Below are 52,765 nucleotides of genomic sequence, written 5' to 3'. Positions count from 1 at the left end.
AGGGCTCTCCCGAGCGCCTTAGTCGTAGTTACCAGCTAGCTTGCCGGAACGTTGCTCCGCGCGGCGGTGAATATACATTGTGAAATCGCGTACGGGGTAACGACCAACCCACAAAATAGCAAATGAACAGGTTACTCTCCAAGAAACGCTAAATCAATCTCCCCGTCAAATACTGTCGCAGCCGGTCCCGTCATATAAACCTGGTCGTCATTCTCATCCCAGAGAATATTCAGATCTCCGCCCAGCAGCTTCACTGTAACCGGCTGATCCCTGTCCACAAGCCCATTGAGAATAGAAGCCACAGCCACTGCACAAGCTCCTGTTCCACAAGCCAGTGTCTCTCCGGATCCCCGCTCCCAGACTCTCATCTGAACCGTATGTCTGTCGATCACCTTCACAAACTCCGTATTCACACGGTCCGGGAAATTCACATGCGTTTCAAAAGAAGGTCCGATCTTCTCAATCTCCAGTCCATCTACCTCATCCATATAAACAATAGCATGAGGATTTCCCATAGAAACTGCCGTGAACCGATAAGTCTGTCCGTCCACTTCAATAGGAGCATTGATCACCTGCTCGGTCTGGGCAACAACCGGGATCAAAGAAGCCTGAAGAATGGGAGTCCCCATATTTACCTTTACCATGCTCACCTTACCATCACGAATGGAAAGGTCCAGATACTTTACGCCACTTTTGGTGGCTACGCTGATGCTGGTCTTATTCACAATGCCGTAATCATAGGCATATTTGGCTACACAACGGATCCCATTTCCACACATAGCACCCTGGGACCCATCCAGGTTATACATGTCCATCTCACAGTCTGCAATATCAGATGGTTTGATCAGAATCAATCCGTCAGAACCAATTCCAAAATGTCTGTCGCTTACAAACTTTGCAACAGCTGACGGATCCTTCACAGTTTCTTTAAAACAGTTCACATATACATAATCGTTGCCGATACCATGCATTTTTGTAAATTTCATAAGATACCTCCTCGGCGGTAAACGCCTTAAATTTTCATTATTTCTACTCCACACAAATCATATCATACCACAGATCTGTTATCAAAAAGTGAATTTTTCCAGATATTGACAAAGAAATTTTTGAAATTTATAATTTCTATATCAGCATATATAAGAATGCATTAGCAGGGAAATATGCAAAAAGAGAGAACTTGTCAAGGGAGGAAAAGGTCTATGAAAAAGAAACACTTATGGCTGTCGAAAGTAATGGCAGCAGCTCTTTGCGCAGCCATGGCAGCAGAGCCTGCAGTGATTTACGCGGAAGATTTTTCAGATGGATTTTACAGTGAAAATCAAGAAAACCAATCCAACCAAGAAAGTCAGGAGAACAGTTCCGGGTTTGAAGAAAGCAGTACAAAAGGTGATCTGGAGCAGGTAAACGAGAATACAGATGCGGGGAAAGAAACGGAGGATGGATCAATAGACAGGGATACTCCAGATGCTGTTCCAGAGCCAAATGAGAATGAGAATTCTTCGGAGAATGACAGCCAGATTAACTCAACCCCGGAAGCTTCCTGGACAGAGTCTGATCCTGACCTGCTGTTAAAAGACAACAACGGGGAATTGGATTTGTCTGATTTTTCATCAGGAGATTCCACAGAAATAATTACCGATGAAGAGGGGTTCTTTGGTGCAGATGAAGAAGAGGGAGAAACGGATGGCCTGACAGAAGCGGATGCATCTGGTGGAAAATGTGGTGCAAATGTTACCTGGAGCCTGGAAAATGGTGTACTGACCATTGAAGGTACTGGAAATATGTATGATTTTGTAGTAGAAGGTGATGAGGATACCGAATTAAAAGATGGTGTGGTTCTTCAGCCATGGGAAAATTATGCATACAGCATCAATGAAGTTGTTGTTAAGGATGGCGTTTCCCTGATCGGATATGCAGCCTTCTCCAATCTGCCGAGATTGACAAAAGCTGTTTTCAGTGACAGCGTTCAGTATGTAGGACCGCTGGTTTTTGCCAATGATAATGCTCTGACAGAGATTTCTCTTGGAAATAATATGAAAGAAATTTATTACGGTGCATTTTATGGAACAGCGATCCGAAATCTGGTTTTACCATCTACGGTTACTTATCTGAATCCGGGAAACAGTCTGCTTGGAATGCCGCTGCTTCAGAACATACAGGTAAATGGAAATGGTAAGTATATTTCAAAGGATGGGGTTCTCTATGCAGATGGAGGAAAAACACTGTTTCAGTATCCGGCTGGAAGAACGGGCTCCTACAAAATCCCAGGAGATGTGACGAAGATCGAGATGGCAGCTTTTGCATATTCAAGTCTTAGTTCTGTTGAAATTCCTGGAAATGTAAAAACGCTGGGAACCTATACCTTTATGAATGCTGGAAATTTAACTTCTCTTACAGTTGCAGCAGGAGTTGATACGATTCCGGAAGGCTTTGCAAGCGGTGCAGAAAAACTGTCTAAGGTTACACTGGCAAATGGAATTACAACAATTGGAAGTGAAGCTTTTTCAGGCTGCCAAAGCCTGGCAAGTATAACGCTACCTTCCTCCCTGAACCAAATTGCCAGCGATGCATTTGGCTCCAATACAAAGATCACCTTCCAGAATGCCGGCATTCATCAGCAGGAAGACGGAACCATTGTGGCAGGAGTAAAAGTTGGCGTAACCGGAACAGAAAATTATAAGTATGCCTTTGAAGTGCTGACGCTGGTGAATAAAGAGCGAAAGAAAGTGGGAGCAGCGCCTCTGACTATGGAGAAAAGTCTTTTGGAGACGGCCATGCTCAGAAGCTATGAGTGTGCCTTGTATTTTGATCATACAAGACCAAGTGGAAGTGACTGTTTTACTGCCAATTCTTTAATGTCGGGTGAAAATATCGCAGCAGGACAGACCTCGCCGTCATCTGTAGTAAAAGGCTGGATGAATTCAACCGGGCATAGGCAGAATATACTGAATGCCTCATTTAAAACAATTGGAATTGGATGTGTAAATGTAAATGGAGTATATTTGTGGGTACAGTGTTTTGGAACCGGAGGCGGAAGTACAGCAAACGCCAGCTCTTATTCGAACAAAACAAGTACCCGCAAAGTGCTGACTGCCAGTGGACTGGTGTCTCAGGCAGCTTCCTTTAGTCTTGCAAAAACAAGCTTAAAAGTTGGAGAAACCACAACCTTTAAAACCATATGGGGTGGAACAGAGCTGAAAAATTCTGGTGCTATTGCCGTTTCCTCTGATAATTCCGTATGTACCGTACAAAATGGAAAAATAAAGGCGGTTAAAGCTGGAAAAGCCAAGATCACCATGTATTTTGACGGTTATAAGGCAAAGAGCGTAACCAAGACCATTACTGTAACTGGTGGGAAAACAAAGAAGGTCAAAGCTCCTGCAAAGGGAAAGCTTAACAGACTTACCAATAAAAAAGGAAAAAAATGTCTGGTTTCTATTAAGAAGATCAGTGGCGCAGCTGGGTATCAGGTATCCTATGCAACGAACTCCAAATTCTCAGGAGCAAAGAAAAAAACTACTTCCAAGACCAGCCTGATTTTGAGCGGACTTAAGAAAAATAAGACTTATTATGTAAAAGTAAGAGCCTATAAAAAAGACTCCAAAGGCAAAAAAGTATACGGTTCATACAGTGCAGCCAAGAAAATCAAGATCAAAAAATAAGGAATCTTATGGAAAGTCTTGCATTTTTCAGAAAAGCTGTTAAAATGGGGAAAAGATAGATGAATGAATATGCAGAAAGCATGAATAATTATGTCGCTGCCACAGCATGTGTTACGACGTGCTGGCGTAGGGGATGAGAAGTGTTTTTCGCATATGAAATTAAGAGGAGGAAGAGAATATGAAAAAATTAGTAGCTCTTGCACTTGGCACAGTAATGGCAGTTTCCATGACAGCGGGCGTATCTGCTGCAACTGTTGAGACTAAGGATGACCTTAAGAACGCAACAATCGGTGTACAGCTTGGTACAACTGGTGACATCGAAGCAAGTGAATATGAGGCTGATGGTGCAACTGTTAAGCGTTACAGCAAAGGAAGCGAAGCTATCCAGGCACTTATGACAGGTCAGATCGACTGTGTGATCATTGATTCTCAGCCAGCCCAGAAATTCGTTGAGAATGCTGACGGACTGAAGATCCTGGACGAGCCATTTGTAGAAGAAGAGTATGCAATCTGCCTGAAGAAAGGCAATGATGAGCTTCTTGACAAGATCAATGGTGCATTAGACGAGCTGAAAGAAGACGGAACTGTTGATGATATCATGAACAACTATATCGGTGATAACATCGGTGAGACACCATATGAGTCCCCGGAAGATGTAGACCGTTCCAACGGAACTCTTGTAATGGCTACAAACGCTGAGTTCGAGCCATATGAGTATCGTGAAGGCGATACCATCGTTGGTATCGACGCTGATATTGCACAGGCTATCTGCGATAAGCTTGGATATGAGCTTGAGATCGATGATATGGAGTTTGACGCAATCCTTGCTGCTGTACAGTCTGGAAAAGCTGATTTCGGTGCTGCCGGAATGACTGTTACAGAGGATCGTCTGGAGAGCGTTGATTTCACAGATACCTATGCAAACGCAAGCCAGGTTATCATTGTAAAAGCTGACTGATAGAAAGAACAAAGTATAAGCTGCCGGAACCTGGTACTGGCTGACTGAGTTGCATCAGACAGCCAGTGTTTTTCCGACAGCTTTTCCTATAATGCATGCATAAGCAGAAATGCTTTTTCAAACATGCTCAAGGCTGCATTATAAAGATATCAGGATAAAAAGGGAAAAAATATGTTTGAAAAATTTGGACACGATTTTTACATCAATTTTATAAAAGATGACAGATACACCTGGCTGCTGGATGGTCTGAAAAATACCATGATCATCACAGTTTTCGCCCTGCTCATCGGTATCTGTATCGGCTTTCTTGTGGCAATCATCCGTTCTTCCCATGATAAATCAGGAAATTTCAAAATTGCCAATGCTATCTGTAAGGTTTATCTGACTGTGATCCGTGGAACACCTACTGTGATCCAGCTTTTGATCATGAACTTCGTTGTGTTTGGTTCTGTGAGTGTGAATGAGATTCTGGTAGGAAGTCTGGCGTTTGGTATTAACTCTGGTGCTTATGTGGCTGAGATCGTTCGTTCCGGAATCATGTCCATTGACCAGGGACAGACTGAGGCCGGACGAAGCCTGGGACTTAATTTTACCCAGACCATGCGCCTGATCATTATTCCACAGGCTTTTAAGAACGTACTTCCTGCACTGGTAAATGAGTTTATCGTGCTGATCAAGGAGACTTCCATCATCGGTTATATCGGAATGATGGACCTGACAAAGGGAGCAATGCTGATCCAGAGCCGTACCTATAATGCATTTATGCCTCTTCTGGCAGCAGCGGCAATTTATCTGATTGTGGTCATGGTGCTGACCTTCTTTATGAATAAACTGGAGAGGAGACTGAGAACCAGTGAGCGTTGATAAGAACAAAGTTTTGATCCAGGTACAGGATCTGAAAAAAGCCTTTGGATCCAATCAGGTACTGGATGGAATTTCCACAGATATCTGCCAGGGCGAGGTTGTGGCCATTATCGGACCATCTGGTTCCGGTAAATCTACCTTCCTTCGTTCCCTGAACCTTTTGGAGGTGCCTACAGGAGGCAAGATCCTGTTTGAGGGAACTGATATTACAGATCCTAAGGTTGACATAAATCGTCACCGCCAGAAAATCGGAATGGTTTTCCAGCAATTTAACCTGTTTCCGCATAAGACTGTGAAGCAGAATATTATGATGGCACCGGTTGCCCTGAAGCTGATGACAAAGGAAGAGGCTTCCAGGCGTGCAGACGAGCTCCTTGCACGAGTTGGTCTTCCAGATAAGGCGGATGCTTATCCGGATATGCTTTCCGGTGGTCAGAAGCAGCGTATTGCTATTGCAAGATCCCTTGCCATGAATCCGGATGTGATGCTTTTTGATGAGCCTACTTCCGCACTGGATCCGGAGATGGTAGGTGAGGTTCTGGAGCTGATGAAAGAGCTTGCAAAGAGTGGTATGACCATGGTTGTGGTTACCCACGAGATGGGATTTGCAAGAGAGGTTGCAACCAGAGTCTTATTTATTGATGACGGCAAGATCCAGGAGCAGAATGCGCCAAAGGAATTTTTTGAAAATCCGCAGAATCCGCGATTGAAGGAGTTTTTGTCAAAGGTTTTGTAAAGGGAAAAATAAGCGAACCTGTGATCGACAGGTTGGATTGTAAAAAAGAGACAGCTTTTATCACAGATTTGAACGTGGTAGGGGCTGTCTTTTCTTTGAGAAAATTTGTGGCGGGTTTTATATAAAATATAGGCAGCTGCTATATAAGTGGTTGTAAAATTACAATTTCTTTTATACAGCAGCTGCCAAATAAATTTTATGTGTTTTTCTGCATTTCCTTATAGCAATATTTGATAATTTCTTTTCTGGTCACAATTCCGATAAAGTGATCCTGGTCATCAATAACCGGTACAAAGTTCTGATTAATGGCGCGGTCCAGAAGATCCTCCATGTCGCAGTCAACATGAACAGGTTTATAGGTGGCTCTTCTGGAGATGGCCATAACCGGGACCTCCTCAGCTGTTTTCATATCTGTAATGTTCAGATTCTTCATTCCCCAGAGCAGGTCCCCTTCTGAAATAGTGCCTACATATTTTCCATCCGGATTCAGAATAGGAATACAGGAAAATTTCCGGTGCTCCATTTTCTCAAGAGTCTGTCTTAAGGTTTCATTCTCAAAGATATAGGCTATATCACTTTTCGGTGTTAAGAAAAAAAGTATATTCAATTTAATCCCTCGTTTCGTGCTGGGTTGATTTTACAGAAGCGGAATACCGCCTTTGGCTGCTTCCTTCTGCATTTCTTCCGGCCACAGGGAAACGTGAACTTCTCCGATGTGAGCCTTGCGCAGGAAAAACATACAGATACGGGACTGGCCGATTCCGCCGCCGATGGTGTATGGAAGCTCTTTATTCAGAATTGCCTTCTGGAATGGAAGCTCTCTGCGGTCATCACAGCCTGCTTCTGTAAGCTGCTTGTCAAGTGCTGTCTCGTCTACACGGATACCCATGGAGGAAAGTTCAAGGGCAATGTCCAGTACAGGATAGTATACCAGAATATCGCCGTTTAATTCCCAGTCATCATAGTCCGGGGCACGTCCGTCGTGGCGCTCGCCGTTTGTCAGCTTCTTACCTACCTGCATAAGGAAAACGGCACCCTTTTCTTTAACAATCTTGTATTCTCTTTCCTTCGGCGTAAGGTCCGGATACATGCCTACAAGCTCTTCTGTAGAGACGAATGCGATTTCTCTTGGAAGAATTTCTTCTATGTAGTCGTACTGGACTGCCATGTATTTCTCAGTTTTGCGAAGAACACTGTAGATGGCGCGGACAGTGTTGATCAGAGTCTCTACGTTTCGCTCTTCCTTGGTGATGATCTTCTCCCAGTCCCACTGGTCAACGTAGATGGAGTGGATGTTGTCCACATCTTCGTCGCGGCGGATGGCAACCATGTCGGTATATAAGCCCTCTCCTACAGAGAAACCATATTTCTTAAGTGCATAACGTTTCCATTTGGCAAGGGAGTGTACGATCTCGGCGTCACCTTCCATGCCCTTAATGTCAAAGCTTACCGGACGCTCCACTCCGTTTAAGTTATCATTGAGGCCGGAATCTGGGTCTACAAATATAGGCGCGGAGACACGCAGAAGGTTCAGCTTCTGTGCAAGTGTCTGCTGGAAAAAGTCTTTAACAGTTTTAATTGCTACCTGAGTATCATGAAGATTAAGGTCTGCATGATAGCCCATAGGAATTTTCAATTGTTCCATGGGAATCCTCCTTGTTGATTTGGTGATCTCTGGTTACTGTCCACAATTATGATTCCACGAAATGGAGCTTCGGGGATGTGTGCAGCAACAATCTCGATTTATTATAACAGGTATTTAACCGCTTGGCAATTTACACCTTGCAAGAAATATATAAAAAAGTTACAATAAAAGATAAAGAGAGCAAGGATTTTGCCCTGTTAAGCTGTGAAGCAGGGGATTCGAGAATCGGGAGGACGCCTATGGAGAGAAAACGGTGCCAGGTCTGTGATGGACCTGTTGTGAATGGCAGATGCAGGCTGTGTGGAATGCCATATAGAAATGATGAGACTTTGTACCATCTGAATGAGAACAGAAGTGACCATTACCGTCATGCCACCAGCAGGGCGCGGGCAATCATGCGCCAGGAGGAGATTCCGCTGGGGGATAAGAAGCCAGGAAATGCAGCTGGGAAAAACTATAAGTCTGGGACTGCGGGAACTGTGGGCACAGGAAATAAATATGGACAGAAAACTGGTGGAATCAATACTGGAAGCGGTTATAAGCCGTTGACTGGAAGTGGTTCCAATAAGGGAAACGGAAGTACATATAAAGGGGCCTCGGCAGCGAAGCCGGGGAATAAGAGCGCTGCCAGCAGTTATACGGCTTCGAACAGACAGGCTGCTGCCAGCAGTTATACCTCCCAGAACAGGCAGGCAACCACAAGTGCGTATAATACTGCAAATAAAAAAGGCGGTGTTTATACACAGAAGCCTGTGAAGAAGAAAAAAGGTTCTCTTCTTGGCTGGCTGATCATGATCGTGGTTATTTTCTCTGTTGTACCGGAGCTATGGGATACACTGAGAGATGATTTAGCGCCAGTCCTTGAAGAATCTCTGGACGGAATATTTGGTTCTGATGCTTCTGCAGTTTCCTATGAAATGAGATCGGGAGATGTGCTGGAAGTTGGGAAAGATTTGGAAGACGGCATTGTGCCGGGCTATTATATTGCATCCTGTGACAATGGCTTTGTAAGTTTTATGATCATGGGAGAAGATGGGGAAACCGGAACTATGACAGTGTCAGAAGGCCTGGAGAATAAGATCACCCTGAAAGAAGGGGACTTTATCGGAATTATAAATGCAGAGTCAGAGGACAGTGCATTACTGCTCACAGCAAGATAAGGAAAGGCAGACAAGAGAATGACAGAAGAAGAGAAGAAAGCGGGAAGCAGGAAAAAATGGGCATTGGTGTTTGGAACCATTGCGGTGATCGCCATTGTATTTACCTGGATTTCCTGGAAGTCTATGCATCCTGAGAAAACCGTGACAATGGAGGAACTGGATCAATATGCAGCTGAAGAGCTGGTCAATGATATGGAATGTATCAACGGTTCCTATATGGTTCTGCTCTATAATGAGCAGGAGCAGGGAAGCGAATGGTATGCGCTGGAAGATGCAGATCAGGCAGAGGCAGAAGCCCTGGCAGAGCGGGTGGGGGTTAAGATTAAGGAAGAGAAGATTTCACCGCCTGTGATCTATATTATGTACATGCTCCAGTTTTCCATCTGCTATGGAGTTGTATGGGGAATCTGGAAACTGTACGGGAAATTCCGCATTGGGAAGAGAAAAGAGCATTACAGGATATAAAAACTCCAGGAAAGTGGACATTGGGTCTGTGATCCACAGATGTAAAGAAAAATAAAAAAGGAACCTTATCCGAATAAAATGTTCGGTCAGAGGTTCCTTTTATGTGCTTTGATTTAGGGAAAAAGTTAACTGCTATGGGACTACGTATCTTATATGATTAGTGAATGGTAGTTCCTGTTTTTCCTTCGTATCCCTCTTTGGCGTGAGCCATATCTGTGATAACAGCAGTGCGTCCCTCACCTTTTTCAATAAAGGAGATACCTGCTTCAATTTTCGGAAGCATGGAGCCGGATGCAAACTGGTTCTCTTCGATATACTTCTTAGCGTCAGCGACAGTGATGCTGCCAAGCTTCTGCTCATCTGCCTGACCGTGGTTCAGGCTTACATTCTCTACACTTGTGAGGATCAGAAGGGTATCTGCATTTAACTCTTCTGCAAGAAGTCCTGCAGCAAGGTCCTTCTCAATGATGGCACTTGCACCGTGAAGATTGATGCCCTGCTCCAGTACCGGGATTCCGCCGCCGCCAGCTGCGATTACTACCTGATCGGCATTCAGGAGTGCACGTACGGTCTCGATCTCTACGATCTTCTGTGGCTTAGGAGCTGCTACGATACGTCTGTATCCACCTTCTGCCACCTTTGTAATGAAGTTTCCCTTCTCTTCTTCGGCTTCTGCCTCTTCTTCTGTGAGAACACGGCCGATGATCTTCTCCGGATCTGCAAAAGCGTCATCGTACGGATCAATGACGGTCTGGGTAAGAACAGTGGCAACCGGTTTGTAAATTCCGCGGTTGATGAATTCTGTGCGGATGGCATTCTGAAGGTCATAACCAATGTAGCCCTGGCTCATTGCGGAGCAGACAGACATAGGAGCAAATGTGTAATCCGGGTGTGTTTTTCCAAATTCATTCATTGCAGTGTGGATCATGCCGATCTGTGGGCCATTGCTGTGGGAGATTACCACTTTAGCACCTTCTTCAACAAGATCTGCGATTGCCTTTGCTGCGGCTTTCGTGGCTACTTTCTGCTCTGGAAGTGTGGTACCGAGAGCTCTGTGGCCTAATGCAACTACTACGATTTTTTCACTCATAGGAGATACCTCGTTTCTGTCAAGAATATAATGCGGATATCAGAGAGAATCCCCTCCGGACATCCTTATGTAATATCTTCCATTATAAAAGCTAAGGGGGGGAATTGCAATAGAAAAGTGTTGCTGTGAAGGGCGGATCGTAACCAGAAAATTCCTGGAAACAGGAAAAGCCATCTGCGTGGGCAGACGGCTTATTTCCTATATTTTTTGAGGGGGGGAGATAGAGAGTGGTTTTTCATCTATCCGAGACCTATTATATCGGCAATTTGTGAGAAAAATGTGTCCCAAATCTAAAAGAAATCGAAAATATATGAAATGAAAATAAAATCTGACACTTTCTTGCATTTAAGAACCAAGTGTGGTAAAGTATCTTTATCTTATTTCTGCATTCTGCAGGAGAGAATTTCTACCGCGCCGATTCGGCGCAAGATAACCCATTTTTTAGAAGGTGACTTGTAGATAGGGGCGTTTTGTACGCTTTTTTTGTAAGTGCGAAGTACAGCAGGACTGGTGCAAGGTTCGCTGTTATTGATTCGCGTAAAAAAGGATGTGGTTCCCATGTGCTGTCAGTGAGTGATTTTCATATATGGTGATGTCACGGATAGGTGACAGGCCTGTTTTGTAAGAAAAATGATGGAAAATTGTGGCAGATAAGGAGACGTTAGAATGAGAAAAAGAATATGGAAAAAGATACTGACAGTGGGAACCTGCCTGCTTGCCCAGACGGGAATCCTGGCTGGATGTACGGCGCAGCCTGCCATGGCACAGGCTTTTGGTATGGAAGGTGGAGTGACGGTTTTCCAGGAGGCAGTATGGACTGATTTGGAGAAGTTTCAGGCGAAAATATCCGTGAGAGCAGATGGCCTGGCGGGTCTTGTATGGGAAAATACCAGTCACAGCGGTGAAGAACCAGAAGAAAATATGACAGGAAATGGCAGCAATGGAAATCTGGAAGAAGAGGGAATGGACGATCAGAATGGGTTTTCGGACCAGACAGAGGACTTTTCTGTTATGGAAAATGGGGAAGATAACGCAGCGCTTGAAGCGGAAAGTGTGGCAAGTGTGCAGTACCCCACTTCTTATGAATTGGTAGTCTGGCTCTCGGAATATTTTCAGCCAGAAGCCGCATTTGCGATACCAGAAGGCTGTCTCAGAGAGGAACTTCCTGTAATGACAGCGGACGGCAGATCCAGCAGTATTACAGGATTTCGCTGGAAAATTAATCCAGGAGAACAGGGGAAACTGCTGGAAATTCCAGTTACATTACGTGAAGAATACCGCTTTCCAAAGGAAAAAACAGTGATTTACACCTGCCAGGACATCCTTCATGGAAATGGAGCCTTAAGTGGAGAAGAAAATGGAGGCGGGATTTATATTATGAAAAAGGTTAGAAATGAGAAGGAAATTTTGTGTAAAACAAATTCGCAAAATCTGGAAATACCAGCTGCCAACATGGATTTTCAAATAGAATTGAGTCCACGGGAGGAGACATTTTTTGCTGGAAACCGGATTTATATGGAGGTAAGCCTGACCAATAACGGACAAGTGCCATTCTATGGCATTTCTCTTCAGTCTGAGGCGAAGGAAATGGAAACAACTCCAGTGTGGGAAAAAGAGCCTGGTCTGGAAGTAACGGAAGGTGGGGCTGTATTGGAAAGTCTCACGCCTGGGGAGAGGCGGACGCTTTCCTTTTATGTGGATACAACTGTCGGGCAGAAAGGAAACCTGATCCTGGAAACCCAGGCCAGAGCTGAGAAGCCTGTTTCTTTAGAGCGCACAGCAGAACAACAATTGACGGTGCAGCCTAAAAAGGCAGCGTTTACAGTGAAAAAAACTGCTGACTGCGAAAATGCCAGCCCTGGGGATACGGTGACCTATCAGATCAGCATTCACAATACAGGAGAGGTAACCCTTCATTCCGTGATCACCACGGAACGGTTCGGGCTGGCTGGCGTGACAGCCAGGTTTCTTGAGCAGGAAGGAGTCACTTTAAATAAAAGCAAAACCCAGGCAAAGATCCCGGAAATTGTGCCTGGAGGATGTGTGAACTTAAAGGCCAGGGTGATCCTTCCAGAAAATCTGGAAGACCAGGATCTGGTGAATCAGATCATTGTGGTAACAGATGAAACTGGTGAGGAGAGCGCAGTGCGGGATCAGGCGACCATTCGTGTGGAGTCGAAAAAGAAAGAGACATCTGGCAATGGAGGTGGCACAGGAAGTGGAGAAAGTGACGGCGGTGGGAGGTTTGCATCCACAGCGCCAAAGACCGGAGACAATTCCCAGAAAGAGGTGTTCCAGGCGTTGATCCTGTTATCTTTCGTCTTTTCCGCAGTATCTGCCAGACGGATGTTTTTTAGAAGGAAAGATTGAAAACAAATTCTGTGTGTGCTATTCTATAAAAGAGTATGCGTTGTTGCAAAAAGGAATCTTAAAGATTGCTTTTTATGAACGACGCCCAAACATAGGGAGGCATATATTATGAAATTATCATCCTTATTAGAGAAGTTAGAATACACCTGCGTGCAGGGAAGCACAGAGCAGGACGTCACTGGTGTTATTTATGATTCCAGAAAAGTAACAGAAGGTTCTCTGTTCATCTGTATCAGAGGAGCTGTTGTAGACGGACATAAATTTATTCCGGATGTAGTAAAAATGGGTGCAAAGGTACTGGTAGTAGAAGAAGCGGTTGCGGCACCTTCTGACGTTACCGTTATTCAGGTGGCAGATACCAGATATGCAATGGCGTTTATTGCAGCTGCCTGGTTCGGACATCCGGCAGAGAAACTGAAAACAATTGGAATTACCGGAACCAAAGGCAAGACCACCACTACCTATATGGTAAAATCCATTCTGGAGAATGCCGGATATAAAGTTGGCCTGATCGGTACCATTGAGGCGATCATTGGAGATAAGGTGATCCCGGCCTCAAACACCACACCGGAGTCCTATGTGGTTCAGGAATATTTCCATGAGATGGTAGAAGCTGGCTGCGATTGCGTGGTTATGGAGGTTTCTTCCCAGGGACTGATGCTGCACCGTACTCAGGGATTTGTATTTGATTTTGGAATTTTCACAAATATTGAACCAGATCATATCGGACCAAATGAGCACAAGGATTTCGACCATTATCTGGCATGCAAATCCATGCTGCTGAAGCAGTGCCGCGTGGGAATTGTAAACCGTGATGACGAGCACTTTGACAGAATTATAGAAGGCCATACCTGTACCCTTGAGACCTACGGCTTTTCCAAAGAAGCAGATCTTCGTGCTGAGGATGCAAAGCTGGTTGGCGGAAAAGGATATCTTGGAATTTCCTATCATCTGAAGGGACTTATGGACTTCCCGGTAGAAATCGATATTCCAGGTAAATTCAGCATTTACAATTCTCTTACAGCCATTGCCATCTGCCGCCATTTCAAGGTTTCACAGGAGAATATCCTGAAGGCCCTGAAGGTTGCCAGGGTAAAAGGCCGCATTGAGATGGTGAAGGTATCTGATGAGTTTACATTGATGATTGATTATGCACATAATGCAATGGCTCTGGAGAGCCTTCTTACCACATTGCGGGAGTACCATCCTCACAGACTGGTATGCCTGTTTGGATGCGGCGGAAACCGCTCCAAGCTTCGCCGCTATGAGATGGGAGAGGTTTCCGGACGTCTGGCAGATCTGACGATCATTACCTCTGATAATCCCCGTGATGAGGAGCCACAGGCCATTATTGATGATATCAAGGCTGGCATGGCGAAAACAGAAGGCAAATATGTGGAAATTCCAGACCGTAAGGAAGCAATCGCTTATGCAATCCACCACGGTGAGCCTGGAGACATTGTGGTACTGGCTGGTAAAGGTCATGAAGATTACCAGGAAATCAAAGGCAAAAAATATCCAATGGATGAGCGTGTCCTGATCGCGGATATTCTTGCTGGAAAGTAAAACATGACATATGCAGATATTATTGTAGATATTTCCCATGAGAAGCTGGACAAAAGCTTCCAGTATGTTATTCCGGAGAATCTGAAGGAAGAGATACAGGTGGGAGTGGTGGTTTCCATTCCTTTTGGAAGGGGAAACCAGCTTCGCAAGGGATATGTAGTAGGGATTTCCGGGGAACCAAAGGTGAAAGGAATCCAGATCAAATCCATTGCCGGCATTCAGAATGACCAGGAAACTACGGAGTCCAGGCTGATCGCACTGGCCGGGTGGATGCGGGAGCATTACGGATCTACCATGATCCAGGCTTTAAAGACGGTTCTTCCCATCCAGAAAAAGGTGAAAGCCCAGGAGAAACGGTGGATAACTCTTCTCATTCCCAGGGAAGATGGGGAAAAGCTTTTGGAAGAGATGAAAAACACCAGATTCAAAGCCCGTACCCGTCTTTTGGAGGCGCTTCTTTTGGCAGAAGATGGGAAGCTTGAGACTGCCTTAGCAGGAAAAGAGCTTGGAACCAATGCTTCTGTTTTGCATTATTTTCAGGAAAAAGGGATTGTTTCTGTGGATTCAGATGAGGTGTACAGAAGTGCAATTGCAGATGCAGCAAGCATCCCCCATATAGAACCCGCGGGGCTGAGCCAGCTCCAGAAACAGGCTGTGGAGCAGATCCTGGCAGAATGGGAAAAACCTGAGCCAAGGCCTGTTCTGATCCATGGCGTTACAGGAAGTGGGAAAACAGAAGTTTACATGGAACTGATTGACAGGGTGTTAAAGGAAGGCAGACAGGCAATCGTGCTGATCCCGGAAATTGCCCTGACGTATCAGACCGTCAGACGATTTTATGGCCGCTTTGGAGATAAGGTGTCCGTGATCAACTCAAGGCTTTCCCAGGGAGAGCGGTATGACCAGTTCAAAAGGGCAAAGCAAGGGAAGCTTCAGGTAATGGTAGGTCCCCGTTCCGCACTTTTCACTCCATTTGGAAATCTTGGTCTAATCGTTATTGATGAGGAACATGAATCCTCTTACAAAAGTGAGAACAGTCCCAGGTATCATGCCCGCGAGACTGCTATACACAGGGCGGAAATGGAGGGGGCCAGGGTGCTCCTTGGATCAGCCACTCCTTCCATGGAAGCTTATTACAGGGCAAAAGAAGGAGAATACGCTCTTGTAAAGCTGGCGGCCAGATTTGAAGAAAGGCCTCTTCCAAAAGTATCAATTATTGATATGAGGGAACAATTAAAGAAGGGAAACCGTCTTGCACTTAGCCTGGAGCTAAGGGAAGATCTGGGAAAATGCCTGGAAAAGGGCGAGCAGGCCATGCTGTTCCTTAACCGCCGCGGGTATGCGGGCTTTGTTTCCTGCCGTTCCTGCGGTCATGTGATGAAATGTCCACATTGTGATGTTTCTTTAAGTGAGCACAATGGGAGAAAGCTGATCTGTCACTATTGCGGCTACGAAACTATGAAGCCGGACAAATGCCCGGTCTGTTCCTCCCCTTATATTGGAGGTTTTAAGGCTGGAACCCAGCAGATCCAGCAGATAGTGGAAAATGAATTCCCCGGTGCGGGAGTCCTTCGGATGGACTATGACACCACCAGGGCAAAGGGAAGCTATGAGAAAATCCTGGCTGCTTTTTCCAGGCATGAGGCAGATGTCCTGATCGGAACCCAGATGATTGTGAAAGGACATGATTTTCCGGATGTCACTCTTGTGGGAGTGATCGCAGCAGATTTATCCCTGAATGCAGATGATTACCGAAGTGGTGAGCGCACTTTCCAGCTGCTTACCCAGGCGGTGGGGCGTTCTGGAAGAGGAAAAAAGGAAGGGCACGCGCTGATCCAGACCTACAGTCCGGATCATTACAGCATTCAGACCGCGGCAAAGCAGGATTATGAGGAATTCTATGAAGAAGAGATGGGCTACCGCCTTCTCATGGATTACCCTCCTGCGGCGCATATGATGGCAGTACTTGGCTCTTCGGAGGATGAGAAGCTGTTAGAAACAGCAATGCATTATCTTGCTTTGTTTACAGGCAAAGTATATCCGGGAAAAGATCTTCATGTGATCGGTCCCGCCCCGGCGTCTGTGGGAAAAGTAAAGGACGTATACAGAAGAGTATTTTATCTGAAGCATGAGAATTATGAACTGCTTGTTCGGATCAAGGACAGGCTGGAAAAATATATTGAGATCAATTCTGGCTTTAGAAAGGTTTATATACAATTTGATTTTTCATAAGGTGAAATACCAGAAATAGAAGAATGTTTTTGTAAAGCTTTGTAATAACTGGTGTTTCCTAATTCAAAGATAAAGGAGATAACACAAAGATGGCACTTAGAACAATCAGAACAGAGGGAGATTCCGTTTTGGAAAAGGTCTGCAGACCGGTAGAAAAGATCGACAAGCGTACAAAGGATCTGGTAGGAGATATGCTGGAAACCATGTATGATGCATGTGGTGTTGGTCTTGCTGCTCCTCAGGTGGGAATCTTAAAAAGAATCGTTGTGATCGATGTCGGAGACGGTCCGCTTGTTCTTATCAATCCGGAGATCCTTATGACATCCGGTGAGCAGACTGGTGAGGAAGGCTGTTTAAGCGTTCCGGGAATGTCCGGTCAGGTTACCCGTCCAGATTATGTGAAGGTGAAAGCCCTTGATATGGATATGAAGGAGCAGACCTACGAGGGTGAGGGACTTCTTGCCAGGGCCTTCTGCCATGAGATCGACCACCTGGATGGAAAAATGTACACTCGTCTGGTTGAAGGTGAATTACATCATGTAAGTTATGATAACGAGGAGGAAGAGGAATAAATGAAAATTGTTTATATGGGAACACCGGATTTTGCGGTGAATCCTCTTCGCGCTCTGGCTGAGACTGGTTATGAGGTGACAGGTGTTGTAACCCAGCCAGACAAGCCAAAGGGCAGAGGCAAGACCATGCTTCCCACTCCTGTAAAGGAAGAAGCTTTGAAGCATGGTTTCCCGGTCTATCAGCCGGTAAAGGTACGTGATCCGGAATTTTTGCAGGAACTGAAAAATCTGGATCCGGATATTATTGTGGTGGCTGCTTTTGGCCAGATTATCCCTAAGAGCATTCTGGAGCTTCCGAAATATGGCTGCATCAACATCCATGCTTCCCTGCTTCCGAAATACCGCGGTGCCGCTCCGATCCAGCAGGCAGTTATTGACGGGGAAAAGGAATCTGGTGTTACCATTATGAGAATGGGAACTGGCCTTGATACCGGAGATATGATTTCCAAAATCGTAGTGCCCCTTGCAGCTGATGAGACAGGCGGAAGCCTGTTTGACAAGCTGGCAGAAGCCGGCGCAAAGCTTTTGATCGAGACTCTGCCTCATATTTTTGATGGCACAGCAGTTTATGAGAAACAGCCAGAGGAAAGTCCCACCCCATATGCGGGTATGATCACCAAGCAGATGGGACTGATCAATTTTGGAAAGTCCGCTGTGGAACTGGAGAGACTGGTTCGAGGTTTGAATCCGTGGCCAAGTGCGTTTACTTTCTGGAATGGAAAGACTTTGAAGGTGTGGGAGAGCTCTGTAGTAAAAAGTGAGGAACTGGACGCACAGTCAGCAGAACCTGGAACAGTAGTAAAAACAGACAAAAAAGGAATTTACGTGGCTTGCGGTGAGGATGTTCTGGTACTTTCACAGGTACAGTTGGAAGGAAAGAAGAGAATGGATGCAGATGCCTTCCTTCGCGGATGTCATATAGAAGCCGGAAGCAGATTCACAGATAAAAAGGAGTGATCTTATGTACGGATATGGATATCCTTATGGATTTTATTTTGATCCTACTTATGTGTTGCTGATCATAGGAATGGTACTGGCACTGGCCGCGTCTGGAAAGATGAAAAGTACGTTTGCACGTTATCAGCAGGTGCGAAGCCACTCAGGTCTTACGGGAGCCCAGACAGCCCAGCAGATTTTAAGTGCAGCCGGAATTTATGATGTGACCATCGTTTCGGTTTCCGGAAGCCTTACAGACCACTATGATCCCCGAACAAAGCAGCTTGCACTTTCACAGGATGTATATGGAAGAACCTCTGTAGCTGCTGTATGTGTAGCGGCTCATGAGTGCGGTCATGCCATCCAGCATAATGTAAACTATGCACCGCTGAATATCCGTTCAGCTATTGTTCCGGTGGCAAATCTTGGATCTTCCCTTTCCTGGCCGATTTTCGTCCTGGGACTGATCCTTTCCATACCGGCTCTTACTACAGCGGGAATAGTACTGTTTTCGTTGGCCGTTCTGTTTCAGCTTGTAACACTTCCGGTGGAATTCAATGCATCCTCAAGAGCTTTAAAAATGCTGGAGAGCACCGGCATCTTAAGCCATGAGGAAAATCAGGGCGCCAGAAAAGTTCTTACTGCAGCTGCTCTTACTTATGTGGCAGCTCTTGCTTCCTCCATTTTGCAGCTGCTGAGACTGATCATACTTTCCGGAGGTAGAAGACGGGATGATTAATGGAGTTAATTCCAGGGAAATGATTCTGGAAATTTTGCTTGAAATTGAAGAAGGCGAGCACAGCCATGTGGCCATCCGCAATGCCCTTTCCAAATACCAGTTCCTTCCCAAACAGGACAGGGCATTTATTACCCGTGTCTGCGAGGGAACACTGGAATACCGGATCCAGATTGATTATATTATCAATTCCTTTTCTAAGGTAACGGTGGATAAAATGAAGCCTGCTATCCGGGAAATCTTAAGAAGTGCAGTGTACCAGCTGAAATATATGGACAGCGTTCCAGACAGCGCTGTGTGCAATGAGGCTGTGAAGCTGGCGCAGAGAAAGGGCTTTTATAATCTGAAGCCTTTTGTAAACGGTGTTCTTCGCACAATTGCCCGCGAAATGGATCAGGTACAGTTCCCGAAAAAAGAGGATGACCTTGTGAAATATCTGTCTGTAAAATATTCCATGCCTGATGTTCTGGTGCACAGATGGCTGGAAGCATACGGGGAGGAGACCACAGAGAAAATCCTTGCTGATTTTCTTACAGAACATCCTCTTACTATCAGATGCCGCACTTACCTGAATTCCAAGGAAGAAATTGTAAAGAGCCTTGAGAGTCAGGGGGTCCAGGTAACATCTGCGCCATATTTGCCTTATGCGTACAGCATTTCCGATTTTAACCATATCCTGGCTCTGGATGCCTTTATCAAAGGTAAGATCGTGGTTCAGGATGTAAGCTCCATGCTGGTTGCAGAGATTGCGAATCCGAAAAAGGGAGATTATGTCATTGATGTGTGTGCTGCGCCAGGCGGAAAAAGCCTTCACATGGGGGACAAAATGGAAGGCTATGGAACTGTAGATGCCAGGGATGTAAGTCAGTATAAGGTAAACCTGATCGAGGAGAACATCCAGCGCACCAATTCCATTAATGTACAGGCAAGAGTGCAGGATGCCACTGTTTTTGACCAGGATTCAGAACTTCTGGCGGATATTGTGATCGCAGATGTGCCATGTTCCGGCTACGGTGTGATCGGTAAGAAACCAGAGATTAAATACAGGGTTACCCCTCAGAAACAGGATGAAATCGTAATTTTACAGAGAACCATTCTGGACCGGGCGGCCAACTATGTAAAGCCAAGGGGAGAGCTGGTTTTCAGTACCTGCACCATTGCAAAAGAAGAAAACGAAGAAAATATGATGTGGTTTTTGAACCATTATCCGTTTAAGCTGGAAAGCCTGGATCCGTATCTACCAGAGGAGCTCCATTCAGAGACAACTGCTCTTGGCTATCTGCAGCTGCTTCCGGGAGTACATAAGACAGACGGATTCTTTATTGCAAAATTCAGAAGAAAATAGGAATAAAAATATGACAGACATTAAGTCTATGAACAAAGAAGAACTGAAAAATCTCATGACCGAACTGGGAGAGAAGCCTTTTCGGGCAAAGCAGATTTACAGCTGGCTTCATGAACATCTGGTAACCTCCTATGAGGAGATGGGAAATATACCAGGCAAATTAAAGGAAAAATTAAAAGCTTATCCCATTGTAGCCCTGGAAATGGTAGACGAGCAGATTTCGGCTATTGACGGCACAAGAAAATATCTGTTCCGGCTTTCTGATGGAAATGTGATCGAGAGTGTTCTCATGCGCTATAAGCATGGAAACTCTGTGTGTATTTCTTCCCAGGTTGGCTGTAAAATGGGCTGTCGTTTCTGTGCTTCCACCATCGGCGGATGGACCAGAAACCTTCTTCCTTCCGAAATGCTGGATCAGATTTACCGCATCCAAAGCATTACCGGGGAGCGGGTATCCAATGTGGTAGTGATGGGAACTGGTGAGCCTATGGATAATTACGATAATATTGTACGGTTTGTGCATCTGCTTTCTGATGAAGGCGGTCTTAACATCAGCCAGAGGAATATCACCGTATCCACTTGCGGAATTGTTCCGAAAATTTATGAGCTTGCAAAGGAAAAGCTGCAGATCACTCTTGCCTTATCCCTGCATGCTCCAAATGATGAAAAGAGACGGGAACTTATGCCTGTTGCACAGCGCTACAGCATGAATGAGGTCCTGGACGCCTGTCGGAATTATTTTCAGGAAACCGGCAGGAGAATTACTTTTGAATACAGTCTTGTGGCTGGTGTTAATGACAGTGATGAGGACGCAAGGGAGCTTAGCAGCAGAATCCATGACATTAACTGTCATGTAAATCTGATCCCGGTAAACCCTATTAAGGAGCGTTCTTACCGGCGTTCTACGCACCTGGCTGTGGAGAATTTTAAAATAAAACTTGAAAAATGCGGAATTAATGTTACTATTAGAAGGGAAATGGGCAGTGATATAGACGGTGCCTGTGGACAATTACGAAAAAGCTATATGGAAAAAAGTTACGATCCGCAGTAACGAAAAGGACAGAAAGCGAGAAGTGACATGAGGGTATATTCAGCTACGAATATAGGAATGAAGCGGAAGATGAACCAGGATTATGTGTTCGCTTCCAGTGACTCGGTTGGAAATCTCCCCAATCTTTTTGCAGTCGCTGATGGAATGGGAGGGCACAATGCAGGTGATTATGCTTCCTCTCACGCTGTCAGGATACTAGTAGATGAAATCAGGGAGGATACGGATTATAATCCTGTAAAGGTAATCCGTCATGCCATTGAGACTGCGAACACAGAGATTATAGAACAGGCACAGAAAGACGAAAAGCTTCGTGGAATGGGAACTACCATGGTAGTAGCCACCATCGTGGGCCAGTATGCCTATGTTGCCAATGTGGGAGACAGCAGACTGTATGTGGTTGACAAACAGCTCCGGCAGGTTACCAGAGACCATTCACTGGTTCAGGAAATGGTAAGACTGGGCGAGATCACTGCTGAGGAGGCAAGAAATCATCCGGATAAGAATATTATCACCAGAGCTCTGGGAGCAGAGAAAACCATAGATGTGGATTTTTTTGATATGCGTCTGGAACCAGGAAGCACGATCCTGATGTGTTCCGATGGTCTCAGTAATATGGTGGAAGACAAAAAAATGGAAGAAATCATATTGAATTCTGATGAGGATATTACCTGGAAGGGCGATACTCTTATACAGGAAGCCAACAACAACGGCGGCAAGGATAACATTGCAATCATATTGATAGAACCATTCACGAATGAGGTGGAAACATGTTAAAGACAGGTATGATTATAGCAGAACGCTATGAAATTGTAAGTAAAATCGGTACTGGCGGAATGGCGGACGTATACAAGGCAATGGACCATAAACTGAATCGTTTTGTTGCGGTTAAGGTTCTGAAGCCGGAATTCAGAGAGGATGCTACTTTTGTAAAGAAATTCAGAAGTGAAGCCCAGGCAGCAGCAGGTCTTACTCATCCTAATATTGTAAATGTATTTGACGTAGGAGATGATGAGGGTGTCTATTATATTGTAATGGAGCTGATCGAGGGAATTACCCTAAAGGAATATATTTCCAAGAAGGGCAAGCTTTCTGTAAAAGAAGCTACCAGTATTGCCATTCAGGTATCTATGGGACTGGAGGCTGCACATAGCCACGGAATTGTACACCGTGATGTAAAGCCGCAGAACATTATTATTTCTACAGACGGAAAGGTGAAGGTAACAGACTTCGGAATTGCCAGAGCTGCATCTTCCAATACTATCAGTTCCAATGTTATGGGCTCTGTACATTACAGCTCACCGGAGCAGGTAAGAGGCGGATACAGCGACGAGAAGAGCGATATTTATTCTCTTGGTATCACCCTGTATGAGATGGTAACGGGACGTGTACCTTTTGACGGAGATACTACAGTTGCCATTGCAATTAAGCATCTTCAGGAGGAAATGGTACCGCCAAGCGTATATTCACCAGATCTTCCATATAGCCTGGAACAGATCATTATGAAATGTACCCAGAAGAGTGTGGACCGCAGATACAATAAGATGGAAGATGTGATCGCAGATCTGAAGCATTCTCTGATCGATCCACAGGGCGATTTCGTAAAGCTGACCTCAGTAGATACAGAGGCAAAGACAGTTGTGATCTCAGATGAAGAGCTTGGAGAGATTAAGCATACTCCTAAGCAGACCGTCAAACCAGATATCGAGGCTCTTGAAAAAGAGTTGAACGAGACCAATTATGATGACGATGATTATGGCTATGACGAGGATGAGAAGCCAGAACGCTCCCGCAAGAGCAGAGAACGGGAACGGGACAGAGAGCGTGAGGACAGAGAGAGACGCATTAAGAAACAGAAAAGGGGCGTCAGCGTAGCTGGAAGCATTATTGCACTGATCGTGGGCGCTGCAGTTCTTATTGCAGTAATCCTTGTAGTTGGAAAAGCAGCAGGCCTGATCGGTGGAGAAAGTAAGAACGATACCAGCAGTCAGCAGGAGCAGCCGGCAGCAGATACCACACAGAGCAGTGAGGATGACGGAATGGTCGCTGCACCAGATCTGATTGGCAAAACTGAGGCAGAGGCCCAGGAGCTTTGTGCATCCTTAAATATTGGAATGAGCTATAAAGGTGAAGAGGCTTCTACACAGGAAAAAGGTAATATTTCTGCCCAGGATCCTGTAGAGGGAACACAGATCGCTAAAAATTCTACAATCAACTATTATGTAAGTAAAGGCTCTGAGCAGATCACAATGCCAGATCTGTTTGGACAAAATGGTGCCACAGCACAGGAAACTCTGGAAAGCCAGGGCGTAACCGTTCAGATTAATAAGATCTATCCAGATGAAGACAGCAGTTCTTCTGTGGATATTGGATGTGTTCTGGATACTGAGCCAGCAGCAGGAAGCACTGTAAAGGCAGGAGATACCGTTACGCTTACCATCAGCCGTGGTATTAACTATGGCGACAGCGTCCAGGTTCCGGATGTAACTGGCCTGGAGAAAAATGAGGCAATTGCAAAGCTTGGCAAATTCATTAATATCAATGTAGAGCAGCAGATGAGTACAGAGGTTGCAGAAGGAACTGTTATTTCTCAGGATCCGATCGGATTTACAGATGATGATCCTGTATATGCAGATCCGGATCAGGATGCTGTTACCATTACCGTAAGCAGCGGCAGCCAGGATCCATCCACATCAGATACACAGAGCTCTTCCACAGATACTTCCCAGGCAGTAGCAAACGGCGAAGTATGGAAATGTACACAGAGACTGAACACACCGACCGGATATAATGGCGGTCTGATCAGGCTGGAACTGGTTCAGGAGGTGGATGGAGTTCCAACTGCAAACACTGTTGTAGACGGACAGCAGCTTACATTCCCATATCAGCTGGATATCACAGGTGCACCTGGAGTGGCTGAGGGAACCTTATATCTGTCTGAACAGCAGTCTGACGGAAGCTACCAGGAGCTTGGGCATTATCCTCTTACTTTTGAGAAGGCAGAGTAATCCATGCAGGGAAAGATCGTTAAAGGAATTGCAGGTTTTTATTATATCTATGCAGAAGACGGCAATGTTTACGAATGCAAAGCCAAGGGGATTTTCCGAAAGGACAATTTCAAGCCGCTGGTAGGAGATAATGTGGAGATTACAGTTCTGGACGAGGAGAAGAAGGAGGGCAGTGTGACTGCCATCCTTCCCCGCCGGAATTCTCTGATCCGTCCTGCTGTGGCTAATGTAGACCAGGCATTTGTGATTTTTGCGATGGAGAATCCCAAACCTAATTTCCTTCTTCTGGATCGGTTTCTGATCATGATGGAGCAGCAGGGAATTCCTGCTGTTATCTGTTTTAACAAGAAGGATCTGGGAGAGAAGGAAGAACTGGAACTGTTGTATGAAACCTATACAGGATGTGGATATCAGGTGATCCTTTCCAGTACCTATGAGGGAGAAGGGATTGATCAGATCCGTCAGGTCCTGAAGGGAAAGACAACAGTAGTTGCCGGACCTTCCGGGGTAGGAAAATCTTCCATCACCAACTGTATGCAGGGTGAGGTACAGATGGAGACCGGTGAGATCAGCAAAAAGCTGAAGCGAGGCAAGCACACTACCAGACATTCCCAGGTGATTCCAGTAGAAAAGGATACTTTTCTGGTGGACACTCCGGGATTTTCTTCTTTATATCTAACAGATATGGAAGAGGGAGAACTTCGGGATTATTTCCCGGAATTTGTGAAATATGAGCCGCAGTGCCGCTTTCAGGGATGTATGCACATCCATGAACCGGATTGTGCAGTAAAGGAAGCACTGGCAGAGGGAAAAATCAGCCAGCTGCGGTACGATGACTATCTGGCATTATATGAGGAATTAAAAGAGAAAAGGAGATACTAAAACTATGTATCAGCTATGCCCTTCCATTTTATCAGCGGATTTTAACCGCCTGGGCGAACAGATCAAAATTCTTGAAAACGAAGGAGTCAAGTGGCTCCACATTGATGTTATGGATGGTGATTTTGTGCCAAGCATTTCATTTGGAATGCCGGTAATCAAATCCATCCGTAAAGAGTCTAAGATGTTTTTTGATGTTCATCTTATGGTGACAGAGCCGGAAAGGTACATTCAGGATTTTGTAAACTGTGGTGCAGATTCTATTACCGTTCACGCAGAGGCCTGCGAAGATCTGGAGCGGACCATAGAGCGTATCAAGGATGCAGGCGTGAAGGTTGGAGTTTCCATTAAACCTGCTACTCCGGTAAATGATATCAGCCACATGCTTGAGGATGTGGATATGGTTCTTGTAATGACTGTACAGCCTGGCTTTGGCGGACAGAAATATATGGATGAGTGTACAGAGAAGATTCAGGAGCTGAAGGAACTGATCGACAAAGAGAATCTGAGTGTGGATATTGAGGTTGACGGTGGAATCAACGGAGATACCCTGGAAACGGTTATGAAGGCTGGAGCCAATATTTTTGTTGCCGGATCCTGGGTGTTTGGCGGAGATATTGCAGAAAATGTACGTCACATTCAGAAAGAGATCGAAGAAATCGGCGACAGGATCGAGTGAGAGATAGCATGATAGATACAGTAATTGTAAGCGGGGGCATGATCCAGAAAGATTTTGCCCTCGATTTTATAAAAAAAATAGAAAAAGAGAAAAAAGGAGAGAAACTGCTTTTGCTGGCGGCTGACAGAGGTCTGGATTTCTTTCGGGAAACAGGGCTTACCCCAGACATTGCAGATGGGGATTTCGACAGCTTGTCCAAGGAAGGAAAAGCCTATTTGGAGAGTCTTTCTGGTACAGAAATCGTAAAATTGAATCCGGAAAAGGATGATACGGATACCCAGTCTACCTTAGATCTTGCAATTGAAAAAGGAGCAAAGAACATCCTGATCCTTGGTGCAACAGGTGGAAGACTGGATCATTTTATTGGAAACATGGGACTTCTGCAGTATGGCAGAAAAAAAGGTGTTCATGTGATCCTGGCAGATGCGCAGAATTATATCTGCTTTGTGGAAAATGGACATATTATTCGAAAAGACACACAATTCGGAAAATATGTTTCCTTTTTTGCAGCTGGAGAAACAGTAGAAGGACTTACCCTGAAGGGATTCAAATATCCACTGGATCATTACTGTCTTACTCCGGACAACTGCGGATTCACTGTCAGCAACGAGATCCAGGAGAAACAGGCGCAGGTGCTTTATGAAAAGGGCTGCCTTCTCATGATCATGTCCAGAGATCTGAAATAGTTAATATTCGATGTACAAGATGGATACCATACTAGAGCCTGTTTGAAAAAACATTATATTGCAAAATAAGGGGCTGGAAATATATCACAATTCCACTGTTTGTGTTATAATAACAAAAAATGGCGTAAAGAAATGTCAGACGCCCCTAAAAATAAGGAGAAATAGGATAAAATGAAATTAGGAATCGTTGGATTACCAAATGTAGGAAAAAGTACACTTTTTAACTCTCTGACAAAGGCTGGCGCAGAATCTGCCAACTATCCGTTCTGCACCATTGATCCTAACGTGGGAGTTGTTACGGTACCAGATGAGAGGCTTGCGCTGCTTGGAGATTTTTATCATTCCAAGAAGGTGACACCGGCTGTTATAGAGTTCGTAGATATTGCAGGTCTTGTAAAAGGTGCTTCTAAGGGAGAAGGTCTTGGAAACCAGTTCCTTGCAAATATCCGTGAGGTCGATGCCATTGTTCACGTAGTTCGTTGCTTTGAGGATACCAATGTAATTCATGTAGACGGAAGCATTGACCCGATCCGTGATATTGAGACCATCAACCTGGAGCTGATCTTCTCTGACCTGGAGATTCTGGAGAGAAGAATTGCCAAGGTGACCAAGACAGCCCGTATGGATAAAGAAGCTGCCAAAGAGCTTGATTTTCTTCAGAAGGTCAAGAAATGGCTGGAAGATGGTAAGATGGCTATCACCATGGAACTGGAGAATGAGGATGAGGAAGCCTGGATGGGAACCTATAATCTGCTCACCCAGAAACCGGTTATCTATGCAGCAAATGTTGCAGAGGACGATCTTGCAAATGACGGTGCTGACAATGCACATGTACAGGCAGTCAGAAAATACGCTGCTGAGCAGAATAGTGAGATTTTCGTAATTTGTGCCCAGATTGAGGAAGAGATTTCCGAGCTGGACGAGGATGAGAGAAAAATGTTCCTAGAGGATCTGGGACTTAAGGAATCCGGCCTTGAGAAGCTGGTAAAGGCAAGCTATCATCTGCTTGGCCTTATGAGTTTCCTTACTTCCGGAGAGGATGAGACAAGAGCATGGACCATCAAGATCGGAACAAAGGCACCACAGGCTGCTGGTAAGATCCATTCCGATTTTGAACGTGGTTTCATTAAAGCTGAAGTGGTAAATTATCAGGATCTTCTGGACTGCGGCTCCTACGCTGGTGCAAGAGAGAAAGGTCTGGTAAGAATGGAAGGAAAGGATTACGTAGTGCAGGATGGCGATGTGATCTTATTCCGGTTTAATGTGTGATAGAGTAACGATTCAGAATGAAACAGAGGGATAGCATAGATGTCAATTCAGTTTCCAAATCTGGGGATAAACCTGGATTATGTAGGAAAATCCATTCAAATTTTTGGATTCGAAATTACATTCTTTGGCCTTATAATAGCTCTTGGAATGCTTCTGGGACTGGGATTTGTAATTCTGGAAGCGAAGCGGTGTGGCGAGAATAAAGATGAATATCTGGAGATGATGATCATTTCCCTGCTTTTCGGTGTGATTGGAGCCAGATTGCTTTATGTGGCCTGCTCCTGGAATCTTTATAAAGGCAATATCGTGCAGATTTTCAACATCAGAAATGGCGGCCTTTGCTTTTATGGCGGACTGTTCGGCGGAATGCTGGGCGCAGCCATTTACTGTGGTGTGCGCAGAAAGCCGTTTATGCAGATGGCAGATACTGCCAGTATGGGAATCATCGTAGCGCAGATAATAGGAAGGTGGGGGGATTTCTTTAACCGGGAATCCTTCGGAGAGTATACGAACAGTATATTTGCAATGCAGCTTCCCTTATCCGCTGTACGTTCCAGTGAAGTGACCTCTGCCATGAGGGAAAATCTGGAAACCATAGGAGGTACATCTTATATTCAGGTACATCCCACATTTTTTTACGAAAGCGCATGGTGTCTGCTTTTATTTCTGCTGATGCTGGTGTGGAAACGGAAAAAGTGTTTTCAGGGACAGGTGTTTCTCAGATATCTGGCAGGATATGGGCTGGGACGGTTTGTAATTGAGTATCTTCGGACTGACAAGCTTCTGATTCCAGGTACTTCCATTGGAATTTCCCAGCTGATTTCAGCAGCACTGTTTTTGATCTGTGCGCTGGTTGCTGCAGTGGAAGGGACTATGGCGAAAAAGCGGGCTGCAAGACGCAGACGCAGGAGAGAACAGGACTATGAAGCACAGGAAAGAGCTGCCAGAGAGGCGGAAGCAGAAGAATACAGGGACCGGCTCAGGCTGGAGAGGGCTTTTGCAGATGAAAAAGCCGGTGAAGTGCCAGAAACGTATTCAGGAAATACAGCGGTTTATGAAAGTGCTCCGGAAGAAGAAAGGGAAAATACTTCCCCTGTGGAGGAAGACGCTTCTGCTGAAATATATCAGGATGAAGAAGTCCCTGAAGAAGCTACAGAGGATGAAGGCCCGGATGGGAACGCTTCGGAAGAGAATAGTCCAGAAGAAATTTCGGAGGACGAAGCTTTACCGGAATCTGAAGAGCCAGCACAGTCAGTGGAAGACACTGTCTCTGCTTCTGAGAAAGACACTGCTGTTGCAAAGAATCCATCATTTTCAGAAGATGATGAATGGCTGTATAGCAAGCCGCGGCGATTTGCAAAAAAACCTGCCAATCAGCAGGAAGATTGATCATGTAATAGCCAGATATGTGAATCTGGGTTAAAAAAGCGTCACTTTGGTGGGGATGAGCCCACTAAAGTGACGTTTTTTGCAAATGCATGATTTCAAAAATGTGGAAAAAGCTGTCGCAGAAATCCTTTTTTGTGGAAAGCGTAAGGAGTTTGTAACAGAATTATGTAATTTAATTCATAATTTCCCACTTGTAATTTGTGCACAAATGGGTTAGAATGATTGCATAAGTGGTAGGAAGTGGAGAAAAGTGGTGACAAATGGGGACGAAGTGGCAGAACTTCCATTTGTTTCCAGTCATGAGATACGAGGGGGAGACTCGTATTTCACGAGAGTAGGTGAGTTTTTTTATGTTCATGGGCGAGTACAATCATACAATCGACGCGAAGGGGCGTTTGATTATCCCGGCTAAATTCAGGGAACCCTTAGGCGAGGAATTTGTTCTGACCAGAGGGCTTGATGGTTGTCTCTACATTTATCCGATGGATGAATGGGAAGCCTTTGAAGAGAAGCTCAGAGCATTACCACTTACAAATAAAGACGCGAGAGCCTTTTCGCGATTCTTTGTAGCAGGCGCCACCACATGTGAACTGGACAAGCAGGGGAGAATTCTCGTACCACAGACGTTGCGCGAATTTGCTGGTCTGGAGAAGGATGTGATTCTGGCTGGAAGCTTAAGCCGGGTGGAAGTCTGGAGCAAGGAGAAATGGAGCGAAAACTGCGATTATGACGATATGAACAGCATTGCTGCCGGCATGGAGAACATGGGAATCGTCATTTGAGCATAGAATAAGCGAATATCCAACAGGAGACGGAAATGGAATTTAAACACAAATCTGTATTACTGGATGAAACCGTTGGCGGACTTAATGTGAAGCCAGATGGTATCTACGTGGATGGCACTTTGGGCGGCGCAGGACATGCCATAGAGGTATGCAGGAAACTTTCTGCCAAGGGGAGATTTATTGGTATAGATCAAGACCAGGATGCGATAATTGCTGCGAGTGAACGGCTTGCCGCCTTTGATCAGGTGACAATCATTCGCAGCAATTATTGTTACATGGTACAGGAACTTGCTGCAAGGGGGATTCACAAGGTTGACGGCATTGTTCTGGATCTGGGAGTATCCTCATATCAGCTGGACAATGAAGAACGTGGATTTACCTACCGGGTAGATGCACCTCTTGACATGCGCATGGATCAGAGACAGACGCAGACAGCCAGTGACATTGTTAACGGTTATGAAGAAAGAGAATTGTATCGTATTATCCGCGATTACGGAGAAGATAAATTTGCGAAAAATATCGCGAAACATATAGTAGCAGCAAGGCAGCAGGCCCCCATTATGACAACTGGCCAGCTTACCCAGATTATCCGGGAATCCATTCCTATGAAAATACAGGCGGCGGGAGGGCATCCTGCCAAGCGTACTTTCCAGGCAATCCGGATCGAACTGAATAAGGAACTGGATGTGCTTCGAGATTCCTTAGATGGAATGATCGGTCTTCTGGATGATGGCGGAAGGCTTTGCATTATCACGTTCCATTCATTGGAAGACAGAATTGTTAAGACAATTTTCCGAAAGAATGAGAACCCGTGTACCTGTCCTCCGGATTTCCCGGTCTGTGTGTGCGGGAAGAAATCCAAGGGGAGAGTCATCACAAGGAAACCAATTCTTCCAAGTGATGAAGAAATGGAAGAGAATCCGCGTTCTAAGAGCGCTAAACTTCGAATTTTTGAAAGAAGACTTTAAAAGAAGGGTAAAAAATGGCGGAGACAGGCAGGCGTACTACGTCGGGAAGACGTTCACAGAATACGTATGTTGACGGAAACACTGTCCGGAAGGTACAGGAAGTTCCCCAGAAAAGGGAATACCGTCAGCCGGAGCATTCAGCTCGCAGGAAAAAAGCACAACCAGAAATTACACCAGAGCAGCAGGCGGCGCGCCAGAACAAGGTTCTCAGCCGGGAGGCACGCAGAAATCGTGCCAAGGCCAGCAATATGAACCGCAATTTTGCCATATTCCTGGGAGTGCTGGGGGTTGTGATCGTATTTTGCAGCATTAATTATTTAAGGCTTAAGACAGAATGTACAAGTAAAAGAAGTCAGCTGGCAACTCTGGAATCACAGCTGGCGGAATTAAAAGAAGACAATGATGCATATGAAAGTCAGGTGACTTCCAATGTGGATCTTGAGAGAATCAGAAAAATTGCCATCGGACGTCTGGGAATGAAATATCCAAGCAACCAGCAGACGGAAACCTATACTACAGAAGGCGGCAGCTATGTAAGACAGTATCAGGACGTAACCGGAAAGTAAAGGTACAGAAGGCAGGTGTTTGATTGAGTACTTCAGAGAGAAAAAAGAAAAGAAAACCCATAAAGAAAATAAATCACATTATGAAAAACAAGCTGTCAATACTCTTTGTTGGAGTATTGGGAGCTTTAGTCGTTTTATTGGCAGTTGTAACCTATTACAATCTGCATAGCGGTGAGAAATATAAAAAGCAGGTGCTGAGCCAGGCACAGCAGAAATATGAAAACCGCACAATGCCAGCAAAAAGAGGCACTATTTATGACCGGAATGGCAACATTCTGGCAACCAGCAACAAGGTGTATAATGTTGTACTGGACTGCAAAGCCGTTAATGAAAATTCGGATTATATCAATCCTACGGTAAAAGCCCTTGTGGAAATGTTTGGTCTGGATGAAGGTGATATCCGTACCAGACTTACTGCTGATGAGACGAAAGAGAGCCAGTACCAGGTTGTCATGAAGCAGGTTTCCATGGATGATAAAAAGGCATTCGAGGATTACTGCAGTGTGCCGGAAGACACCACCATGACACCGGCGGAAATCCAGGAAAAGAACAACATCAAAGGCGTATGGTTTGAAGAGGATTATTTAAGAGTCTATCCATACAATGAGCTTGCCTGTGATACCATTGGATTTACTTTTAGCAGAGATACTGCTGACTACGGAATTGAAGGCTATTACAACAGCAGCCTGACAGGAACAGATGGCCGCCAGTATGGCTACTTTAATGATGATGCAAATGTGGAGCAGACCATTATTGAAGCTACAGATGGAAAAAGCCTGGAGCTCAGTCTGGATCTGGGAATCCAGCAGATTGTAGAAAAGTGGGTAAATGCTTTTCAGGAATCGACTGGATCCAAGAATATGGGAGTCATTGTAGAGAATCCTTCAACTGGTGAGATCCTTGCCATGGATGGCGGTGACCGGTATGATCTGAATGCTCCAAGAGACATGTCTTCTCTTTATTCAGAGGACGAAATTGCAGCCATGAATGACACAGAGACCATGGATGCGTTAAGTGCAATGTGGAATAACTTCTGTGTAACAGATATTTACGAACCGGGTTCTGTTGTAAAGCCCATTGTTATGGCAGCTGCACTGGAGCAGGGAAAAATTTCCACCAGTGATACCTTTTATTGCGATGGGTTCCAGAACTTCGGTGTACAGGGAAATATGACCACCATCAAGTGTGCAAATGTCTACGGACATGGAATGGAAACCCTGGCTGAAGTAATCGCAAATTCCTGCAACGATGCTATGATGCAGATCGGTGCAAAGATGGGGGCAGAGAACTTCCTGAAGGCACAGAGCACTTTCAACTTTGGAAGCCGTACAGGAATCGATCTTCCCAATGAAGGCTACGGTATCATGCATACCATTGATACCATGAAGGAAACAGAGCTTGCATGCTCCGCATTCGGACAGGGCTTCAGCTGTACCATGATCCAGGAGATCAATGCAATGTGTTCGGTTATCAATGGTGGTTATTATTACCAGCCTCATCTTGTGACAAAGATTAAAGATGCCAGCGGTGCCACCATAAAGACCATTAATCCGCTGCTTCAGAAACAGACTATTTCCTCCAGCATCTCAGCTGATATCAGAAGCTATATGCAGGCCAGTGTGGAGCAGGGTACCAGTATGACTTCCAAAGTCCAGGGCTACAGCTCAGGCGGTAAAACAGGAACTGCTGAGAAATTCCCCCGTGGAAATGGAAAGTACGTAGTTTCCTTTATTGGTTTTGCCCCTGTTGACGATCCGCAGGTTTTAATCTATGTAGTAATTGATGAGCCAAATGTAGAAGATCAGGCCAGCAGTGTGTATCCGCAGTATGTGGCACAGGCCATTCTTTCTGAGCTTCTTCCGTATATGAACATCCAGCCAGATGAATCTACTGACGGAACCATTCCGGAGACAGAGCTTTGGGAGAATTTCAGCGGTCATGTAAATTCCATTTCTGACAGCCAGATCGATGAGAATGGAAATCTGGTAGACAGCGAAGGTAACCGAATCGATTGGGATGGTAACCGTATTGATGAGAATGGATATCTTCTGAACAGCGACGGAAGCTATCAGGTGGATTCCGATGGGAATTATATTAAATCCACTAATCTGGATGGGCTCGATAATACCTACAGCGGTTCTGCCGGAGAGATTTTGCCGGAAGCTGTTTCAGACACAAATGTACCGGGACCTCCAGAAGACACTACAGATCCCATTGAAGACAACAACATGGAAAGCGAGGGCCTCACCAACGAAGAGGCCGGATTAGATTAAAAATTTGCCGCAGCGAAAACGGACAGCCGGAAAACAGACCTTCTGGTTCCACATGATATAACACATATCCCCTGCTGAAATGTTCATATATTAGTTATGATAATTTCAGTAGGGGGTTTTTTTATGAAAAAAACAATGACCTTTCACAGGAAAAAGATCTGGATCGTGTTTCTTCTTTGTGCCCTGATGCTTCTGGGACTTGTGGGAAGGCTGGTCTTTCTTATGGGCTTCAAGTCTGATTACTATTATAAGAAAGCCCAGGATCTTCATGAAAGAGAACGGGTTATCAAAGCGGCAAGAGGACAGATCCTGGATGTGAAAGGCCGGGTTCTGGCTGACAACAAAACCGTGTGCACAATATCTGTCATACATAGTCAGATAAAGGATCCGGAAAAGGTGATCCAGATCTTATCAAAAGAACTGGATATGGACAGTGCAGCTGTCCGAAAAAGAGTTGAAAAATTATCTTCAATTGAAAAAATTAAGACAAATGTGGAAAAATCAGTGGGAGACGTAATACGTGGATATGAGCTGGATGGGGTGAAAGTGGATGAGGATTACAAAAGATATTACCCCTATAGCTCACTGGCATCCAAGGTCCTCGGATTTACAGGAGGGGATAATCAGGGAATTATTGGTCTTGAGGTAAAGTATGAAGAAATTTTAAAAGGACAGGCAGGCAAAATTCTTACCACCACAGATGCGAGAGGCGTGGAAATCGACCAGATAGGGGAGAGCCGGGAAGATCCTGTCCCCGGAGAAAATCTGAAAATAAGCCTGGATGTGGATTTGCAGCAATATGCCCAGCAGGCCGCTTTGAAAGTAATGGAGGAAAAACAGGCGGATCGTGTTTCTATTTTGCTTATGAATCCTCAGAACGGGGAAATCTATGTGTGCGTCAATGTGCCGGAATTTGATCTGAATGATCCATTCACTTTGAATACGGATACAGACACTTCCAAAATGACAGAAAAGGAAAAGCAGGATCTTTTGAATCAGATGTGGCGAAATCCCTGTCTCAATGATACTTACGAACCAGGTTCCACCTTTAAGATCATTACCATGTCTGCTGGACTGGAGGCTGGGGTGGTGACTGTAAATGACCGTTTTTACTGTCCAGGCTACAAGCTGGTGGACGACAGGCGGATCCACTGTGCAAGGCGTACCGGGCATGGCTCCCAGAGCTTTGTGGAAGGTGCCCAGAATTCCTGCAACCCCGTCTTTATTGAAGTAGGGCTCCGCCTTGGAGTGGAAAATTATTATCACTATTTCCAGCAGTTCGGGCTTTTGAAAAAGACAGGAGTGGATCTGCCAGGAGAAGCTGGGACCATTATGCACAAAATGGAAAATATGGGAAACGTGGAGCTTGCAACTGTGGCGTTTGGACAGTCCTTTCAGATCACACCCATTCAGCTGGCAACAACAGTCAGCTCCCTGATCAACGGGGGCAGAAGGATCACACCCCATTTTGGCGTTTCTGTGCTCAGTGCAGATGGAACCAGCGGAAGAAGGCTGGAATATCCGGTGGAAGAGGGAATCATTTCGGAGAAAACATCGGAAACGGTCAGGGGAATCCTGGAAAAGGTTGTATCTGAGGGCTCAGGCAGAAATGCCCGGATCGAGGGCTATACCGTAGGCGGAAAGACCGCCACTTCCCAGACACTGCCCAGAAGTGCCAACCGGTACATTTCTTCGTTTCTTGGGTTCATGCCCGCAGAAAATCCGCAGATCCTGGGACTTTGCATTATCCATGATCCAAAGGGCGTGTATTACGGGGGAACCATTGCGGCACCGGTGATAAAAAATATTTTTGAGGCAGTGATCAGCATGAAATAATATCTTTTGGAAAACCAACCTTTGGGTTGATAAATAAAGGGAAAAGCTTTATACTATAAGATGCTTCAAAAATTTAAGAACGAAAAAAACGAAAGAGTTAAAGAGGTGTGAGGATGGAATTTCATATTGTGATCCCGGTGCTGATCTCCTTCGCGATCAGTACAGTATTAGGACCTGTTATTATTCCTTTTTTGCGTAAGCTGAAAATGGGACAGACAGAGAGAACAGAAGGCGTACAGTCCCATCTGAAAAAGGCAGGAACTCCCACAATGGGCGGCGTGATCTTTCTGATCTCCACGGTTATTACGTCCCTGTTTTATGTGAAGGATTATCCAAAGATCATTCCAGTATTGTTCCTGACTCTGGGATTCGGACTGATCGGTTTTCTGGATGATTATCTGAAGGTAGTGCTTAGAAGATCAGACGGACTTCTTCCGTGGCAGAAATTTCTGCTTCAGGTGGTTGTAACCGGTATTTTTACCTTCTACCTGCTGAAATATACAGATGTGTCCCTGACTATGCGCATACCATTCTGGGGAGGACATTATCTGAATCTGGGCTGGCTCGCCATTCCGGTGCTGTTTTTCGCTGTGATCGGAACGGTTAACGGTGTGAACTTCACAGATGGCGTAGATGGTCTTGCAACCAGCGTTACTTTGATCGTAGCCGTATTTTTCACTGTGGTATCCATTGGAACCCAGTCTGGAATTGAGCCGGTTACCTGCGCGGTTATCGGCGGACTGATGGGATTTTTGCTTTACAATGTATATCCGGCTAGTGTATTTATGGGAGACACCGGGTCCCTGGCACTTGGCGGGTTTGTGGCTGGTGTGGCTTATATGCTGCAGATGCCGCTGTTTATCCTGATCGTTGGACTGGTCTACCTGGTTGAAGTACTGTCTGTTATGATCCAGGTAACCTATTTTAAAGCCACACATGGCAAGCGTATTTTTAAAATGGCTCCTATCCATCATCATTTTGAGCTTTGCGGATGGTCAGAAGCCAGAGTGGTTGCAGTGTTTACCATTGTAACTGCAATTATGTGCCTGATCGGACTTTTGGCTCTGTAAGCCCTTGGGATTACCTGATTGTAAGGCATTAAGGAGGAAATGAATCATGGAATTAAAAGGAAAAAAAGTACTGGTTTTCGGAGCTGGAAAAAGCGGGATCGGTGCAGCTGACCTTCTGAACGCAGTTGGTGCCTGCCCCATTCTCTACGACGGAAAAGCAGATCTGGATAAAGAGAGCGTATTACATAAAACAAGCGGCAATTATGAACTTCCCGTTTATGCAGGAGAGCTGCCGAAGAAAGTTCTGGGAAGCCTGGATCTTGTAGTATTAAGTCCTGGGGTCCCAACAGACCTTCCCATTGTGAAGGGCTTTTATGATCAGGGACTTCCGGTATGGGGGGAGGTTGAGCTCGCTTACCAGACCGGAAAGGGTGAAGTTCTTGCAATTACCGGAACAAACGGAAAAACTACCACAACAGCTCTTCTTGGCAAGATCATGTCCGATGCCCGCCCGTCTGTATTTGTGGTTGGAAATATTGGAACCCCTTACACCTCCAAAGCACTGGAGATGAAGGAAGAGACCATTACCGTTGCTGAGATCAGCAGCTTCCAGCTTGAGACGATCTGGAAGTTTGCTCCGAAGGTAAGTGCGATCTTAAATATCACCGAGGATCATTTGAACCGCCATCACACAATGGCAGAATACATCCGTGTGAAAGAACTGATCACCAGCAACCAGGGACCGGAAGATGTATGTGTCCTGAATTATGAGGATGAGGTTCTTCGTGAGTTTGGCAGGAACCTGGTACCGAAGGCTGTATATTTTTCCAGTGCAAGAGAACTGGAACAGGGTATTTTCCTGAGAGGGGACCAGATCATCCTCCGCACTGCGGAAGAAGAGATTCCGGTTGTGAAGACTGGGGAGCTGAAGCTTCTTGGTACCCATAACTTTGAGAATGTAATGGCAGCAGTGGCCATGGCTTATTATGCAGGCGTGGAGATGGAGAGCATCCGTAAGAGTATCTGTGAATTTACAGCTGTTGAGCACAGGATTGAGTATGTAACGGAGAAGAATGGTGTGGCTTACTATAACGATTCCAAGGGAACTAACCCGGATGCAGCCATCAAGGGAATCCAGGCTATGAACCGTCCTACACTTCTGATCGGCGGCGGATATGACAAGGAATCCAGCTATGATGAGTGGATCCAGGCATTTGACGGAAAGGTAAGATATCTGGTACTGATCGGCCAGACCAGGGAGAAAATCAAGGCAGCAGCTGAGAAGAATGGCTTCCATGATATCATCCTCTGCGAAGATCTGAAAGAGGCTGTTCAGGTATGTGCCAAGAAGGCGAATGCCGGAGATGCAGTCCTTTTATCTCCTGCATGTGCAAGCTGGGGACAGTTTGACAATTATGAGCAGAGAGGCGAGATGTTCAAGGAGTATGTGAGGGCACTGTAAATCCAGTGCATTATTACAGCTGGCAGGTTGTGTGGCAGAAAGCCTTTTTCAGACACGTTCTAGAACAGGAGTGCCGGCTGGCGCGGCAGATTTAACGCATAGAATGCTAAGGTGCGGCATATGTTTGAACTAAGGCATGGGACGGCAGGAGCAGATCTCTATGATCCGGGAACGAAATAAGAAAACGAAAACAGACACGGTCTTATTGATCCTGGTGCTGCTTCTGGCAGTATTCGGACTGTTCATGCTGTTTTCCATCAGTGAATATAATGGCAGAGTACGCTTCGGCGACTCTGCCTATTATTTTAAAAAGCAGTTTTTTGCAACCACCCTGGGGTTCCTGGCTATGTATATAGTGGCAGAGTCAGACTATCGTTTCTTTGTCCGGCTGGCTCCGGCGGCTTACCTTTTATCTATGGGACTTTCCACCGCTGTCCTGCTGGTTGGACAGGAAATCAATGGTTCCAAAAGATGGCTGAATTTTGGCCCTTTGTCCTTTCAGCCTTCGGAATTTGCGAAAGTGGCAGTGATCCTGTTTCTCACCTGGCAGATTACCAGAAGCAAAAAGACCACAGTCGGCTTCTGGTTTATGTGCAGGACTATGATGACGCTGCTTCCGATCGTTGGTCTGGTAGGCTCCAATAACTTGAGTACGGCGATCATAATCCTTGGAATCGGTGTTATCCTGATTTTTGTATCCGATCCAGGATATGCCAGGTTTATTGGAATGGGCGTGGCTGGAGTAGCTGTGATCGCTGTATTTCTGGCTGCGGAGAGCTACCGCCTGGAGCGTCTTGCCATTTGGCGGAATCCGGAAAAATATGAAAAGGGGTTTCAGACCATTCAGGGACTTTACGCCATTGGCAGCGGCGGGCTCTTTGGAAGAGGCTTTGGGAGCAGTCTGCAGAAGCTGGGATTTGTGCCAGAAGCCCAGAACGACATGATCTTTTCTATTATTTGTGAGGAACTGGGGCTGACGGGAGCTTTTTTTCTCATAGTCATATTCGGACTTCTTATGTGGCGGCTGATGGTGATTGCCCTCCACTGTAAAGATCAGCAGGGTACCTTGATCTGCTGCGGGATTATGAGCCATATGGCCATACAGGTGATCCTGAATATTGCAGTTGTGACCAACACCATTCCTAATACAGGGATTACTCTTCCTTTTATCAGCTATGGAGGAACGTCGGTGGTATTTCTTCTGGGAGAAATGGGGCTGGCACTAAGCGTCAGTCGGAAAATGACAGGCAGCATTTTATCACCAGATGAAAAAAGACGCATACAATAGAAGGTAAGAGGCCCTTTGGGAGTGAATGGCTTGGATGACCGGATTTACATTGAGGGAGGACACCAGTTGAAAGGGAGTATTCGGATACAGGGTTCCAAAAATGCGGCGCTGCCTATGATGGCGGCCTCTCTTTTGCACCGGGGAGTCAGTGTGCTGAAAGGCTGTCCGCGGATCGCGGATGTTTTTTGCATGGAAGAAATTCTGCAGAATCTGGGTGCTGTGACCTGGTGGGAAAACCATGATCTTTATATGGATTGTGAAAATGCAGATAAATGGTCGGTGCCTTTTTTATTTACCGGGAAAATGCGGTCCTCTGTGATCCTTCTTGGTGCGCTTTTGGCAAGAAATGGAAAAGGAAGCCTGGGGTATCCCGGCGGGTGTGTGATCGGAAAAAGGCCCATTGATCTGCATCTTCTTGTGCTCCGGAAGCTGGGCGCTGTGATCACGGAAGAAGCCGGGCTTCTGATGGCAGAATGCCCCCGATTGCAGGGGACGGTTGTGTCTTTTCCGAAGAGAAGTGTAGGGGCAACCCAGCAGGGAATTTTGGGAGCGGTACTGGCAGAGGGGAAAACCGTGCTGGAAAATTGTGCCCGGGAGCCGGAAATCCAGTGGCTTTGCCGTTATCTACGTGCTATGGGAGCGAAAATCGAGGGGGATGGTACGGACCGGATCTGTATTTATGGTGTAGAGCATTTAAAGGCAGGTTCTATGCAGGTTCCTCCGGACAGGATCGTGGCAGGCACTTACATTTGCGCCGCTGCCATAACCAGAAGCCAGATCACCCTGGAAAATTCACCGGAAGGGGAACTGGAGGCCTTTCTTGAAGTATATCGGAAAATGGGTGGACAATATAAAGGTAACAGTGGTAAACTATTAGTCAATGGAGAACATGTTCAAAAGCCGGTGGAACTGTTGGAAACAGCAGTTTATCCAGGATTTCCCACAGATCTTCAGTCCCCGGTGATGGCAGTGCTTGCCACAGTAAAGGGAAGAAGCTGTATCCGGGAGAACGTTTTTGAAGACCGCTATAAGGCAGCACAGCAGCTGGTGAAGATGGGTGCCGATATCCGGGTACAGGGAAAGGAAGCCGTGATCCATGGGGGAAAGGAACTTCATGGAGCTATTGTAACGGCCTGGGAATTAAGAGGCGGTGCCGCGCTGATCCTTGGAGCACTGTGTGTAAAAGGAGTTACGGTACTGGATGGCTATTCCTATGTGCAGCGTGGCTATGAGCATATCTGCCAGGATCTGAATACGCTGGGAGCAGCAGTAAAAAGGATGCAGGAATAACAATATATGAAATCACTGAAAATGAAGCTGATCTATAGAAAACATAAGAAAGCAATTTGGGGAGCCCTGGGGGCAGTTCTGCTGGCAGGCCTGGTCTTTTTCTTTTCTTATTTTCATGTGACAAGTGTGGAGGTTATGGGAACTACACGTTATTCAGATGAAGAAGTAAAGGCGATGGCTTTGCAGGGAGCGTTTACGGATAATTCCATTCTTGCAGTTTTGCTCCATTCCAGGGGAGATGTGGAGGACGTGCCTTTTGTAGAAGGGTTCAATATTACAAGACTTTCCCACAACAGTATCTGTGTCAGTGTGCGTGAGAAGAAGGCTGTGGGCTGTATTCCCTATCTGGATAATTACGTTTACTTTGACCGGAACGGCACTTTTATTGAAAGCTCCCGCACAAGGGACGAGCTGGTACCTTTTTTTGATGGCATTGAGGTAAGCCATGTGATCGAGGGGGAGAAGCTTCCGATCAAAGGCAGTTCGGTTCTTACCACTGCAGTGGCATTGTCTACCATTTTTCAGAAAAATCAGGATATACCGGATCACATTGAATTTGATGCCAGCTATGAGATTACCCTTACCTATGGAGAGATTCAGGTCATGCTTGGCAAGGATGAATATCTCGAGGACAAAATGGTGCGGGTGAGCGCTATTTTGCCTAAGCTTTCCGGCAAAAAGGGAATCCTTCACCTGGAGAACGTAAATGACAATTCCAAGACCATTACCTTCGAGCAGGATCTGGGCGAGGATGGAACCATAGAGAGTGTGGATACCCAGGCAGTCTATGAGAATGCCCTTGCAAACTGGCATGGAGGCTATGATGAGGAAGGAGACTACACTGGCGAGGGTGAATATGACCAGAATATGAACTATGTAGGACCTAAGCCTACAGAGGAGAGCATTGCTGCAAATGGCAGCTGGCTTGGGGGCTATATGGAAGATGGAAGCTATACCGGATATGGACAACTGGATAAAGATGGAAATTATGTAGGCTCGAATCCAAACGAAAACAGTGAGGAAGGAGACGGGGAAGACACGGGAGACGGAAGCACAGACTATAGTGAAGGTTATAGTGAGGATTACAGCGAAGACTACAGTGAAGACTATAATGAAGACGGCTATGACAGCTACGATGGGGAATATTAAGAAAATAACCGCGGATTTCGAGAAAAAAGTATAAAAAAAACAAAATTAGTGGTTGATAAATTCCCAAAAAAAATATATGATATAGCTATATGCAGCTTGGTATATATTTGCTGAAATTAAAGATAAAGGATATAAGGTAGAAATAAAGGAGGAAGTACATTGTTAGAGATAATGTCAAATGAGGCGGAATCCTCTGCTAAGATTATTGTAATCGGAGTAGGCGGCGCCGGAAATAATGCAGTAAACAGAATGGTTGAAGAGGCCATCGGCGGGGTAGAGTTTGTAGGAGTAAATACAGATAAGCAGGCTCTGACTCTGTGCAAAGCTCCAACTGTACTTCAGATCGGTGAGAAAATTACCAAAGGTCTTGGTGCAGGAGCACAGCCTGAGGTTGGACAGAAAGCAGCAGAAGAGAGCATTGAGGAAGTGAAACAGATCATCGAAGGTGCTGACATGGTATTCGTTACCTGTGGCATGGGCGGTGGAACCGGTACTGGTGCAGCTCCGGTTATCGCAGCAGCAGCTAAGGAAATGGGTATCCTCACTGTAGGTGTTGTGACCAAACCTTTCCGTTTTGAAGCTAAGACACGTATGAACAACGCACTTGCAGGTATTGAGAACCTGAAGAAGTCTGTTGATACATTGATTGTAATCCCGAATGACAAGTTACTGGAGATCGTTGATCGCCGTACCACTATGCCGGAAGCACTGAGAAAGGCAGACGAGGTTCTGCAGCAGGCCGTTCAGGGCATCACAGATCTGATCAATCTGCCGGCTCTTATCAATCTTGACTTTGCTGATGTACAGACCGTTATGACAGATAAGGGTATTGCGCACATTGGTATCGGTGAGGCAAGAGGCGATGATAAGGCTATGGAAGCTGTCCAGCAGGCCGTATCTTCTCCGCTGCTTGAGACTACCATCAAGGGTGCTACACATGTTATCATCAACATTTCCGGTGATATCTCCCTTATGGATGCAAACGACGCAGCAAGCTATGTACAGGAGCTTACAGGCGAGGATGCAAACATCATCTTTGGTGCTATGTATGATGACTCTGTTGCTGACTATGCAAGAATCACTGTTATCGCAACTGGTCTTGCTGACAATGTACAGGCATCTAACCCATTTGGAAATAAGGCAAGCAACTCTGTATTTGCAAATAAGAGACCTGCTTCTTCTGCCACAACTGGTGGTGTAAACCTGAACATGCCATCTTTTAGCATGCCGACTATGAATGCTACTCCATTCACAGCGAAGACACCATCCAGCACTGTTCAGAAGAAGGATATCCAGATCCCGGACTTCTTAAGAAACAGATAGGAAATAGAGATTAAAAAGGCCCTCGCACATTTGTGCGGGGGCTGTTTTGTCTCGTTTCCCGATCAGCACTGGCACTCAAAGGTGTCGCACTTCGTCTCAGAACATTCCTTGGCACCGCTTCCGGCTACGTTGATAGCTGCTGCACTACATTTGCAGTCTTCATTGTAGGTACAGTTGTGGGCTTTACAGTCAATCTGGATGGTTTCGCATCCACAGCCGTTTTTGGCACTGTTCATAGTTACCTGACTTCTTTCACGGAAGCTTCCGCAGGATGTTTCATCGGCACTTCTGGCACTGTCGCCCATCACATCAATCTCCCCTCTGGAGCAGAGCATATCTTCGTTGTAAGCACAGGTTGTTGCGGAACATTTTAAGATTGTCATGTTTTTTACCTCCTGAGTTTCATTTTTTCGCAATTGTGTTATGAAACGTAATCCTGTTTTGCAGGATTCTTTTTTATTTTTTCCTGAAAGGAAGAAAATATACATATTTTTTGAGTTGGAAAGCCGCTCCTTTTTATTCTGTCCCAGTTACAAAATCAGAAAATGGGAAGATTTTTCAATAACAGATTTTTTTACGCTTAGGACAAAAAAGAACTATAATTATGTCAAAAAAGAAGAATTAAAAAAGAATTAAAAAAATAAAAAAATGGCTTGACTTTAGCGGGCGGGCATGGTAGTATACAACAGTACGTGATGAAAAGAAAGCAGAGTTCACTCTCACCTCAGCGCACATTTGGATGCGGCTCGGGTTCATATTGCACAGCAGCGCGTGACTTAGTTCGCGGGTGTAATAGGAGAAGTGTGGATTCTGTCCGCACTTTTTTTATGTGTGGCAGCGTATGAAGGCAGGAATTTCTTCCTGCGAAGGGGAATGAGAGTCCAGAGGTTAGAAGCTGGATCAGAACAGATCATCTATCAGGTATGGAGGTGCACGACAATTAGCAATTTAATGATTAACGAACAAATCAGAGACAAAGAGGTACGCTTAATCGGACCGGACGGAGAACAGCTTGGAATTATGTCCGCGAGAGAGGCAATGGCCAAGGCTCAGGAGGCAGAGCTTGATTTAGTAAAGATTGCCCCACAGGCAAAGCCACCGGTATGTAAGATCATTGATTACGGTAAATACCGCTACGAGCTTGCCAGAAAAGAGAAAGAAGCCAAGAAGAAGCAGAAGACCATCGATGTCAAAGAAGTGCGTCTTTCACCCAATATTGATACCAATGACCTGAATACAAAGGCTGGGGCAGCGCGTAAGTTCCTTACCAAGGGCGACAGAGTAAAGGTTACTCTTCGTTTCCGCGGAAGAGAGATGGCGCATATGTCAAGCAGCAAGCACGTTCTGGATGATTTTGCCGACATGCTGAAGGACATTGCCGTAGTTGAGAAGGCACCTAAGGTAGAAGGCAGAAGCATGACAATGTTTTTAGCACAGAAACACTAGGATGTTGCATTCATTTGGAGAGACACCCTGGGAGGGCGTCAGACTGGATGAGGGACATTAAATAGATACGATATTAAGGAGGAAATTACAATGCCAAAAATTAAAACTTGTAGAGCAGCAGCAAAGCGCTTCAAAAAAACAGGAACAGGAAAATTAGTAAGAAATAAAGCTTACAAGAGCCATATCTTAACAAAGAAATCTCAGAAGAGAAAGAGAAATCTTAGAAAAGCTACTGTTGTTGATTCTACTAATGTTAAGAGCATGAAGAAAGCATTACCGTATTTATAAGATATAGCATAGAAGAAGACGAACAGGAGGAAAATAAGAAATGGCAAGAATTAAAGGCGGATTAAACGCAAAGAAGAAACATAATCGTGTATTAAAACTGGCAAAGGGCTACAGAGGAGCTCGTTCCAAACAGTATAGAGTAGCAAAACAGTCTGTTATGCGTGCTCTTACCAGCGCTTACGCTGGAAGAAAGCAGAAGAAACGTCAGTTCAGACAGCTCTGGATCGCACGTATCAACGCAGCTGCAAGAATGAACGGCTTATCCTACAGCAAAATGATGCACGGCCTCAAAGTTGCAAACATCGACATCAACAGAAAGATGCTTGCTGAGATGGCTGTAAACGATGCTCAGGGATTTGCAGCACTTGCTGAGATCGCTAAGAAAGCAATCGCTTAATTTTTGCGAAATAAGAGATAAAGTATGGGAGATGGGAAACCATCTCCTATTTTTTTACATAAAAGCGTTCAACAGGAACTTGCATTTTGGGGGTTAGAGCCTTATTGGACTAAATTGAAATACACTCTATTTACAATATAAAATATGATAATAGAATTGCAGTGCGTCCTACAGCGCACGCTTGTACGCCGCAGAAATAACAAAAACAGGAAAATTTGGACATAGTAACGGAAATTTTTTCTGTAATTCTTAAAAAACTATAAAATTGTCTATTGCAATCAAAAAAACAGGATGCTATAATCTTAACATTAAAGTAGTAAAGAGAAGAAGTTATGGAAGCCAAAGCCGGCTGGGAAACCACCAGTGGGCTTTTCTATTACCTCAGTGTGGCAGACACGATGAGAGGGCGGGATGACAGAAGCTCTTACATAAATTAAGGAGGAGATTTATTATGAGAAATCTGAAAAAAGTACTCAGCATTACTGCAGCCGCAGCAATAGCAGTATCCACAGTAACACCTGTATCTGTATTTGCAGACAGCGAGGAAACCTTCAAGATTGGTGTCATTGGACCTATGACAGGAGATTATGCACAGTATGGTAATGGTGTATACAATGCAGCTAAGATCGCAGCAGATGAGATCAATGCAAACGGCGGATTCAATGGATATCAGGTAGAAATCCTTGACGCTGGTGATGATCAGGGAGATCCGGAGAAAGCAGTTAACGCTTACAATGACCTTCTTGACAAAGGAATGCAGATGCTTTGTGGTACCGTTACTTCCGGTGCTTGTATCGCAGTAGGCGCAGAGGCAGCAGAGAGCACATTCCTCTTTACACCATCCGCAACAGCAGTAGACAGCATTACAGCTGGTGACAATGAGTTCCGTATGTGCTTCACAGACCCAATGCAGGGAACCAAATCTGCTGAGTATATTTCCGAGAAAGGACTTGCTACTAAAGTAGCGACTCTTTACGATTCCATGGCAGACTACAACTCAGGTGTACATGATGCATTCGTTTCAGCTTGCGGTGATTACGGTCTTGAGGTTGTAGCTGATGAAGCTTACACAACAGACAACAACACAGACTTTTCCGTACAGCTTGGTAAGATTAAAGACAGCGGTGCAGAGCTTCTGTTTCTTCCAAACTACTACTCTGACAACGCTCTGATCCTTCAGCAGGCTCATGACCTTGGTCTTGACATAAAGATCTTCGGTGTTGACGGTATGGATGGTATCCTGAACGTTGAGAATTTCGATACCTCTCTTGCAGAAGGTGTTATGCTTCTGACACCATTCTCTGCAACAGGTGATGATGAGGCAACTGTAAACTTCGTAAAAGCATATGGCGATGCATACAACGGTGAGACACCAAACCAGTTCGCAGCAGATACATATGACGTACTTTACGCTATGAAAGCAGCAGCAGATGACGCTGGTATCACACCGGATATGTCCAATGAGGACATCAGCGCAGCAATGTCCGCTTCCATGCTGAATATTACTGTAAATGGTCTTACAGGAGAAGCTAAATGGACAGAGGACGGCGAGTGCGATAAAGCTCCTAAGGCTTATGTGATTAAGGATGGCGTTTACGCTTCTATGGAATAATAAAGAATAAAGGACATTATGCCGGATATGCGGCAGGGTCTTAACCATTTCCCTGAGTTCGCAGGGGATGGCCGTTAGCAAAGGGGAGACGGTTACCTGTGGGTCCGTCTCCTTCTTTGCAATTATAAAATAATGGTTGCTCCGCTCCGGGACAACCAAAATAACTATAAAATAACTGGAGCGTGTCTGAAAATTTACTTCCGCTTTTTCATATATGGTGATGTCGGCGATAGGCGACATGTCCGTTTTGGAAGCGACAGAAATTCTTACAGCGGAAAAAGCCGGGAATGAATTTTCAAACACGCTCATGGAAAAGAAAAATTCGTTACTAGTTACAGTAACAAATCCAGTTAAGAGGTGCATTATGAGTTTTATATCCTATTTAAAAGATGGTATCAGCCTGGGCAGTATCTATGCGATCATCGCTCTTGGCTATACAATGGTATATGGTATTGCAAAAATGCTGAACTTCGCACATGGTGACGTTATTATGGTTGGAGCATTTGTAATCCTTACCGCAGTTACCAAAGCCAGTATGTCACCAATTTTGGCAATCATTCTTTCCGTTGTGATCTGTACGGTAGCCGGTGTTGTCATTGAGACAGTTGCCTACAGACCGCTTCGTAAAGCTTCTTCCAACCTGGCAGTTCTGATCACTGCAATCGGTGTCAGCTACCTGCTTCAGAACCTGGCACTTTTGATCTTCGGCGCAGATGCAAAGAGCTTCGTTCCGGTTATCAATGTTCCAGCCCTGGTTCTGTTTGACGGACAGCTTACCATTAAGGGTGTTACCATTGTAACTATCCTTGCCTGTATCGTGATCATGGTCGGCCTTCAGCTTTTTGTAAAGAAAACCAAACCAGGACGTGCCATGCAGGCTGTTTCTGAGGACCGTGATGCTGCACAGCTGATGGGTGTCAATGTAAACGCTACCATTTCTCTTACCTTTGCAATCGGTTCCGGACTTGCAGCAATCGCTGGGCTTCTCCTTTGCTCCGCTTATCCTACACTGACTCCTTACACAGGAGCAATGCCTGGTATCAAAGCATTCGTTGCCGCTGTATTTGGTGGAATCGGATCTATCCCTGGCGCCATGGTTGGCGGAATCCTTCTTGGCGTGATCGAGATCTTCAGTAAGGCTTATATTTCCTCTCAGGTTGCAGATGCAATCGTGTTTGCAGTTCTGATCGTCGTGCTGCTTGTAAAACCATCTGGTCTGTTCGGCAAGAACATCCAGGAGAAAGTATGAGGTGGCCGATATGAAAAAGAATATGAACAAAACAACAAAAAACAACTTTATTACATATGGCATGGTAATCGCAATCTTCGTTGTGGTACAGATTCTTTCCTCTACCGGAAACCTGTCCAGACTGCTTACCGGCCTTCTGGTACCAATCTGTGTATACACCATCGCTTCTCTTTCCCTGAACCTGGTAGTAGGTTATTCTGGAGAGCTTAGCCTTGGACACGCAGGATTTATGTGTGTTGGAGCTTACTCCAGTGCGGTATTTTCCCATGTTACCAGTGATCTTATTCCGTCTGTCCCAAGACTGATTCTTGCATTACTGGTAGGTGCAGCTGTTGCTGCTATTTTCGGTGTGCTTATCGGTATTCCGGTACTGAGACTTCGCGGCGACTACCTTGCAATCGTAACTCTGGCATTTGGTGAGATCATCAAGAACCTGATCAACATTCTGTATGTTGGTGTGGATGACAAAGGCCTTCACGTTGCAACAAGTGCATCCAATCTTCAGCTGGATCCAGGCGGAAAACAGATCATCAAGGGTGCCCTTGGTGTCGCAGGAACAGCCACTTTATACAAAGATATTAAGGATTATTTCTTCCTGATTGGTGTGATTCTGGTTCTGATTGCCCTGTTTGTCATCCAGAATCTGGTAAATTCCAGAAGCGGACGTGCCATCACATCTACCCGTGACAACCGTATTGCAGCCGAATCCATCGGTATCAACGTAACAAAGAACAAACTGCTGGCGTTCACTGTTTCAGCAGCAATTGCCGGAGTAGCTGGTGTGCTTTATGCCCATAACCTTTCCATGCTGAAGGTTTCCATTTTCGACTACAATATGTCCATCACCATCCTGGTATACGTTATCCTTGGAGGTATGGGAAATCTTCGCGGAAGTATCCTTGCAACTATCGTGCTTTATGCACTTCCTGAGCTGCTTCGTGGATTCTCCACATACCGTATGCTGATCTATGCAATCGTAATGATCGCAATGATGCTTTTCAACTGGGCTCCTGCAGCAAGAGATTTCAGAAGCCGCATTGTTGAAAAAATCAAAGGTCATGGCAAAGAAAAGGAGGCGGCTTAATTATGGCAATGTTAGAGGTAAACAATCTTTCTATCCAGTTTGGCGGTCTTCACGCTGTCGATAATTTTCATATGAAAATTGAAAAAGGAGAGCTGTACGGCCTGATCGGACCAAACGGTGCTGGAAAAACAACTGTATTCAACCTTCTTACAGGCGTTTATAAGCCAAATGAGGGAATTATCAAATTGGATGGCCAGGACATCACAGGAAAAAGTATTATCGACATCAATAAAGCAGGAATTGCACGAACATTCCAGAATATTCGACTTTTTAAGGATATGACAGTGCTGGATAATGTTAAGGCAGGTCTGCACAACCATTATAAATATTCTACTTTGACAGGAATTTTAAGACTTCCGAAGTATTTTAAAGTAGAAAAAGAGATGAATGAGCGTGCTATGGAAATCCTGAAGGTGTTTAACCTGGATCAGGAAGCTGGCCTTCTTGCAGGAAACCTTCCTTATGGTAAACAGCGTAAGCTGGAGATCGCCAGAGCACTTGCCACAGATCCCAAGCTTCTCCTTCTGGATGAGCCGGCTGCTGGTATGAATCCTAACGAGACCCAGGAGCTGATGGATACCATCCGATTTGTAAGAGAACATTTCAATATGACTATCCTGCTGATCGAGCATGATATGAAGCTGGTTGGCGGTATCTGTGAGGAGCTGACTGTACTGAACTTCGGACAGGTTCTCTGTCAGGGTGAGACAGCTAAGGTTCTTAAGGATCCAACTGTTGTTACTGCATATCTGGGCGAATAAGGAGGAAAAAGAAATGGCAATGTTGGAAGTGAAAGATTTACACGTATATTACGGTGTAATTCAGGCATTAAAAGGAATCTCCTTTGAGGTAAACCAGGGCGAGGTTATTGCCCTGATCGGCGCCAATGGTGCAGGAAAAACTACTACACTGCAGACTCTGACAGGTCTTCTTTCTGCAAAAGAAGGTTCCGTTGTTTTTGAAGGAAAAGATATTACCAAGGTTCCGGCGCATAAGATTGTTGAGATGGGAATCGCACATGTCCCGGAGGGACGTCGTGTTTTCGCGGACTTAAGTGTATATGAGAACCTGATCATGGGAGCTTATACAAGAAAAGACAAGGCTGAGATCCAGGAAAGCCTTGCGGGAGTCTATAAACGATTCCCACGTCTGGAAGAACGTAAAGGACAGCGTGCCGGTACACTCTCCGGTGGTGAGCAGCAGATGCTTGCCATGGGACGTGCCCTTATGAGCAAACCAAGACTGATCGTAATGGACGAGCCGTCCATGGGACTTTCCCCGATTTTTGTAAATGAGATTTTCGATATCATCCGTGTAGTAAGTGAAGGTGGTACTACCGTACTTCTGGTAGAGCAGAATGCGAAGAAAGCACTTTCTATTGCGGACCGCGCTTATGTTCTTGAGACTGGCAAGATCACAATGAGTGGAAAGGCAAGCGATCTTTTAAATGATGAGGCGGTACAGAAGGCCTATCTGGGAGAGTAAGGTTTGCGGATTTAACAGCTGAAGAGGTTTGCCTGTCTTAAAAATGCGATAAGGCAGCGGTACCTAACTGGTTTATACAGCTGTTTATGGGAAAATAATCCGGTCGGGTGATTTTTTTGTTTCCAGAAGAAATGAAAATAACAACGATTTAGAGAACTGACCGGTGTAATAAGGAGGAGAAAAATGGACAATTTCGTAATTACCATTGCAAGACAGTATGGAAGCGGTGGACGTACCGTTGGTGAAATGCTTGCGAAGAAATTAGGGATTGGATATTACGATAAGGATATTATCCGCATGGCATCTGAGGACAGCGGAATCCACGAAACTCTTTTTGGAAGAGTAGACGAGTATTCCAGCGCTAGGAAGCCGTTTTTCGGAAAAAACGGTATTTACAGCGGTGAGCTGATCCCGCCTCAGAGTAAGGAGTTTACCTCTGATGAGAACCTGTTTAACTACCAGGCGAAAATCATCCGTGAGCTGGCACAGAAAGAGTCCTGCGTGATCATTGGAAGATGCTCCAACTATATTTTGAAGGATTATCCAAATGTGCTTCGCGTATTTATACACGCTAATTGGGCTTTCCGAATGGAAAAAGCGGCTGAGAAGCTGAGTATGAGTACAAAGGAAATCGAGAAATTCCTTCAGAAAGACGACAAGCGCAAGGATGAGTATTACCGCAGATTTACTGGCAGGGAATGGAAGGATGCGACCCAGTACGATCTGTGTCTGGACAGCAGCAGGATGGGATATGAGAAATGTATCGAAGAGATTGAGAACCAGCTGCAAATGATGAAGAAATAAGAACATGCATGCCATAGGGCTGCATGTTAAGAGGGAAAAGCACTGGTGGCTTCGAAGGAGGCTTCCAGTGCTTTTTTGCGTTTTTCATACATATATTATCAGGAAGGACAGATGTCAGGCGGCGGGATATGAAAAAGAAAATAGGACATCTGGTGATGTGGGTGGAATTTGGAGTGCTGACGATACTGCTGGCACGGTTTTGTGCTGTGCGGATCGGGGAGAATGTGGAAGGAATAAGAGGCTTCCTGGTGCAGAAACAGGAAAACACAGAGAGCATTTCTAAAAAAATAGAGAAAGAAGCTGCCAGTGACAAGGTGATAGGTGTTTCAGATGGGCGGGATGGCAGGACAGAAGATACGCCAGAAGATACATCAGAAGATACGATGGAAGGGGGCTGTCAGGAAAAGAAGAAAGTTGCCCTAACCTTTGACGATGGTCCTAGCAGCAAATATACGCCTTTGCTTCTGGAAGGCTTAAAGGAGCGGGGCGTTCACGCCACCTTTTTTCTTATGGGAAAGAATATTGAGGGAAAAGAGGTTCTAGTGAAGCAAATGCAGGAGGAAGGACATCTGATCGGAAACCATACATACAATCATGTGCAGCTGGATAAGATTTCAAAGGAAGCCGCAAAGGAGGAAATCGAGGCAACCAATCAGGAAATCTATGAGATCACCGGTGTGTACCCCGCCTGGCTGCGGCCGCCCTATGGGGAATGGAGAAAGAATCTGGATTTTTATGTAGGGATGTTTCCTGTGCTTTGGGATGTGGATACCTTAGACTGGAAGAGTAAAAATGTAGATTCGATCATGAGAATCGTAAAAAATGAAGTGGAGGATGGGGCAGTGATCCTGATGCACGATGCGTACCAAAGCTCAGTGGATGCGGCACTCCAGATCGTGGATCTGCTGATGAAAGAAGGGTATAAATTTGTGACGGTAGATAAGCTGATATTGCCGTGAACGGAGTGAACAGTAACCAAACTATTTTATTGTCTTGCTTAAATAAGCCATATGGTTTATAATTAGAACAAATGTACGATAATTACTGGCAGATCATATGCTGACAGCACCGCGTTTGTGAACTGGCATGATGATTTTTTATTTTGAAATGGAGAAAACTACATGGATTTATTTGAATACGCGAAATCCAGAACAA

The 52,765-nt window shown here is 45.3% G+C and carries 48 protein-coding genes (1 of these 48 only partly in view); 43 read left to right on the top strand and 5 right to left on the bottom strand.

Annotation, left to right across the window (positions count from 1 at the left end; all coding sequences use genetic code 11):
- Positions 1-131 precede the first annotated feature (131 nt).
- A complete protein-coding gene (gene dapF / locus LIQ05_RS01465) occupies positions 132-986 on the bottom strand; it encodes a diaminopimelate epimerase (RefSeq protein ID WP_226818046.1) in 855 nt (284 codons plus the stop codon).
- Positions 987-1,199: 213 nt separating this feature from the next.
- On the opposite strand from dapF, the gene LIQ05_RS01460 reads away from it, so the two are divergent.
- The 4 genes from LIQ05_RS01460 (at position 1,200) to LIQ05_RS01445 (ending at position 6,220) form a co-directional block, all read left to right on the top strand.
- A complete protein-coding gene (locus tag LIQ05_RS01460) occupies positions 1,200-3,662 on the top strand; it encodes a leucine-rich repeat protein (RefSeq protein WP_226818045.1) in 2,463 nt (820 codons plus the stop codon).
- Between the two features lie 178 nt (positions 3,663-3,840).
- A complete protein-coding gene (locus tag LIQ05_RS01455; RefSeq protein WP_226818044.1) occupies positions 3,841-4,620 on the top strand; it encodes a transporter substrate-binding domain-containing protein in 780 nt (259 codons plus the stop codon).
- 171 nt (positions 4,621-4,791) lie between these two features.
- Positions 4,792-5,484, top strand: coding sequence for an amino acid ABC transporter permease (locus LIQ05_RS01450; RefSeq protein WP_021925337.1), 693 nt, complete (start codon positions 4,792-4,794; stop codon positions 5,482-5,484).
- Positions 5,474-6,220 carry an amino acid ABC transporter ATP-binding protein gene (locus LIQ05_RS01445; protein ID WP_330633925.1) on the top strand — a complete coding sequence of 249 codons (747 nt, stop codon included), beginning with the start codon at positions 5,474-5,476 and terminating at the stop codon, positions 6,218-6,220. Before LIQ05_RS01450 ends, LIQ05_RS01445 begins: the two co-directional genes overlap by 11 nt.
- A 196-nt stretch (positions 6,221-6,416) precedes the next feature.
- Here LIQ05_RS01445 and LIQ05_RS01440 read toward each other — a convergent pair whose 3' ends face one another.
- Both LIQ05_RS01440 and asnA read right to left on the bottom strand, forming a co-directional pair.
- Positions 6,417-6,827, bottom strand: coding sequence for a CBS domain-containing protein (locus LIQ05_RS01440; protein ID WP_226818043.1), 411 nt, complete (start codon positions 6,825-6,827; stop codon positions 6,417-6,419).
- Positions 6,828-6,857: 30 nt separating this feature from the next.
- A complete protein-coding gene (gene asnA / locus LIQ05_RS01435) occupies positions 6,858-7,865 on the bottom strand; it encodes an aspartate--ammonia ligase (protein ID WP_226818042.1) in 1,008 nt (335 codons plus the stop codon).
- Between the two features lie 239 nt (positions 7,866-8,104).
- On the opposite strand from asnA, the gene LIQ05_RS01430 reads away from it, so the two are divergent.
- Positions 8,105-9,025: a hypothetical protein gene (locus tag LIQ05_RS01430; RefSeq protein ID WP_226818041.1), complete on the top strand. Its 921-nt coding sequence runs from the start codon at positions 8,105-8,107 to the stop codon at positions 9,023-9,025.
- Positions 9,026-9,043: 18 nt separating this feature from the next.
- Entirely contained in the window at positions 9,044-9,490 is a 447-nt protein-coding gene (locus LIQ05_RS01425; RefSeq protein WP_226818040.1) for a hypothetical protein, read from the top strand.
- A 157-nt stretch (positions 9,491-9,647) separates the two neighbouring features.
- On the opposite strand, the gene arcC is transcribed toward LIQ05_RS01425, so the two are convergent.
- Entirely contained in the window at positions 9,648-10,580 is a 933-nt protein-coding gene (gene arcC / locus LIQ05_RS01420) for a carbamate kinase (RefSeq protein ID WP_226818039.1), read from the bottom strand.
- Positions 10,581-11,246: 666 nt separating this feature from the next.
- On the opposite strand from arcC, the gene LIQ05_RS01415 reads away from it, so the two are divergent.
- From LIQ05_RS01415 to ftsZ, 26 genes are all read left to right on the top strand, one after another.
- Positions 11,247-12,950: a DUF7507 domain-containing protein gene (locus tag LIQ05_RS01415; protein ID WP_226818038.1), complete on the top strand. Its 1,704-nt coding sequence runs from the start codon at positions 11,247-11,249 to the stop codon at positions 12,948-12,950.
- Positions 12,951-13,058: 108 nt separating this feature from the next.
- The gene (locus tag LIQ05_RS01410) at positions 13,059-14,516 is read left to right on the top strand and encodes a UDP-N-acetylmuramoyl-L-alanyl-D-glutamate--2,6-diaminopimelate ligase (RefSeq protein ID WP_226818037.1); all 1,458 of its coding nucleotides are present in this window, start codon (positions 13,059-13,061) and stop codon (positions 14,514-14,516) included.
- 3 nt (positions 14,517-14,519) lie between these two features.
- The gene (gene priA / locus LIQ05_RS01405) at positions 14,520-16,748 is read left to right on the top strand and encodes a replication restart helicase PriA (protein WP_226818036.1); all 2,229 of its coding nucleotides are present in this window, start codon (positions 14,520-14,522) and stop codon (positions 16,746-16,748) included.
- An 89-nt stretch (positions 16,749-16,837) separates the two neighbouring features.
- Complete coding sequence (def, locus tag LIQ05_RS01400) at positions 16,838-17,320, top strand: peptide deformylase (RefSeq protein ID WP_226818035.1); 483 nt, start codon at positions 16,838-16,840, stop codon at positions 17,318-17,320.
- On the top strand, positions 17,321-18,277 hold the full coding sequence (gene fmt / locus LIQ05_RS01395) for a methionyl-tRNA formyltransferase (RefSeq protein ID WP_226818034.1): 957 nt from the start codon (positions 17,321-17,323) through the stop codon (positions 18,275-18,277).
- A 4-nt stretch (positions 18,278-18,281) separates the two neighbouring features.
- Complete coding sequence (locus LIQ05_RS01390) at positions 18,282-18,995, top strand: zinc metallopeptidase (protein ID WP_226818033.1); 714 nt, start codon at positions 18,282-18,284, stop codon at positions 18,993-18,995.
- Positions 18,988-20,337: a 16S rRNA (cytosine(967)-C(5))-methyltransferase RsmB gene (gene rsmB, locus LIQ05_RS01385; protein WP_226818032.1), complete on the top strand. Its 1,350-nt coding sequence runs from the start codon at positions 18,988-18,990 to the stop codon at positions 20,335-20,337. Before LIQ05_RS01390 ends, rsmB begins: the two co-directional genes overlap by 8 nt.
- A 10-nt stretch (positions 20,338-20,347) precedes the next feature.
- Positions 20,348-21,388, top strand: a complete 1,041-nt coding sequence (gene rlmN / locus LIQ05_RS01380; RefSeq protein ID WP_226818031.1) for a 23S rRNA (adenine(2503)-C(2))-methyltransferase RlmN — start codon at positions 20,348-20,350, stop codon at positions 21,386-21,388.
- A 27-nt stretch (positions 21,389-21,415) separates the two neighbouring features.
- Positions 21,416-22,162, top strand: a complete 747-nt coding sequence (locus LIQ05_RS01375) for a Stp1/IreP family PP2C-type Ser/Thr phosphatase (protein WP_226818030.1) — start codon at positions 21,416-21,418, stop codon at positions 22,160-22,162.
- Positions 22,156-24,393, top strand: a complete 2,238-nt coding sequence (pknB, locus tag LIQ05_RS01370; RefSeq protein ID WP_226818029.1) for a Stk1 family PASTA domain-containing Ser/Thr kinase — start codon at positions 22,156-22,158, stop codon at positions 24,391-24,393. Before LIQ05_RS01375 ends, pknB begins: the two co-directional genes overlap by 7 nt.
- 3 nt (positions 24,394-24,396) lie before the next feature.
- Complete coding sequence (gene rsgA / locus LIQ05_RS01365) at positions 24,397-25,275, top strand: ribosome small subunit-dependent GTPase A (protein ID WP_226818028.1); 879 nt, start codon at positions 24,397-24,399, stop codon at positions 25,273-25,275.
- Positions 25,276-25,279: 4 nt separating this feature from the next.
- On the top strand, positions 25,280-25,951 hold the full coding sequence (rpe, locus tag LIQ05_RS01360; protein ID WP_226818027.1) for a ribulose-phosphate 3-epimerase: 672 nt from the start codon (positions 25,280-25,282) through the stop codon (positions 25,949-25,951).
- Between the two features lie 8 nt (positions 25,952-25,959).
- Complete coding sequence (locus LIQ05_RS01355) at positions 25,960-26,637, top strand: thiamine diphosphokinase (protein WP_226818026.1); 678 nt, start codon at positions 25,960-25,962, stop codon at positions 26,635-26,637.
- A gap of 171 nt (positions 26,638-26,808) precedes the next feature.
- Complete coding sequence (ychF, locus tag LIQ05_RS01350) at positions 26,809-27,906, top strand: redox-regulated ATPase YchF (protein WP_226818025.1); 1,098 nt, start codon at positions 26,809-26,811, stop codon at positions 27,904-27,906.
- Positions 27,907-27,945: 39 nt separating this feature from the next.
- Positions 27,946-29,295: a prolipoprotein diacylglyceryl transferase gene (lgt, locus tag LIQ05_RS01345; RefSeq protein WP_226818024.1), complete on the top strand. Its 1,350-nt coding sequence runs from the start codon at positions 27,946-27,948 to the stop codon at positions 29,293-29,295.
- A 350-nt stretch (positions 29,296-29,645) separates the two neighbouring features.
- The gene (mraZ, locus tag LIQ05_RS01340; protein WP_226818023.1) at positions 29,646-30,077 is read left to right on the top strand and encodes a division/cell wall cluster transcriptional repressor MraZ; all 432 of its coding nucleotides are present in this window, start codon (positions 29,646-29,648) and stop codon (positions 30,075-30,077) included.
- Between the two features lie 35 nt (positions 30,078-30,112).
- Positions 30,113-31,048 carry a 16S rRNA (cytosine(1402)-N(4))-methyltransferase RsmH gene (gene rsmH, locus LIQ05_RS01335; protein ID WP_226818022.1) on the top strand — a complete coding sequence of 312 codons (936 nt, stop codon included), beginning with the start codon at positions 30,113-30,115 and terminating at the stop codon, positions 31,046-31,048.
- A 14-nt stretch (positions 31,049-31,062) separates the two neighbouring features.
- Positions 31,063-31,614, top strand: coding sequence for a septum formation initiator family protein (locus LIQ05_RS01330; protein WP_226818021.1), 552 nt, complete (start codon positions 31,063-31,065; stop codon positions 31,612-31,614).
- 80 nt (positions 31,615-31,694) lie between these two features.
- The gene (locus LIQ05_RS01325; protein WP_226818020.1) at positions 31,695-33,887 is read left to right on the top strand and encodes a peptidoglycan D,D-transpeptidase FtsI family protein; all 2,193 of its coding nucleotides are present in this window, start codon (positions 31,695-31,697) and stop codon (positions 33,885-33,887) included.
- A 123-nt stretch (positions 33,888-34,010) separates the two neighbouring features.
- Positions 34,011-35,723, top strand: a complete 1,713-nt coding sequence (locus tag LIQ05_RS01320) for a peptidoglycan D,D-transpeptidase FtsI family protein (protein ID WP_226818019.1) — start codon at positions 34,011-34,013, stop codon at positions 35,721-35,723.
- Positions 35,724-35,836: 113 nt separating this feature from the next.
- Positions 35,837-36,793 carry a phospho-N-acetylmuramoyl-pentapeptide-transferase gene (gene mraY, locus LIQ05_RS01315; RefSeq protein ID WP_226818018.1) on the top strand — a complete coding sequence of 319 codons (957 nt, stop codon included), beginning with the start codon at positions 35,837-35,839 and terminating at the stop codon, positions 36,791-36,793.
- Positions 36,794-36,839: 46 nt separating this feature from the next.
- A complete protein-coding gene (gene murD / locus LIQ05_RS01310; RefSeq protein WP_226818017.1) occupies positions 36,840-38,195 on the top strand; it encodes a UDP-N-acetylmuramoyl-L-alanine--D-glutamate ligase in 1,356 nt (451 codons plus the stop codon).
- Between the two features lie 160 nt (positions 38,196-38,355).
- Positions 38,356-39,483, top strand: a complete 1,128-nt coding sequence (locus LIQ05_RS01305) for an FtsW/RodA/SpoVE family cell cycle protein (protein WP_226818016.1) — start codon at positions 38,356-38,358, stop codon at positions 39,481-39,483.
- A 21-nt stretch (positions 39,484-39,504) separates the two neighbouring features.
- Complete coding sequence (murA, locus tag LIQ05_RS01300) at positions 39,505-40,773, top strand: UDP-N-acetylglucosamine 1-carboxyvinyltransferase (RefSeq protein ID WP_226818059.1); 1,269 nt, start codon at positions 39,505-39,507, stop codon at positions 40,771-40,773.
- A 6-nt stretch (positions 40,774-40,779) separates the two neighbouring features.
- Positions 40,780-41,922: a cell division protein FtsQ/DivIB gene (locus LIQ05_RS01295; protein ID WP_226818015.1), complete on the top strand. Its 1,143-nt coding sequence runs from the start codon at positions 40,780-40,782 to the stop codon at positions 41,920-41,922.
- A gap of 171 nt (positions 41,923-42,093) precedes the next feature.
- On the top strand, positions 42,094-43,245 hold the full coding sequence (gene ftsZ / locus LIQ05_RS01290) for a cell division protein FtsZ (RefSeq protein ID WP_226818058.1): 1,152 nt from the start codon (positions 42,094-42,096) through the stop codon (positions 43,243-43,245).
- Between the two features lie 62 nt (positions 43,246-43,307).
- Here the strand turns inward: ftsZ and LIQ05_RS01285 are convergent, their stop codons facing one another.
- Complete coding sequence (locus LIQ05_RS01285; protein ID WP_226818014.1) at positions 43,308-43,628, bottom strand: DUF1540 domain-containing protein; 321 nt, start codon at positions 43,626-43,628, stop codon at positions 43,308-43,310.
- Between the two features lie 568 nt (positions 43,629-44,196).
- Between LIQ05_RS01285 and infC the strand changes: the two genes are divergently transcribed.
- The 11 genes from infC to LIQ05_RS01230 all read left to right on the top strand — a co-directional run.
- Complete coding sequence (infC, locus tag LIQ05_RS01280; protein ID WP_118578206.1) at positions 44,197-44,691, top strand: translation initiation factor IF-3; 495 nt, start codon at positions 44,197-44,199, stop codon at positions 44,689-44,691.
- Positions 44,692-44,781: 90 nt separating this feature from the next.
- A complete protein-coding gene (gene rpmI, locus LIQ05_RS01275; protein WP_117850817.1) occupies positions 44,782-44,979 on the top strand; it encodes a 50S ribosomal protein L35 in 198 nt (65 codons plus the stop codon).
- 40 nt (positions 44,980-45,019) lie between these two features.
- Positions 45,020-45,376, top strand: coding sequence for a 50S ribosomal protein L20 (gene rplT, locus LIQ05_RS01270; RefSeq protein ID WP_226818013.1), 357 nt, complete (start codon positions 45,020-45,022; stop codon positions 45,374-45,376).
- Between the two features lie 451 nt (positions 45,377-45,827).
- Positions 45,828-46,988, top strand: coding sequence for an ABC transporter substrate-binding protein (locus tag LIQ05_RS01265; protein WP_226818012.1), 1,161 nt, complete (start codon positions 45,828-45,830; stop codon positions 46,986-46,988).
- Between the two features lie 364 nt (positions 46,989-47,352).
- Positions 47,353-48,237: a branched-chain amino acid ABC transporter permease gene (locus LIQ05_RS01260; RefSeq protein WP_226818011.1), complete on the top strand. Its 885-nt coding sequence runs from the start codon at positions 47,353-47,355 to the stop codon at positions 48,235-48,237.
- Positions 48,238-48,247: 10 nt separating this feature from the next.
- The gene (locus LIQ05_RS01255) at positions 48,248-49,321 is read left to right on the top strand and encodes a branched-chain amino acid ABC transporter permease (protein ID WP_226818010.1); all 1,074 of its coding nucleotides are present in this window, start codon (positions 48,248-48,250) and stop codon (positions 49,319-49,321) included.
- A 2-nt stretch (positions 49,322-49,323) separates the two neighbouring features.
- Entirely contained in the window at positions 49,324-50,082 is a 759-nt protein-coding gene (locus LIQ05_RS01250; RefSeq protein WP_226818009.1) for an ABC transporter ATP-binding protein, read from the top strand.
- 13 nt (positions 50,083-50,095) lie between these two features.
- Entirely contained in the window at positions 50,096-50,806 is a 711-nt protein-coding gene (locus LIQ05_RS01245) for an ABC transporter ATP-binding protein (RefSeq protein ID WP_226818008.1), read from the top strand.
- A gap of 183 nt (positions 50,807-50,989) precedes the next feature.
- The gene (locus tag LIQ05_RS01240) at positions 50,990-51,610 is read left to right on the top strand and encodes an AAA family ATPase (protein WP_226818007.1); all 621 of its coding nucleotides are present in this window, start codon (positions 50,990-50,992) and stop codon (positions 51,608-51,610) included.
- A gap of 128 nt (positions 51,611-51,738) precedes the next feature.
- A complete protein-coding gene (locus LIQ05_RS01235) occupies positions 51,739-52,569 on the top strand; it encodes a polysaccharide deacetylase family protein (RefSeq protein ID WP_226818006.1) in 831 nt (276 codons plus the stop codon).
- Positions 52,570-52,731: 162 nt separating this feature from the next.
- Positions 52,732-52,765 carry the 5' portion of a replication-associated recombination protein A gene (locus LIQ05_RS01230; RefSeq protein WP_226818005.1) on the top strand. Its footprint extends 1,298 nt past the window's final position, so the window shows 34 of its 1,332 coding nt (coding positions 1-34); its start codon is at positions 52,732-52,734; its stop codon lies beyond the right edge, outside the window.

Source organism: Blautia glucerasea (assembly GCF_020537505.1).
Lineage (GTDB): Bacteria > Bacillota > Clostridia > Lachnospirales > Lachnospiraceae > Blautia_A.
This window is presented reverse-complemented; position numbering and strand designations above follow the sequence as displayed.

Coding starts and splice junctions, on each gene's coding strand:
- dapF (WP_226818046.1), bottom strand. CDS start 986: ATGAAATTTACAAAAATGCATGGTATCGGCAACGATTATGTATATGTG.
- LIQ05_RS01460 (WP_226818045.1), top strand. CDS start 1,200: ATGAAAAAGAAACACTTATGGCTGTCGAAAGTAATGGCAGCAGCTCTT.
- LIQ05_RS01455 (WP_226818044.1), top strand. CDS start 3,841: ATGAAAAAATTAGTAGCTCTTGCACTTGGCACAGTAATGGCAGTTTCC.
- LIQ05_RS01450 (WP_021925337.1), top strand. CDS start 4,792: ATGTTTGAAAAATTTGGACACGATTTTTACATCAATTTTATAAAAGAT.
- asnA (WP_226818042.1), bottom strand. CDS start 7,865: ATGGAACAATTGAAAATTCCTATGGGCTATCATGCAGACCTTAATCTT.
- LIQ05_RS01430 (WP_226818041.1), top strand. CDS start 8,105: ATGGAGAGAAAACGGTGCCAGGTCTGTGATGGACCTGTTGTGAATGGC.
- LIQ05_RS01425 (WP_226818040.1), top strand. CDS start 9,044: ATGACAGAAGAAGAGAAGAAAGCGGGAAGCAGGAAAAAATGGGCATTG.
- arcC (WP_226818039.1), bottom strand. CDS start 10,580: ATGAGTGAAAAAATCGTAGTAGTTGCATTAGGCCACAGAGCTCTCGGT.
- LIQ05_RS01415 (WP_226818038.1), top strand. CDS start 11,247: ATGAGAAAAAGAATATGGAAAAAGATACTGACAGTGGGAACCTGCCTG.
- LIQ05_RS01410 (WP_226818037.1), top strand. CDS start 13,059: ATGAAATTATCATCCTTATTAGAGAAGTTAGAATACACCTGCGTGCAG.
- priA (WP_226818036.1), top strand. CDS start 14,520: ATGACATATGCAGATATTATTGTAGATATTTCCCATGAGAAGCTGGAC.
- def (WP_226818035.1), top strand. CDS start 16,838: ATGGCACTTAGAACAATCAGAACAGAGGGAGATTCCGTTTTGGAAAAG.
- fmt (WP_226818034.1), top strand. CDS start 17,321: ATGAAAATTGTTTATATGGGAACACCGGATTTTGCGGTGAATCCTCTT.
- LIQ05_RS01390 (WP_226818033.1), top strand. CDS start 18,282: ATGTACGGATATGGATATCCTTATGGATTTTATTTTGATCCTACTTAT.
- rsmB (WP_226818032.1), top strand. CDS start 18,988: ATGATTAATGGAGTTAATTCCAGGGAAATGATTCTGGAAATTTTGCTT.
- rlmN (WP_226818031.1), top strand. CDS start 20,348: ATGACAGACATTAAGTCTATGAACAAAGAAGAACTGAAAAATCTCATG.
- LIQ05_RS01375 (WP_226818030.1), top strand. CDS start 21,416: ATGAGGGTATATTCAGCTACGAATATAGGAATGAAGCGGAAGATGAAC.
- pknB (WP_226818029.1), top strand. CDS start 22,156: ATGTTAAAGACAGGTATGATTATAGCAGAACGCTATGAAATTGTAAGT.
- rsgA (WP_226818028.1), top strand. CDS start 24,397: ATGCAGGGAAAGATCGTTAAAGGAATTGCAGGTTTTTATTATATCTAT.
- rpe (WP_226818027.1), top strand. CDS start 25,280: ATGTATCAGCTATGCCCTTCCATTTTATCAGCGGATTTTAACCGCCTG.
- LIQ05_RS01355 (WP_226818026.1), top strand. CDS start 25,960: ATGATAGATACAGTAATTGTAAGCGGGGGCATGATCCAGAAAGATTTT.
- ychF (WP_226818025.1), top strand. CDS start 26,809: ATGAAATTAGGAATCGTTGGATTACCAAATGTAGGAAAAAGTACACTT.
- lgt (WP_226818024.1), top strand. CDS start 27,946: ATGTCAATTCAGTTTCCAAATCTGGGGATAAACCTGGATTATGTAGGA.
- mraZ (WP_226818023.1), top strand. CDS start 29,646: ATGTTCATGGGCGAGTACAATCATACAATCGACGCGAAGGGGCGTTTG.
- rsmH (WP_226818022.1), top strand. CDS start 30,113: ATGGAATTTAAACACAAATCTGTATTACTGGATGAAACCGTTGGCGGA.
- LIQ05_RS01330 (WP_226818021.1), top strand. CDS start 31,063: ATGGCGGAGACAGGCAGGCGTACTACGTCGGGAAGACGTTCACAGAAT.
- LIQ05_RS01325 (WP_226818020.1), top strand. CDS start 31,695: ATGAAAAACAAGCTGTCAATACTCTTTGTTGGAGTATTGGGAGCTTTA.
- LIQ05_RS01320 (WP_226818019.1), top strand. CDS start 34,011: ATGAAAAAAACAATGACCTTTCACAGGAAAAAGATCTGGATCGTGTTT.
- mraY (WP_226818018.1), top strand. CDS start 35,837: ATGGAATTTCATATTGTGATCCCGGTGCTGATCTCCTTCGCGATCAGT.
- murD (WP_226818017.1), top strand. CDS start 36,840: ATGGAATTAAAAGGAAAAAAAGTACTGGTTTTCGGAGCTGGAAAAAGC.
- LIQ05_RS01305 (WP_226818016.1), top strand. CDS start 38,356: ATGATCCGGGAACGAAATAAGAAAACGAAAACAGACACGGTCTTATTG.
- LIQ05_RS01295 (WP_226818015.1), top strand. CDS start 40,780: ATGAAATCACTGAAAATGAAGCTGATCTATAGAAAACATAAGAAAGCA.
- ftsZ (WP_226818058.1), top strand. CDS start 42,094: ATGTCAAATGAGGCGGAATCCTCTGCTAAGATTATTGTAATCGGAGTA.
- LIQ05_RS01285 (WP_226818014.1), bottom strand. CDS start 43,628: ATGACAATCTTAAAATGTTCCGCAACAACCTGTGCTTACAACGAAGAT.
- infC (WP_118578206.1), top strand. CDS start 44,197: ATGATTAACGAACAAATCAGAGACAAAGAGGTACGCTTAATCGGACCG.
- rpmI (WP_117850817.1), top strand. CDS start 44,782: ATGCCAAAAATTAAAACTTGTAGAGCAGCAGCAAAGCGCTTCAAAAAA.
- rplT (WP_226818013.1), top strand. CDS start 45,020: ATGGCAAGAATTAAAGGCGGATTAAACGCAAAGAAGAAACATAATCGT.
- LIQ05_RS01265 (WP_226818012.1), top strand. CDS start 45,828: ATGAGAAATCTGAAAAAAGTACTCAGCATTACTGCAGCCGCAGCAATA.
- LIQ05_RS01260 (WP_226818011.1), top strand. CDS start 47,353: ATGAGTTTTATATCCTATTTAAAAGATGGTATCAGCCTGGGCAGTATC.
- LIQ05_RS01255 (WP_226818010.1), top strand. CDS start 48,248: ATGAAAAAGAATATGAACAAAACAACAAAAAACAACTTTATTACATAT.
- LIQ05_RS01250 (WP_226818009.1), top strand. CDS start 49,324: ATGGCAATGTTAGAGGTAAACAATCTTTCTATCCAGTTTGGCGGTCTT.
- LIQ05_RS01245 (WP_226818008.1), top strand. CDS start 50,096: ATGGCAATGTTGGAAGTGAAAGATTTACACGTATATTACGGTGTAATT.
- LIQ05_RS01240 (WP_226818007.1), top strand. CDS start 50,990: ATGGACAATTTCGTAATTACCATTGCAAGACAGTATGGAAGCGGTGGA.
- LIQ05_RS01235 (WP_226818006.1), top strand. CDS start 51,739: ATGAAAAAGAAAATAGGACATCTGGTGATGTGGGTGGAATTTGGAGTG.